Source organism: Rhodococcus globerulus NBRC 14531 (assembly GCF_001894805.1).
In the GTDB taxonomy this organism is placed as follows: Bacteria; Actinomycetota; Actinomycetes; order Mycobacteriales; family Mycobacteriaceae; genus Rhodococcus_F; species Rhodococcus_F globerula.
Window position 1 is genome coordinate 1 of the sequence record NZ_BCWX01000006.1, and the last position, 57,671, is coordinate 57,671.

Consider the following 57,671-nt stretch of genomic DNA (forward strand, 5'->3'; position numbering starts at 1 on the left):
CCCCCGGGATCGAGCGAACGGTACACCCGTCGCCTCGGATCGACCGAACGTACCGTTCGCACCATCGCGGGCGGGTTAAAACTCCGCAAACAGGGTACGTAGCGACGACAAAACTCATGGGATGTCAGTAGTTCGTGGCATAGTGAACAGCTATGGTTGGCCTCCGCAACTCCAGTGGCTCGCACCTGCGACTTGTGCCGACAGGATTGGATCAGCAAGAACCCGCTGCTTCACAGCAGACTCCCGCTGCTTCACAGCAGACTCCCGCTGTGCCCGAACATCCCTCGATGAACTCGCGTGGACAGCGCCGTTCACTGCCGGCAGGTCTACGAATCTCGATTCGGCTTGAAGAGGTGTCCACGCAGATATCGCGGCGGTTGATTGTCGATTCCGATTTCACGCTCGACGATTTCCATGCCGTAGTTCAACGGGCAATGGGTTGGCACGATATGCATGGACATTCGTGGCGGAAGATCGGCACACGGTTTCCTGGTGATTTTCTGGAATACGCTCCGCGTAATCGTGTGGCTGATCGTCGTAGCCGCGGCCAGAGCGCAGTCGCCGAGAACGAGGTCCACGTTCACGAAGTTCTGATATCTCCCGGTGACATGATCCAGTACCGGTACGGACGAGCCGGTGCGTGGCGGCATTCTGTGACTCTCGAAGCGGTCGACGACGAGGCAGCGGATAAACCTGCGGTGTGCGTCGAAGGTGTTGGTGCGTGCCCGCCCGAGGAATGCGCGGGACCTGAAGAATTCGAGCAACTGTTGAGGATGTTGCTTTCCGAGGAATTGCGCTCTCGTGAGTGGACTCTGGAGTGGGCACAAACCGATTTCGAGCCGAATAAGTTTGTGTTGGAGGAGGTCAACGAGCGATTGGCTCATTGTGTCGGAACGGTGGCGCGCGAGTCCGCGATAGCGTCGTTCCCACGCACCTTCGATATCTGGAATCTGTTCGAATTGCTCGCGCCGGCCAGCGCACCTGAGTTGCATGACGTCTTTGCGATGGCGCGACTCGATGATCGGTCCGAGTCTTCGTCGCAGATACGTGTTGCTGTGGGCGCGCGGCTGCAGATGTTGTTGACGTTGATCGGTGACGATGGAATCGATGTCGAGTCATTTCTGTCGACGGTCGATGCGGCGCTGGACCAGCCGGAACTCGAGCCGGTTAATCTTCCCAAGGCTCAGCGTTTGTTTGTGCTGCTCCGAAGCTGGGGTTTGGCCAGGAAGCTGAAGGGCCGGATTGTCCTGACTCGTCGTGGGCGTTCAGCGAGTGCAGATGCAGACGCTTTGTGGAATTGCATTGTCGACGGGGTTCCCGTTGCGTCGGCGGGACCTGCGCGGGCGATTGAACTTCTTGTCCTGCTCGCTGTTGCCGCGGGGCTGGAGCCGTCGGATCGACATCACCTTGTTGCGGGAACTCTTGGCCAGATCCGATCGTCCCCGGCGTTGGTTGCAGAGCCCGCGATTCCGGGCAAGTCTGCTGGCACCACGATCGAGGTTCTCGATCTGGTCGGCGCGATTGGATACGACCTGGTAGGGATGATCTCGACGTCGGATATGCCCTGGGCGCAGTATCTTGCGCGGGCAGTCCTTCAGCGCTAAAAGTACAGCTGGAACGAACATGGGGTCCGAGCCTGATTCAGGCTCGGACCCCATGTTCGTGGCGCGATGTCAGATGTTGACGCCGTAGTCACGGGCGATGCCTGCTAGGCCTGACGCGTATCCCTGGCCGATTGCCCGGAACTTCCACTCGTTGTTGTGCCGGTACACCTCACCGAAGAGCATGGCTGTCTCTGTGGACGCATCTTCGGACAGGTCGTAGCGAGCAAGCTCTGATCCGGTGGAGAGGTCGACCACGCGAATGTAGGCATTGGTGACCTGGCCGAAGGATTGGAGGCGCGCGTCGGCGTCGTGGATCGATACCGGGAAGAAGATGTTGGTGACGTTGGGCGGTACCGCCGGGAGGTCGATGTTGATTACCTCGTCGTCTCCGTCGCCTTCGCCGGTGAGGTTGTCGCCGGTGTGCTCGATGGCACCGTCAGGGGACCGTAGGTTGTTGTAGAACACGAAGTGAAGATCGGAAAGTACCTTGCGTTCCGGGCCGGTGACCAACGCACTGGCATCAAGGTCGAAGTCAGCGCCACTGGTACTTCGTGCGTCCCATCCAAGTCCGACAGCGATTTTGGTCAGATTGGGTGCTGCTTTCGACAGAGATACGTTGCCGCCCTTGGCAAGTGTGACGCCCATTCAGGTTCCTCTCGTTCGAATGTGGTGATATCCGCATTCGTGAGTTCTGTGTTGTCCGTTCACAAATAACCATACCGTTCCCCGAGATCACGGGGTGGGACAAGCCTGGCGTTTACTCGAATAGCGAACGGATGTCTTCGGCGCCCAGAGTGGAACTGAGGAGCTCGTCGGAGTCCATCACGCTGGCGAACAGCGCGGATTTCTTGGCTTTGAGAGCCATCACCTTGTCTTCGATCGTGTCCTTGGCGATGAGGCGGTACACCATCACGTTCTTGGTTTGGCCGATGCGATGTGCTCGGTCCACGGCTTGAGCTTCGGTGGCGGGGTTCCACCACGGATCGAGAATGAAACAGTAGTCGGCCTCGGTGAGGTTGAGCCCGAAGCCACCTGCTTTGAGACTGATCAAAAACACTGGCGCAGCACCGGTTTTGAACTTTTCCAACACGTCGCCGCGGTCGCGCGTGCTGCCGTCGAGATAGCAGTGCTCAATGTTATCGGCGTCGAGGCGGCGGCGAACGGCGTTGAGGAAACCGGTGAACTGACTGAAGATCAAGGCGCGGTGTCCGCCGGCGATGACGTCGTCCAATTGTTCGAGAAGTGCGTCGACTTTGGCTGACGGGATCGTGGCGTGCTTGTCGTCGATCAGCGAGGCGTCGAGGCTGAGTTGGCGAAGTAGTGTCAGTGACGCGAGGATGGTGAAACGGTTCTTGTCGACGTCGGACAGCAAGCCGAGGATCTTCTGGCGTTCGCGTTGGAGATGCGTGTCGTAGAGCGCGCGATGCTTGGGGTAGAGGTCGATCTCGAGTACTTGTTCTTGCTTTGCCGGTAGGTCGCGAACCACCTGCTCCTTGGTGCGTCTGATCATCAACGGTTTGACACGTCGGCGCAGTTGTTCCAATCGCTCTGTGTCCCCGCCATTTTCGATCGGCCGACGGTACAGCTCGGTGAAGTGGGCGGAATTTGGAAAGAGTCCGGGAGCCGTGATCGCAAGCAGTGACCACAGTTCGGAAAGGTTGTTCTCCATAGGTGTGCCGGTGATGGCGAGTTTGAACGGCGTCTCGAGTCTTCGGGCGCACTGGTGGACTTTGGATTTGTGGTTCTTTGCGAACTGGGCTTCATCGAGGATGAGGCCGGACCAGCTGTTGGCAGAATAGGCGTCGGAGTCGAGGCGGAGCAACGCGTACGACGTGATGACGATGTCGGCGCCGATAACGATGTCGGTGAGATCGAGGTTCTGTCGTTTGAGTGTCCCGGTGACGATGACCGTACTGAGTTCTGGTGTGAATCTGGCTATTTCGGATTTCCAGTTGGAGACGACGCTGGTCGGGGCAACGATCAGAAAAGGTGGTGCCACCGGATCGGATTGGCGTGCACGGGCAATCATCGCCAGTGTTTGAAGCGTCTTGCCGAGCCCCATGTCGTCGGCCAGTATTCCGCCGAGTCCGTGTTCCAGAAGGAAATTGAGCCACCGGAATCCGTCGACCTGATAGGGACGCAGCGTGGCCAGCAATGTCGACGGGACATCCACGTGGTCGATGGAGGCATGGGTGAGCAACCCGTCGACCTGCTTTTTCCACTGCGCTGCTTGATGTTCGACGATTCCGAGCGACGCGAGATCGTCCCAGAGGCCGGCTTGGAACTTGCTGATTCGCAGCGGACCGTTGGGGCGGTCGAGGAGTGAGCGTGCTTCCGCGATGAGGCGTTGCAGTTCACGGAGTTCGGGTTTGTCGAGGCTGAAGTATGCGCCGTCGGGCAACAGCAGTTCGGTGGCGCCGATGCTGAGGGCGGCAAAGATGTCGGCAAAGGGCACTTCTTGGCCGTCTGCGTTGACGGTGACCCCGAGGTCGAACCAGTCCGATCCGGCGCTGTCCGGCGAAGCGCTGGTGGAGAGCCCGATGACAAGCGAATCATCGGTGGCGCGATAGTTGGCGGGTGTCCCGTCGATGGTGACGTCAGCATCTGGATGGTCACGGAGCAACGGAAGGACATCGAGTGTGAATCGCATCGTGTCCAGGCCCGCCAATGAACCGTGGACCAGTTCTCGCGTGTGTGGCCGAGTGGTGTCGGAGGGACCGAACAGGGAGCTCACGGTGTCGAGGATGGATTGTTCCTTGGCGGGAGAGCGGCCGTCGAGTGACCCGGGATGTTCACCCACGCCGACGGCCAATCGATCGTTCCCGATGGTGTACTGCCACTCCCACGTCAGGTCAACACCATGATCATCGCCGTACTTCGCTCTCAGGTGAAGGACCGGACCGCTGATCTCGGGTGACGCGTACGAATTGTCGCTGGAGACGATGTCGGCAATTGAGCTGAGTCTGACCGCGAAGCGGGAAGTGAAGGTTTCGCGGTGTTCTGCCGGCACGTCGATGGCGTCGCCTGCGTTGATGAAGTCCTTGAGGGCAGGGGAGACGGAGGTGTTCAGCGGTGCCAACCGGATTCTGCCGTCGTGGTCGACTGCGTAGATGCCGTGGGCAGTGCTACCGATTGTTCCCCAGATCGGTGGGGTTGGCTCTGATGTTCTCTCGCCGTCGTTCGTGAAAAATGGGCGCGGTGTGACCTGAAGTCCGTTGTCCGGACCATGCGTCACGTCGATGCACACGTCCACTCCGTCATCGATCATGACTGGTCCGAGGCTCGGCTTGGCGTGGAGGAGTGGGATACCGGCATTGCGCGCCTCGGCGAGCAACGCCCACAGGCCAGGACTGGGGAAGTCCGCCAGATCAAAATCGGTGGCGTTGTAGTGGCGGTACGCCGTCCTGGCACTGATCAGTAGGTGGATGTCATTGAGTATCCGGATGTGTTGCGCCGGGTGTTGGTGGAAGCTGCCCAGCTTGTTCCACGCGAGGCCCCCGGAAATCCATCCCCGCGCGCCTGGTTGCACGGGTTTGACCAGTAGTTGGTTTCGTGGGCCGTTGGTGCGCAGAGTGAATTGAATGCCAAGATCACTGGCGCCTCGTTCGACAGGATTCGGCCGAAGTAACGCCCGGATCGAGTCTTCCCAGTTCTTGGGCGCCGGTGGTTGTGAGGACCTCGCCGCGGCAGCTATGACCAGGGCAGCGACGTGCTTACAGTTCATGCGCACCGGGCACGTGCAAATGCCACGGAGGATCGTGGCGACGTTGGTGGTGTTGTTATGGGTGCGCCGGCTGAGGAAGACCGTAGATACGTACTCCTCGTTGCCGATTACCTCGCCTTCGAGAGTCTGGGTCGCCTCGTCCCACTCGAATTCGCGAACGGCTCCTTGGCGGAAATAGTCGAGTCCGCGTTGAAATGTGGTTGTGCCGACTACAGCGCGGATTTGGTCCAGGTCGAGGACTAGGACTGATTCCGGCTGCATCTTTCCACCCTAATCCGCGAGTCCGACACCGCTGTGAAACAGCGGTAATGACCGCCGATTTTAAACTGGACGGTATGTTCACTTTGTCGGATTAGAAATTGGGAGTCTGGATGAATGTCCATGTGAACACGCGTGCCCGGATTGGGAAGCTCGGGGCCGCGCTGATCGCGGCATGTGTCGCGACCGCGCCGCTGGTCGGTGCCGGTACGGCCAACGCGCAGCAGAGCACCGGGAGTATAGGAAGTTTCGATTTCGGATCGAGCGTTCCCGAGATATTTCGGGATGATCCCGGACCGCTTCCAGTTCTGCGCGACGACATAGTGGCACCGGCAATTGTGGGTGAAGTGCACACCGGAGCGCAGGCGTCGCGCCTGACTGTTGCGTCGCCGGCCTTGAAGCGTGAGGTTGGTGTCGAGGTGTTACTTCCGGCCGACAACTCGGTTCCGCGCCCGACGCTTTACATGCTGCAGGGCGTCGACGGTGGTGAGGGCTCGAACGGCTGGGTGACCATGGGCGGCGCCCCCGCGTTTTTTGCTGACAAGAATGCCCATGTCGTCATGATCAACGGGGGATCAGCGAGCTTGTTCTCGGATTGGGAGAACGAGGATCCGGCGCTCGGATTGCACAAGTGGGAAACCTTCATCGCGAAGGAGTTGCCACCGTTGATCGACGCTCACTTCGGGACCAACGGCGTCAATGCAATCGCCGGGACGTCGATGGGTGCGCAGGGCGCGATGATGCTCGCTCATCGGTATCCGGATCTGTATCGCGGCGTCGCGGTGTTCAGCGGTTGCTATTCGACGATGGATACCTGGGGCCGAACCAGCGTGCAGGCGACGATTACCTCGCGCGGCGGTGATCCGGCCAATATGTGGGGAGCACTCGGTGGGGCCGAGTGGGAAGCACATGATTCCGTGTTGAACGCAGAAAGCCTGCGCGGCAAGGAGATCTACATCTCCACTGCTAACGGCGCCCCCGGAGCGGATGAAACGCTGCAGACGCCGGAACTGCTGGAGCGACTGGTTGTCGGCGGCGGGATCGAGGCTGCCGCAAAGGTGTGCACCAAGTTGTTCGATCAGCGATTGCGTTCACTTGATATCGATGCCACCGTGGACTACGAGCCCAACGGCACCCATGCGTGGGCGTACTGGCGTGAGCGCTTGCCGAAGGCGTGGCCGACGCTGTCGAAGGCTCTGGGTGTCTGACGGTACGTGCGCAGCTGTCGTTTCGCCGCTGATCAGGCGTGGTGGGATGGGCCAGCGGGTGAGTGTGTCCGAATTACACGGTATCTTTCAAATGACTGTATTTAATTGTTTGGGAGCCTGATGTCGAAGTGCCTGACCCCGCTCACCCCCGTGAGGCGGGCGGGAATCGTTGTAACCACTGCGTGTGTGTTCGGACTGCAGGTGCTCAGTATCACTTCAGTAGGCGCGACGCCGATCTCCGACAGTCTCGAGACGTTGGAATACGGTTCGACTGTGCCCGGGTCCATGCAGGGCGACCCAGGGGCACCAGCACAACTGTTGGACGGCATTACGGCCCCCGCAATTGTCGGAGAGAACGTGACTGGACCGCAGTCCGTTCGGCTGACGGTGGCATCTCCCGCCTTGCGACGTGACGTCGGCATCGAAGTTATCCTTCCCGCGGACAACTCTGCGCCGAGACCTACCCTGTATCTCCTGGATGGTGCCGACGCTCAGGAGAAGTCCAGTGGGTGGGTGCGGTACGGCGTCGCGCCGGATTTCTTTGCCGACAAGAACGTCAACGTCGTGATGATCAACGGCGGCAAGGCCGGCATGTACACGGATTGGGAGAACGAGGATCCGGCACTTGGACTGCACAAGTGGGAAACGTTCATTGCGAAAGAGTTGCCCTCGCTCCTGAACGCGAGATTGAACACCAACGGCGTCAATGCAATTGCGGGCATTTCGATGGGCGCGCAGGGTGCGATGATGCTCGCCCACCGAAATCCGGGCCTGTACAAAGGTGTGGCGGGTTTCAGTGGGTGCTACTCGACCACGGACACCTGGGGGCGCGCCAGCATCCAATCGACGGTCACGTCGCGCGGCGGAAACACCGACAACATGTGGGGGATTCCAGGCGGGCCGGAATGGGAAGCGCACGATTCGCTCCTCAATGCCGAGCAACTCCGCGGAACGGAAATCTACTTGTCCGTCGCGACGGGCGTGGCGGGCGAGAACGAAAATTTGCAGACGCCTGATTTGGCCGATCGTCTGGTCGTCGGTGGCAGTATCGAGGCGGTTGCACACATGTGTACCAAGGCTTTCGACCAGCGTCTCACCGCACTCGGTATCGATGCCACGATCGACTACGAACCGACCGGCACGCACTCGTGGCCGTACTGGCGTGAGCGTTTCCCCAAAGTGTGGCCAACTTTGGCCAAGGCGCTCGGTATCTGACCAGAAAAAATGTCCCCACACCGATCGCGGTGCGGGGACATCTTTTGGTGTGGCCGAATTATGCGTCGACGAGTTCTTCGGCAAACGGATTACCGTTGCGAGGCGCGTTGAAGCGGGCCGTGTCGAGGATGCCTTCGCGCTTGGCCACGATCACCGGGACGAGTGCCTGCCCGGTGACGTTGACGGCCGTACGGCCCATGTCGACGATCGGTTCGACGGCAAGCAGCAGACCGACGCCGGCAAGTGGCAGTCCGAGTGTCGAGAGCGTCAGGGTGAGCATGACTGTTGCACCGGTAGTTCCAGCGGTAGCGGCCGAACCGATAACCGACACGACAACGATCAAGAGGTAGTCGGTGAAGTTGAGCGGAACGTCGTAGAAGCCGGCAACAAAGATGGCGGCGATTGCGGGATAGATTGCGGCGCAACCGTCCATTTTCGTGGTGGCACCCAGCGGCACGGCAAACGACGCGTATTCGCGCGGCACGCCGAGATTGCGCTCGGTGACGCGTTCGGTCAGTGGGAGTGTGCCGATCGACGAGCGGGAAACGAAGCCGAGTTGAGTGGCAGGCCAGACGCCGGAGAAGAAGTTCCGAACCGAGAGGCCGTGTGCAGCAATGAGAGCCGGGTAGACGACAAAGAACACGATCGCCAGACCGATGTAGACCGCGGCGGTGAATACGCCGAGCGATCCGATGGCGTCCCAGCCGTAGGTTGCGACGGCGGTGGCGATCAGGCCGGCGGTGCCGATCGGCGCGAGGCGAATGATCCACCACAGCACCTTCTGGATGATTGCCAGGAGGGAAGCGTTGAACTCGAGGAACTTCTCTGCCTTGGCGCCGACCTTGAGCGCCGCGATTCCGATTGCCGCTGCGATGACAAGCAGCTGCAGAACATTGAAGCTCAGTGAGGTTGTCGCGACGCCTTCGGTGACTGACGTCTTGGCACCCAGACCGAGGAAGTTGTTCGGCACCAGGCCGGTGATGAACGCCCACCACGATCCGGAGCTCTTCGGTTCCTTGGCAGATTCGACGGCAACGTCGGTACGTGAACCTGGATCGGTGATCAGGCCGACGACGATGCCGATGATGACCGCGATGAATGCCGTGATCGCGAACCACAACAGAGTCTGCACAGCCAATCGAGCGGCATTGGCAACCTGACGCAGGTTTGCGATGGAACTGACGATGGCTGTGAACACCAGCGGAATGACCGCGACCGTCAGCAGTTTGACGTAGCTGCTGCCGATGGTCTGTACAGTTCCGACGAGCCAGTTCACATTGCCGTCTGCGGCGTCAGGCATCGCGCGGGCAACGAGACCGAGAATGACACCGATAACCAGACCGGCAACAATCTGAGGTCCGAATGACGTTGCCCACGAGGGGAACCGGGTTTTTGATTCCGGCACGCCGGTAGAGGTGGAGCTGGGCATGACAATGCCTTTCAAAAAATTGAAGAGAGCGAAACGCGGCACGCCGTGAAGAAGTTCAGGCGGGGTTTCGTGAAAATGTTTCCTGGTACGCGTCTATCAGGCCGAGCGCGGACACATTGCGCTCGCCTGCAGGCGAAGGTCGACGTAGCGTCGAGAGGTCAGGAACAACACTGCGAAGACTCTACTCGTAGCTTCAACTACCGATGATTCCGGGCGGTCCATGGGTGTGCGTGAACGAGGGCCGGAGACTCGATGACTACTGTCGAGGTTCGGTAGGTGCACCGGTACCTGCGCGTCGGCTAGCGGAAGCGAGAGACCGATGAGCGTTCGACATGCCGAATATCCACGTCCGAAGCACTTCCTGGTGCATATAAGCGACACGCACCTCGTCGAGGGCGGGGACCTGTACGGCGCCGTCGACGCGACAGCTCGACTGCGGCAGATTCTTGCCGGCGTCGAGGCGTCAGGGGCGCGTCCGCGGGCGTTGGTGTTCACCGGCGATCTCACCGACAAAGGGGAGTCGGACGCGTACGAGACGCTGAAATCGATCGTGGAACCGGTGGCCGGCAGACTTGGTGCCGAGGTCATCTGGGTGATGGGTAACCACGACGATCGGGAACACTTCCGGACGCGGTTGTTGAACGAGTCACCGTCGACCCGGTCGGTCGATCGGGTCTACGACATCGACGGCCTCCGCATCATCACGCTCGACTCCACTGTTCCCGGCCACCACTACGGATCGATCAGCGACGCCCAGTTGGATTGGCTGCGAACACAATTAGCGACTTCAGCGCCCGACGGAACGATTCTCGCCCTTCACCACCCGCCGATTCCCTGTATCCAGGATCTGGCTGTGCTGGTCGAACTACGAGATCAGCCGCGGTTGGCCGAAGTGCTCCGGGGAAGTGACGTGCGGGCAATTCTCGCGGGCCACCTGCATTACTCGACGACGGCGACGTTCGCGGGAATTCCCGTGTCTGTCGCATCGTCGGCCTGCTACACCCAGGACCTCAACGTAGCGGTCGGCGGACAGCGTGGCCGAGACAGCGCACAAGGCTGCAATCTCGTCCACGTGTACGCCGACACGATTGTTCATTCGGTAGTGCCGCTCGAGCGCGACGACGTTGTCCGCGACGATACGGTGGGTGAGGCCGTCAGCGCCCGCGACGCTGCGGCGCGTCTGGCGGACGCAGGCATTCGCATCGGTGAGCACAACGATATTGCCGTCGCGCAGTAGTATGCGTCAGGCCTCCCACGGCGCTTTGACGGGATAGTAGTTCTCGAGGAATTCGGTGACCTTACGGGTACGTAGTTCGAGATCGATTTCCGGTTCACTACCGTCGTTGAGGCAGAAGAAATCCATCGACCGGTCTTTGAGTAGTGAATTCATCTGTCGCAAACCGGCTTTGACAGTGGTGTCGACGTATTTGACGGTAGCCGACTTCTGTACGACGGAGCGGCCGCTCATCAGCGCGTAGTAGTGGTACAGCGAATTGGTGACCGAAATGTTGGTGCTTGCGCGGAAGGTACTCGCAGCGGTGGCCGCAAAATCGTCCGCGAATTCGCGTTCCATTTCCGCCATGACACTTTTGCGTAGCGGGGTGGCGGCATGCTCGAGGTGCCGAGTTGTCATCAATCCGAATCGCTCTTGTAGTAGACGTCGATTGACCCGGGCCGCATTCTCGAATCCGCTGCGATCGTCGTCGTTGTGTCCCAAACCTATTCGCGTATCCGCCTCGATGAACATGCTGATTCCACCGGGCGAGAAGAACATGTCGGGGCCGACGGATCTGCCGAAGAACATGTCGTCGTTCGAATAGAGGAAATGTTCGGAGAGTCCGGGGATGTGATGCAGTTGGCATTCGACCGCTTGAGAATTGTGAGTGGGCAGTACAGACGGGTCGGCAAAGAACTTTTCGCTGGGCATGAAAGTGACCCGAGGATCGTCGGCCAGCCAGGCCGGACGATCGGAATCGGTGGCGACAAAGATTCTTCGGATCCACGGCGCATACATGTGCACGGACCGTAGTGCGTACTTCAATTCGTCGATTTGACGGAATCGTGCTGCGGATTCGTCACCTTCACCGACAATGTAGTTCTGCATCCGAAGTGCGCGTTGCGCCTGAAATTCCTCGGACGAACCGTCCACCCAGGAAAAGACGAGGTCGATGTCGAAATTGATGTCGGAGGCATGGGCGGCAAACATGTTCTCGATCGTCGGCCACACCCGGCCGAAACGCTCCACCGTTCCACGAACTGCTTCTTCCGGACGCACCGTCCGCCGGGTCAGTGAATTTTCGATGGGCAGAACGATCTCTGAGTCGGACATCGACCACAGTTCGATCTGAAGACCGATATTCGCGCCGTAGTTCAGGCCACTCGCCAGATGAACACGCGGCCGAAAAAGACGAAAGATGCGGGCTTTTGGTGTGGAGGACAGTGCGCCGTCGGCTATCAAGAGCGCTGGACTCTTCTTCGCGTCGAGAGTCTTCGAATAGAAGGGTGTGTTCTGGCATCCGTCGATCAGCGCGCGGCGCAATTTCTTACGGTTGGCCCAATTGACCGCGATGACTGCTCGTTCGTCGTTGCCGCGTACGAGGAGGTATTCGACACCGGCCGCGTCGAGAATATCGCGGATGAACAGCAGGTCCTCGATCATCGCTTCGAGCGGGGTTGTGGTGACGATAGGGAGGGCAAACCGATTCTTGAACCGCACAGTTTCCGGGCGGTCCTCCAATCGAGCGCGCACGGAGGACGAGACGGGTTTCACTGTGTCAGTGGTGTCCTGCTCCGGGGGTACGAAGTAGATGTCGTGCGGAGCGGGAGATTGTGTGATGACGTGCCTTTCGATGACAGGGCGCGCAGAGGCGGCGTGGTTCCAGTCTAGTCGGGGCGTCGCGTCGTTTTGCAGATCAGTACTCGAGGCAACGGGGGAGGTGCTTTAGCGGGTCTTGAATGATGGGTCAGTGTGTGCTATCGGTGGCGAAATAGGCTAACTCCGTTATGTCGACTTGGCCCATTTTGAGGGCCAACGACGAAATTGTCCGACTCATGTGGTGATATGTGTTCGTGCAAGTCGGGGCGGGGAAGATCCATCAGTCCTAATTGCATATGTAGCAAAGACCCATGATCGACCGAAATACACAATTAAGTGCACTCCGAGTTCTGGTTACCGTTTTACATCCCATTGCAAGGAGCGTTCCTTGGTACGACCACCCGACCCATTCGACTTCAGTGACTATTCGCGCCCGCAGCCCGGACATGGCGGTCCACCTGATCCGGGAGTCGGGGATTTCACCCGGTCTTCAGGCGGATTCAATACGCCGCCGGCACCGAATCAGCATCCGGGAATGCCGACCGGTGATTCGTTCAGCGGGGCAGGCGCCAGCACTGTCGTTCAGGTACGCACTGCACCGACCGCATGGCTCGCCGCCGCAGGCGCGGTCGCGACGATCGGATTGATCGTGGCCGTTGTTGCCTTTGTAGTACTCGATTCGGGTCCGGTCGCAGTAGTCGCCTGGATTCTCGGTGGCCCAGTGGCAATTGGTTTGCTTGCGCTCTTTACGTATCGCGACACACAGGCGCGTGCCAGTGCGTTCTATACGGAGCCGCTGTGGGTGTCGTCGGTGACCCGTGTCGTACTCGCTATTTCATGCATTGCAGTGCTGATCAGTGCATGGAACATTGCTGATTGGATTGGACGACTGTGAGCAGAATGCGCATCGGTGCGCTCTTCGTTTTCGGAATTCTGATGCTCAATGCGGTCGGCGGATTAAGCGTGGCCACCGCACAGACGGCCGCGAATGCGGGTTCTGCCGTTAGTGACTTCGGTTCGTGCCTGGCGTCGCAGCAGACGGGAGATCTTCTTCTCCTCATTGACGAGTCCTCGAGTTTGCAGACCTCCGACCCGGACGCGGCGCGAGTGTCCGCGGCGAATTTCCTGCTGGATCGCCTTGCTGCTTTTGGTGAATCGGCAGCAGTCGACCTCAATGTCGCGATCGCGGGATTCTCGAGCGACTACACCGTCCATACCGAGTGGATTGCTCTGGATTCTGGGAGCGTGCCCACCCTCAAGAGCTCGATCGAACAGTTCCGTGGTCGGACAACTGGCGTCGACACCGACTACTGGGGTGCGATGAACGGTGCCCAGAACGATTTGAGAGACCGCCCGCAGAACGCCGACGGATCCAGTCGGTGCCAGGCAATTGCATGGTTCTCCGACGGGAAATTGGACTTCACCGAACGCGACGCCAGCAAGCCATACGCGCCGGGGATCGACTTGGGCTCGCCGGAAGGTGTCAAGCAGGTCGTCGCAGCTGCCACCGAGTCGATTTGCAGACCGGCTGGCATTGCAGATCAGGTCAGAAGTGCAGGAATCAAGATGTTCGGCATCGGTCTTGCGTCCGGAACCGCCGCTGCCGCCGACTTCGATCTGATGCATGCGATTACCTCCGGTGCATCTGGTGATGGCGCGTCGTGTGGCGCAGTACAGGCGCCATCCCCTGGGGAGTTCTTTCTCGCTCAGAACATCGACGATTTGTTGTTCGCGTTCGATTCCTTCAGTACCCCGGGGCAAGCGCCGCTCGAACGCGAGAGTGGTGTCTGCGTCCAACAGGTGTGTGAAGAAGGTAAGCATCGGTTTGTGCTGGACCGTTCGATCAGTGCCGTAAACGTGCTCGCGTTTGCCGACGCCGAAGGTCTGGTACCGACTGTGGTCGCCCCGAACGGTGCGCAATTGGCGTTGCCCTTGACCGCTCTGCGAACGGATTCTCGCGGACAGCTCGCCGGTATCGAGATCAACTACCGCTGGGAGTCACCGAATTCGGTGTCGTTCTCGATGTCGGATGCCGGCTCGGATCAGTGGCAGGGTGTGTGGGCGCTGGCATTCGTCGATCCGACAGGAGCCGCAGCACAAGCGCGATCGAAGTCGAACATCCACATCTCAGGCAATTTGTTCCCCGCATGGCTCGGCCAGAAAACAACCGCGGTTCACACGGGGGAGAAGACCAGTGCCATCGAACTCGGAATTGTGGGTGCAGATCGTGCGCCCATCGATCCAGCGTCGTTGCTGGGTACGGCCGTGCTCTCCGTCTCAGTCGTGGACTCGTCGGGGACAGTTCACGACGTGGCAGCTCCGTTGCCCAAGGATCGAATCGGCGAGTCGGTTGAACTCGATCTCACTGACGTGCCGCCGGGAGATGCGACGCTGCGCCTGACCCTGGATGTCACTACCGCGGACGCGACGCGTGTCGACGGTGGTGTCGAGCCGGGAACCGCGCTGACAGCTCAGTCGGTCGACATCGCGCTGCCGATTGCGCCGCCGATCGGTTACCCCTCGCTTCCCGCTCGCGTCGATTTCGGGACTCTCGAAGGCGCCGGTATTTTCGAGCGCGATCTAGATGTCACCGGGGCAGGATGTGTTCGATTGGACTCGGGTCAGTCGGTGTCATTCACCGGTTCGCCGGACGGAATCGGATCGGTGGCCCTGACTGGTCCGGCTGAAGAGGCTCAGTGTCTCGAATCGGGTGGGACTCTCCCGGTGTCGATCGACATCGAAAATGCCGTCAACGGAACGGTCAGCGGAACGATGTCGCTGCTCGTGTCGCCGGTTGGTGAGAGTGATCGCGAGATTTCGGTTCCGGTGCAGTTCACCGCGGACGTCCAGAAGCCTGTCGACACCGGCACGTTCTGGTTGACGCTGATCGTGGCGCTGTTGCTCGGTCCGGGCATCCCGCTCTTGCTTCTGTATGTCGGTAAGTGGTTGACCGCCAAGATTCCGCCGGGTGGGCTCAAGGCTCAGCAATTTCCCATCGAGATCCGAAATGGTGAGATTCTCCGCGACGGGCGCCCCTTCGGATTGCGCGACCGCGATCTTGTCGATTCGGTGCGGGGAATGCATGAAGCTACCCGGATCCTCGACGCAGCCGGCGTCGAATTACGAACTCATGTAGGACTTTCGCCCGTTGGAGCCGGATACGTGAGCGCGCGTCTGCCGGGGATGCTGGGGGCGTCGGGTTCGAATCCGGCGACGGACAAGGCCGGTGACGCACAGCTTCCGTTGGCGGTGCACAACTCGTGGGCCGTGTTCCATGATCCGAACGGTTCGCCGGAGGTCGCGACCTTATTGCTGCTGATCAGTACGGATGCGGACAAAAATCGGGTGGAGCGGGTGCTCGACGATGCCCGGCGCAACGTGGCTAACGCGGTGTCCCAGCTGCGCGGGCGAGCCGTCGACACGTCGGGTGCAAGTGGGCCAAGTGATTCTGGCACGCCTCCTGGTTCACCGATAGTCGACCCCTTCGGTAACTCACAGGTAGGTGCTCAGTCAGGTGGTTACCCGGCAGAAGGATCGGCCTGGGCGCCGCCGGGGACTTCCGCAGGCACCGCGGATCCGTTTGCGCCTCCGAGCGGATTCGATCCGTTCGGGCCACCGGACAGCCGAGGCAGGCAATGACTTTCAGCGTAGGCATCGTTATTTGGAGAGGACCGGCATGAGGCGTTTTCTGGTAGTTGGTTGCGGCGGCTCGGGCGCTGTCACGTTGTCCTACATGATGGACCAGCTGCGATCGGACCTCGCGGCAGCCGGCGTCGAGAAGATCCCGTCCGGCTGGCAATTTGTGAGTCTCGATGTTCCGACCGCGCCCGAGACCGGGCCGGACGGACTGAACAACGTTCGTGATCAGGGTGGTACGTACTTCGGCAGTGGGCCGCAGGGTGATTCGTACGCAGTACTCGACAACGCGCTCTCCAATCAACTCGCAGCTCGACAGCAGTTGAGCTCGATCGCCACCTGGGCGCCGCGAGATCCGCGGAACGTACCTGTGCCGATTGGTTCGGGGGCCGGTCAGTTCCGTGCACTCGGACGGATGATCACACTGAGTAAGACGGCCGGTATCAGTGAAGTGCTGCAACGGGCTTGGGACGAATTGTTCACCGTCGCGACCGAGACCGAGATGCGGTCACTCGACATTCCCGGCGGTGGTTCCTTCGATCCGGGGGAAGCGCCGATAGTTCTGGTGGTGTCTTCGATGGCCGGGGGCGCCGGTGCGTCGATGGCGTTGGACATCTGCCGATTACTCACTCTCATACCGCGTTTGGATCCGAAGATGATGGGCGTGTTCATGGTTGCGCCCGATATTTTCGATGGATTGGGTAAGAGCGCTACCACTGGTGTCAGCGCCAACGCACTGGCGATGCTGGGTGAGATCGTCGCAAGTCAGATGGGTTCGGCGCGTGAACACGACGTCACCATCCTGAAGGCGCTGGGACAGCAGAATGGCGAAGGGGCAGAAGTGCCGTTCGCACGCGTATTCCCGGTTGGACGCCGTGTGGGTACCGAGGGTGCGCCGTTCGGTGACGGGTCGCAGAACGCGATCTATCGCGGGCTGGGGCGTGGGCTGTCGGGCTTGATGATGAGTGGCGCTGCAACTCGCCAATTCGTTCAGTACGACCTCACCAACGGTGGCGGTCTGGCGGGTCTACGCGAACACATCGGTTGGGGCGCAGGCGCCTGGGACAGCCTGCCCTGGGGCACTTTCGGATTCTCGAGCCTGAGTATGGGTCGTGACCGCTATGCGGAGTACGCTGCCCAGCGATTGGCTCGTAGTAGCGTCGACCGTCTGCTTGGCGGTCACCTGCAGCGCGGAAATCCGGCTTCGGATGAAGAACAGGTCAATGCCATTCTCGACAGCCAGTGGCCGTCGATTCTGGCGCGGGTCGGCCTGGCTGATCGCAATGCCGCGGGTGGAGCTTTACCGGCTAATGTCGGCGGGTGGATCACCGGAACGGTTCTGCCATGGGACGAGATCGGGCGTATGTCGCGTCAGATCGTCGAGACACAGCTCCGTCCGTATATCCCGTCCGGCGACGGAATGAACGCGAAACAGTGGGTTCCTGATGTCCAACAAGCGATCCGCGGTCGTGGCCCCGCCCTGCGTGGCGCGTCGGACAGCGCAGCTCTCCTGCACGCTTTCGGTTGGCAGGATCGCATCGTATACAACATCGAGTCGATGGTGGCCGAAGCTGTAGCCAGCCTCGGGTTGCCTTATGCCACAGCAATTGTCAATCGCTTATCGGCATATCTGCGGGATGTCATCCGTCCGGCGGCAGAGGACCTGGCGAAGTTGGCGCCTGCAGATATTACGGCGCCGACACCTGGCGTCACCGGAACGTTGGCCAGCCTCAACGGAACGATTCCGATGAGCGGTGCCGTCATCGACTCGGTTGTGGCCGAGTACCAGAACAACATCAATCGGCAGATCTACTCGACCCTTTCGGGCAAGGTGCGCGACATCGTCGCTGCCTTGGTGCCGGAAATCTTGACGCCGTTGTTGGCTGCGCTCAACGAATCTCAGACCGTTCTTCGGATTGCCAGCAAGACGCCCGCAATCGACGTCGGTTTGGCGCGGTTGGAGACAGACCAGTATGCAGCCTGGCCGTCGGATGGGGCAGAACGCGTTCCGCAGCGTTTCGCGGAGGCCAACAACGAGGTGATGCTGACACCGTCAGCGGAGTTCCTCGCGCAGTATCGCAGTGATCTGCCGATGGCAGTAGCGGAGGATTCGTCCGTGCCTCCGCCATTCGATTCGGCCGTGCAGATCGCATCACAACGAGTTGTCACAGGTCTCTGGCCCACAACCGACGGATCACGCGCGCCGGGACAGGTCGTGCCACTGATCGAACGAACGGCGACGTGGCGGTCGAAGGCATTTCCGGTCAACCCCTCGACCAACGAGGCACTGATCCCGTCGGCTGCTCGTTACGACGTTCATCTGCGCGCGGGTGAATTGCTTGACCGTGCCAGGGCGTACGTCTCACGAACCGGTGAGTCTTTCGACCGGTTCTGCAAGGTGACGTTGAGGGATTACATCGTGGCGTCGGGAGCTCCAGAATACGAACTGCAACAGCGTACTTCGCTGCTGCTCTCGAAGTTCGGCGAGGCGTTGTCGCTAGCTCGCCCACTCGCGAGTGTCAATCAGCAGGCGATGGAGGCATTGCATCCGGGTCAGCAGATCGCATACCGATACAAGTTCTCGGCGGTGCCTTTCCTGAATCTTCCGGTATCGGAACTTCTGGCACAGTCGATCAGCCACAATCCCAAGATCGATCGTGAGACCGGTGACGGTTTCGGGCGACTGCTCACCGACGAGGGCGGACTCAAACGCCTGGACATCTTCGGTTCGTATCCGAACTATTCGCCGCTCGCCTACGATTCCGTGCTCAAACCCGCTGCGAAGCAATGGGCGGATTCCACTCCGTCACAGCAGGAGGCATTCTGGTCGATGCGACGGTCGCGCCCACTCGCTGCGTCGCTACCTATGCACGAGAACGAGCGTCGCGCCATGACGGCCGGGTGGTTCCTCGGACTGGTACTCGGACGGATTCGGATTCCAGCCCCGCCGTTCCTGGAACCGGTGCGAGTCTGGTCGGCGGCAGAGAGCGCGTGGCTTGATTTCCCGAATCCGTTGCTTACTCCGCCTGGTCGCTTCGGTGCCAACAACGACTGGTTGCCTGCAGTGCTCGAATCGGTTCTGCTGGCGATGGCTCAGTCTCATCAACAGCCGGTCATGTCCTCGATGCATCCGTACCGAGCGCTCCGCTCGATTTACGATGCGACACTGGAAGATCCGGCACGTGGAATCAATGAGATCTCGGCGAAGTCGGCGTTGACCGAGTGGTTGCGCACCGGTGACACGCAAACCGGATGGCCGTCAGCCATTCCGGATTCGGACGGTGTGTCCACCATCGAGGAGCGCAGCGCCAAGACCGTAGAGTGGCTGGAACGTTTGAATACGTTTGTGGGCCATCACTACCTGGCTCCAGGTCAGGATGGAGCGTCAGGTGGCGGAACCTTCTCGCAGATTACCTCGCGAGGGCAGGCATCCAAGACGCCGATATTCCGTGACCTTGCACCTGACGTGTTCTGGGCCACTGCCGAGCTGTCGGTGATGGTCAAGGAATGCGAGGAAACCGCTCTGCGCCCCGTGCAAAGTAGCTTCCCCACAATGCCTTCAGCTGGATTCGGAGACAACGACATCGTGATTCCCGACCTAGGACAGTTCTGACATGAGTGTGTTGACGGTTTTCCTCGCGGCTCCCGGACCGGCAGACGGTGTGCGGGACGTCCTGACCGACCTTTCCTCGGCTGGGCTACTCGACCCATTCCTGTGGATCGACGAGCGTGACGTGGCCTCGGGCCTGTCGGCTGTGAGCGCTACCGCCGTCGATGGCGGCGAAGTATCCACTGTCGCACTGCAGAACGTGTTGGCTTCGACCCGGGTCACTCGCGTGCGGCTCTGTGTTCTGGTCCCGTTTATCGAGGGGGCTCAGTCAGTTCGCGTCGAATCCGAACGAGCGATCGCGGATATGCTCGTCGCAAATTCGGGTAGCGCACAGCTCGTCCGGCTCCGGACGATCCTGACTCGGGGTGGGTCTACGGCACCGGCGTCGGCAGTTCCGGCATTGGCGGGCTGGCACAATCTCTTGATTGCACCGGAAGATTCCAACGGTCCGGGTATGGGCCATGTTTCGCTCGCTGCCACCACCGATGCTGTCGTGATCGGGCGAAACGCGGCGCCGGTCGTGGCCGGTGTTGTCGGACTGTGGTCGCATGCTGCGCACACACCTTTTGACGATCTGCACGTAGTTCCCGGTGACGCGATTCGACTAGTGCGTTCCTTCTATCGTCGGCTCGAAACATCCGGGGCGGAGCATGATCTGCGTGAGCAGGTTCTCGATATCGGTGGACCGCTTCCCTTGCCGCTCGATGCCGGCGGAAGTGTGGTCTACGTCGAAGACGTTCCACTTGCTACCGGAACCATGGCCCAGAACCTGTGGGGCAAGCACCGTGGAATGCTGATCGGGTCGCGAGTGCCGATGCCGGCGGTTGGGGGTTCGCAAGCGATTGGCCTATGGCGGGCGCTGGTGATGTTCTTCAGCTTCATCGGTTCCGCTCTCCGCAATGCCCCGATGGCGTTCTACAACCGGGTATCGAGGGGTGTCTCGGGCGCTGTGGCGTCGACTCTCAACGCCGCGGTTTTCGGCACTGATTCTTCGGCGTACACAATCGTCGTCAACGGAGTCGGACCGGACGGGCGTTCGGTGAAGTGGTCAGAATTCACGGCCGCGTCGCATCAGATGATGACGGCATTGGATTCGGGAACCGAGAGCCGCCATCACGCCGCGTCCACCGATCTGTCCCGACTGTGGAGCGATTACTCAGCCGGCGCACTCACTTTGGCAGATGCAGGGGAGCGTTCACAGGGTCTACCTCCGGTTCAGGTCGGTGCAAATCGAGCGGTGATTCGGATCGCCGGTGACATCGTTCCAGGCAAGGCTCAGCGGTTCACGGACGTCCCGGGAATCATTGCCGCCAGTACGGGCGTGTCCGGGCTCGATGCACATGATGTTCTTGCGATTTCCGATTTTCGGGCTCAGTTGCGTGAACTCGAACAAGACCAGGTCCTAGGACTGGAAGCGCGTCGCACTGTGGGCGCGGTGGACGCCTGGGGGCAGACCATTCGTCGTTCCTACGGATTTGCGTTCGGCCAGCTTCTCGCCGAAGGAATGCATTCGACACGCTCCGAAGTGAGTGCGCTGCTTGGGAAGTTACGTGCTCATTCGGGGTTCGAAGATCAGTCGGAGGGTATTCGGAACCGTCAGCGGGGGCTGGCGCGGTGGGCTCAGATCATCACTCTCCTGGCAGTGCTGATCATCGGAGCTGCTGGCTACCTGACATACCGCGACATTATGGTGTGGTGGCATTGCGCCGTGATCGTCGTTGTGGCGATCGCGGTGTGGTTCGTGAGTTTGTTCATCCTGTTCACCCGAAGTCAGCAAGAGTTGTTCCAGCTGATCAACCGGCAGCGAAGAGCCGCCGGTGAATTGGAAGCCGATCAGGCGAATCTGAGGACGGCACTGCGCGATCTGGATAGGTTGTCTGCGGCGTACCGTCAGCATGTCTCGTGGAGTGCGGCGTTGGGGACGTTCTTGGCGGAGCCGCTCGGAAAGGCACCTCAGCGCTCGGGTTCCACTCGCCAGGTCGAATGGGGGCTTCCGCGTTCGGCTGCCATCGGATCGGCACGTCCGGAGCCGGGCCGGATTCTCGAGGTTGCGGAACGGCTGCGCAGCGAATTGTTCACGGTGGGCTGGATGTCGTCACCTTGGGACGAATTGACGCGTGCCGCAGGCGATCATCTAGGGGCTTTGGGACTGGACGTGCGGCAGAGTCCAGAGTTGCTCTACACCAAGCAAGGGTGGGGATCTGGCTCGGCGCTCGACGTGTGGTCGGACAAGCTGGCTGACGGAGAAATCGCTCTCGACGGCGCCGACGTTGTCTGGGAGAGGGCTCTCGCGGAGCTAGGAGGATCCAAGGTTTCGTTGCTCACGGAATTGGTGTCTTCGGTCGAGGTTCGGGATCTGGGACAGTCGCGTGTGCTGACTCTCGACGGATTCATGGCAGGCGTCGGTGCTGCGGGTGAGATTGCGCAGAGCGGGCACTTCGACAGGACTCTGTTGACCGATCTCGCAGTGACCAGTGGACGTGCGGCTGTGTGTGGAGGCCGAGCGGATCAGGTCCGCCTCGGACTGGGGTTGCTGTCGGTGACCACCCAGTTCAGCGAAGGCCTTGCCCGCGAGGAACTTCAGTTCGGCGGTGAAACGTCGGCGATCGTGGACGAGCATTCGTTCGAAATTCCGGTATCGCCGGACGCCGGCGCCCTCGGTGGTTTCGGAAAACAGTCCTCGGTGGCACCCGTTTCCGATCCATTCCGTGCGCCGTCCATCGACGGCATGAACTTCTGAAAGAGACGTTGAGCGATGAGCGCACAGGTACTCGAGGCACTTCAGCAATGGCGATCGGGCGCGATTGCCGCCGACCAACTGCAGATCGGCGTGATCAAGGATGCGCATCTCACGCAGATTGCGCGATCAAATCGTAGAACGAGCGCAGAAATCGAATCGATGCTGCCGCGCACAGCCAGGCCGATGGCCGGGCACATTGCGAATGTCATTGCCGGACTGGGTGAGAAGGCTTCGGATCCGGCCGCGCCGAGAACAACTCCGGCCGACGCGGCGATTGTCGAGGACGTTGCGGTCTCACAGTCACCGGTTGCGGCAAATTTGGTAGATCTGAGCACCGACGATTTCTGCGAGTTCGACTATTCGACGGACGGAAACAGCGACACCAAGCTGACGGCGAAGAAGTCGCAGGGTGGACACCGCATCGAGTGGGAAGCACACGCTGCCGGCTCCGGCGCTGTTGTCCTCTATCGCGTCGTCTCAAGCGAGGAACATCCGGCATACAAGCCGGAGGTGGGTGAGCTACTCGGCGTCACGACGGATACGTCGTTGACTGATCTCCGTGGGCCGAGTTCGGCGGTGCGATTCGTTCAGGTGTGGTGCCACGTCGGGCGAACAATCGACGATGCGGCTTCTGAACAGCCAATTCTCCTCGGTACCGCTCAGATCATTAGTCCTGTAGTCGATTTGGCTATCTCGGAGGACGAGGGCACCGTCATCGGCCGTTGGGACACCTGGCCAGGAGTCAAGGTCGTCCGCGTGATGCGGTTGGCGATTGCGGGTGGTCCAGGTGCCGGTGGTCAGGTTCGAATCCATCCCGACGATGACAATCTCGGCGGTTTCGTGGATTCGAGCGCGGAGCGTGGTCAGCGCTATCTCTATCGCGCGATCTGCGAGGTGCCAGTAGGCAATGGAACCGAACTCTCGCCACCCGTCGAAGAAGTAGTGCAAGTCTCAGTCGTATTGTCTCCTGTGCACGATCTGTCGGTTGATACCTACGGTGACGCCGATGAGCCACGATTCGACCTGCGGTGGACTAGTCCACCGGTCGGTAAGGTTGTCATCTACCGGACAGAAAGCGGACCGAAACCCGGTATCGAGGAGTCGGTTCTGGCAGAAGGCGCGTTGGAAGCGTCCGGCGGACTGCCGAATGATGCCCGCCTGATTCATCCGATCAAGGGCGCTCAGACCGGGAACTGCCTGATGGCCGGGGTGTCGTGGCCACGAGGGTGGACACGCGCCTACTTCACGCCGGTGACGACGCTCGACAATACGGTTCAGGTCGGGAAGACGGTATCGGCTACCCGTCCGTTGGGTGCGGTTCGGCATCTGCGTGTTGTAGAGCGATGCGCAGAACAACTTCTCACGTTCGCCTGGCCCGACGGCGCAGCTGCCATCGAGGTATATGTCAGCACCCGCGACATGGATTCGGCGAGTGCATTGGCTCAGCCTGCGGGGCACGAGATTTCGAGGAGCAAGTACGAGCGGGACGGTGGGCTGCATTTCCCGGCGCAGTTGCCGGCTATCGGTTGCTCGGTGCATGTGGTCCCCGTGTCGTACACCGCAGGAGCCAAGGTGCTCGGTGCTCCGAGTGTCGTGGATTATCCGGGATTGTTGCGCGTTCAGTACGACGTGGCGCTGCGTGATGCTGGTTCCACCGTCGACATAACTCTTGCGCCGGAACGTGATACGAACGGTTCCCCGCCGTTTGTGTTGGTGTACAACGCACATCGTCTGCCTCTGAGCTCGACGGACGGAATTGCGGTGGATGTATGGTCGGCTGGATCCGAAGCCAACGGGCGTTCGAAGCAGTTTCAGCCTCACCAACTCAGTCGAGCAGATCGAGCAGCGACGTGGAGTGCTGATGTACGGGGGCTCTGTGGATACATCCGCCTGTTCGCCGACCTCCGTCCGAGCCATCGAAGCACCTTCGCCCTGATCGATCCGTCTGTCGAGAAGCTCTGGGTCGACAACAGAGATCCGTCCGCCGGGCAGGCGGGATGAGTAGTGACTTCTTCTCCGGGAGCGATTTTCCGACGGTAGTCATCGCACGCGCGGACATTGCCGCACCTCGGTATGGCCAGTTGACGTACACGTCGTTCGACCGGCCAAGCGTCGGCCGCGGGCAGGTGCTCGGCGGCTGGCAGGTGAAAGATCTCGCAGGCGATCTGGACGAAAACGAGCAGGAGGCCGTGCGCGCGGGCGTCAACACTCGACTCGAGCCAGTTGTTGCGCCCCCACAGTTTCCAACGCAAGAACAGATCGATTCACGGCCGCGCCGGTTGCACTACGGACCTTTGCCGGCAGGTGCCGTTGCGTATTGGCATTCCGCACCGGCCGGTTCCGATGCTTCGGGTCGCCCCGGCAATGTGTTCGTCCACGCACTCGTAGATCGAACGCCGGATCTTCCGCCACTGCGTCGACCGATTTCCCTGTGGCACTCGACCGGGTGGCTGACGCCGTACGGGGCCGATGTGGTTGCCGGTTCGACATTGGGCGCTACTGCGGATTTCCCCGAGGGCAAATCGGTGGCGCTGTCGCAGATCGTGAACTTCGTCCTCGATCCCGAGGTCTGGAGGATCGGTGTGTTGTGTGTTCTGCTCGATGCGGTCAATCACGCAATGCACCACGGCGGCACGGTGATTCTCGGGGTTGAAGGTCCTGACCGCGGCGCACAGTGGATCGGCGCGGTGAGTGCGCTGATGTCATCGTCGGCGGCATCCCACTTCTACTTCTCTACCTACGAACGCAGACCCAGCGCGGAGGATATCGACGCCCTGAATGCGCATGTGGTGTGTGTGCCGATCGAGGATCTGGCCGACTTGGAACTGCCGGAGAACACGGTTGTACTCAGCGAAGTCGAAACTCCGTCCCTCGGCGAACTGGGCGCCGCCGACGGATCGAATCACGAATCGCATCGAACCGAGCGCAACGCCGAGGTTCAGGTATCGGAATGGTCGGTTCTGGCTCAGACGGTTCTCCTCGATGCTGAGACCGCACTCGGTGCGTTGGGGCAGCTCGACGAGATTGCGAAAACCGATCCCGTTCGCGGCGCCGAAATCGCTTGGCCTCTTGCTGCGCTCGTGTCCGAGAACAACAGTTTCAGTGATGCACACGTCGAAGCGCGAAGAGTGCTCGACGGTGCCCCCAAGCCGCTGCGACGGATTCAGCTGCCGGAACCGGCGGCGGCGCTAGCAGTATCCGTTGCTCGCGCACCCGGGCATGTACCTGGAGCGACGGAGTCGGGAGAACCGAATCTGCACAATATTCTTGCGATGCCGATCTCCACTCCTGCCGAGATCGACGCGCGGTGGACTGCGTTCCTGCACTTCGTCCGTAACAATCCGGGCTGGTCGATGGGATCCGGCACCCAACTCAAGTTGTTCGGCAACTTCGAATCGCACCCCTCACGGCGGCTTTTGGCGAATGTTCAGAAGACAGCGGAAGATTTCTTCGACCGCCTCGAGGGCAAGGATTCACCGGCCGATTCGGATACACCATTCCTCGTCGAGGTCGAAATACTTCGGTTTGCAGATCTGATCATGCACTCCGGCCGCGTGGATGACGCGATCGTCAACGTCGTCCAGAAACTTGTCGACCTGGCGGTAGTGCCGCTTCTCTTGGACGATTCCGTGGCACCGCGGTTCGTGCGCGATGTTTTGTCGGTCGAGGCTCCGCTGAGGGCGCTGCTCCGGAGCTGCCTTACCGATGGCACGGGTGCGGCGTACTTAGTCAGTCGCCCGCTGGGTAGTCGTGTGCCCAAGGCGGTCATTGAATGGATGCTGCCAGTCGACGACCTTCCCACCGACGGGAGTATCCGGGAGAACGCAGAGGTAGTGGCAGAGTCCAGTGTGGCACTGGCTTCTGATCTGGTGATTCGGATGCTCGACAATTCTGATGAGCATGAGCTGAACGGGTGGGGACAGTTTGTGCCGCAGGCGTTGTGGCGGGTTCTGTGGGAGGCGCACAACGGCGGATTTGTGGTCGGTGATGCCAGCAAGCTTCTCACCTCGACGCACATACCGGAAGAAGATCTCGAAGAATTGGCTTGGCGCTTTCCCGGCATCATCCCGCCGAGATTTCTTCAACGAATAGTTCTGTCACACACTGGTGATCAAGGTTCGGTCGATCTTGCTCGGTCTGCGGCTCATTTGCTGACGACCCAAGCCGATACGCGCCGCGACGGCAGCGTGATTGTGACGCCTCCCAATCAGCGCAAGGATGACTGTGCCGTGGCGTGGGCACGGTTGCGCTCTAGCGGCCGGTGGGCAGAGTTCGGTGCAGAGTTGCAGTTCGAGGTAACTCGGATGCGACCCGCTCTCGTCGACTTTTGCCGAATGAGCGCTGCGGAGATCGCTGCGCTGACCGGCGACATGGTCGATCGAATGATGTTGTTGCTCTTCGCTTCCCGATGGGCTCGGGACAGATACGCTGCGCCATTTGTTCCGTTTGTAGGTGCCGCTCAGGCGGATGCTTTGAGACGGTCGGTCCTCGGATCGAGCGACTATGTCGGTGTCAATATCACTGAACTGATCACCTCGCGGATCATCGATCGTGAATGGCTCCTGGCGACAGTCATGCTCATGACGAGCGGCGCGCCGCGAAGTAAGCGGCTCAAAGCTGATGTGCTGACCCGCGTAGGTCTCGGTGCCGACAACGGGAACGGTCTTCTCGAATCACTGGCACGGGAATCGCTGTCGGATCTCCGGGGCTTCGACCGAGAGGGTCCGTCTCCGATCGCCGACATGTTCCGCGACGAAGTGCGGCGTCGGCGCATCGTGGATTCACAGGCCGTGATCGATCAGTATCGGCCGCACGCCTGGAGTTGGTTCGATCATCTCGCGGTGGCAACACGTGCATCGAAGGAATATCAAAAGTTGTTCAATTTGGGAAAGAGGAAGCGCTGATGCCCGCTTATGTGCTCGATGGAGCTGGGAGAGTAGATCTTCCGCGCCGACCGTTGGCCGTCAGCGCCGACGCCGGTGGAGTGGGCGTCGAGCTGTCCGCGACTGCGCAGCACGGTGAGTCGACGGGCGCTGTGCATCCACGTCCGGGTCTGATGATTCTTCCTCGGATCGCGGACGTGACCACTGTGTCGGCAAGGCCTGCCAATGGGCAGATCGCGTTTCCTCAGGGAACGGTCCTGCGAGTCACGATCGGGGTCGACAGTCAGAACGATCTCGACCCGGATCGAGCGGAGCTTCGCCCGATGGACGTGTCGGGACTGCACCGTGCCGATTTGGCGACGATCACCCCTGGTGCCCAGTCGCTCGAGATCGCTGCGCGCAGAACAGAAGTTGACGTCGCGCTCGGCGAGCTGGCATCAGTTGCTCGGTCGAGTGCCCGCGGAATTCTGCGCACCGATCGGCTTCGCGACGCAGATTGCTACTCGGTCGGCATCGATATCGACAGTTCCATGTCGATGGTGCATCGATTCGATGACTCGAGCGTTGCAACAGTCGTGGATCTGTTGGCGGGGGTGTCCACGGTGCTCGGCGACGCTGCACCGACTGTGTCGGTGCTCGGCGCCCGATCGACTCCGGTACCTGAGTGCGCGCTGCGGGATCTGAAGCCTGTGGTTCAGGGCGTTCTGGACTCAGCCTCGATGGGTGTGGGCTTTCAGTCTGTGCCGTCCATGCCCGCGGCCGCCACGTCGAGGCACATCAATTACACGATCACTGACGCGGTACCGGCTGATTTTGTTGCGGGGGTATCGAATTCGTCGACTATTCGCCAGTTGGTAGTGCTGTCGGATGTGGCACCGGCATCAATTCCGGCGGGTACGTACTGCGCTGTCATCTCTCCGCGCTCGGTGGCGAATCTCGAGGCCGACTCGAGTGAACTGTCTCGGATCGTTTCGCAGTTACTGTCTCCTGTTGTGTCCGACTCGACCACCGGTGGTTTCTCGTGAGTAAGTGCCCGCGCTGTTTCGTCAGCCTGACCTCTGATCATTTTGCCTGGACACAAGCGTCGGGTACGACAACCGAGGCCGATCCTGTTGCAAGCGCGTATCACGGTGGTCAGGTGCTCTCGCGCAAGATCATCGAGTTGCGCCGACCGGTGGATGCACACGCTGGCTGGGCACCGCCGCCGCAACACGCAGAACTCGAGCTGGGTGGACCTGTTCGCGAAGTGTGCCCGACCTGCCATTACGTCCTTGTGGACGGTTGGCGCAACGCACAGGTCACCTGCATCGCTATGGCGGGAGCGCGGGCCACGGGTAAGACCGTGTACATCGCGGTGTTGATCAAGCAGTTGCAATTGCTGGGTGAGAGTTGGGGTGCCGTTGTCGAACCCTTCGACAGCACCACTGAGGCGACATACCGCGACCATTACGAGACCCCGCTGTACGAGGCCCGAGGAATTCTCGAGGCGACGCCCGCTGCGCACACCGGTAATCCCTATCAACGCGAACCCCTGATCTTCAGCCTTGGTCATTGGAACAACGTCTCGCAGATTCTCGTGATCCGTGACGTCGCGGGTGAGGACTTGGAGAACCCGGAAAACGCGCGGGCTCCCTGGTTGCAGTTCTTTGCGCACGCGGACGGCGTGCTCTTCATGTTCGATCCGTTGAAAGTCGAATCGGTCACCAACCAACTACACGATTTGGTGCCGACGCAGGAACGGGTCGGCGGAGATCCCCGAACAGTGCTGCGCACGGTCCTCGGCATCATCGGGTTGGGAACACCCAACCTCGCCATAATCTTGTCCAAATTTGATGCACTGCAGTCACTTCAGAGCGTCGAAGGAAGCGATTGGAGTCGGATCATGTCGAACCCCGGCGCCGCGTTCTCCCGGGATTTCAGCTTGCGATCGGCGCCCTATCACGACGGTGATGGTCAGCTTCTCAACCAAGAAGTCCGTAGTCTCCTCAAGAAGCTGGACGCAACTCCGATGGTGATGTCGGTGGACCAGCCGCATACCGGACGCCCACTGCCCAACCGATACTTCGCGGTATCGGCGTTGGGTGAATCCCCGGTAGGGGATCGCCTGCACGCCAGTGGGATCACGCCCTTCAGATGTCTCGATCCGGTTCGTTGGGTGCTCGCAACCCGTAGCGTGTGGCACTGGCAGTGACGTCATGACTCACTCGGTTCCGGGGGCGGGTATGGAAGCGCGGGCGGAGATCCTCGATTTCCTGCTCGAATCAGGCACCTGGCGAACAGGATTGCTCAGTCTGCTCCTCGATGGGGTAGGTGCGGCGATCGATGGCGGTCCTGTTGTTGTCCTCGGAGTAGCTGACGAGCGCGTGGGGCGGCTATGGTTCGGCGCAGTGTCGATGCTGTGCGCACCCAGCGGCTCGGAAGTAATCCGGTACCAGCACGCGGAAGGCCGCGAACAGGTTCGCGAGGGCGCACACCTGATCACGGTGTCCATGGCAAATCTGTACTTGTGGGCTGGATCCGGTGGTGTGGTGATCGGAGAGGACGACAACTGCAGTCTGGGGGAGATGTCGGTCGACCCGCATCAGAGCGAGCGAGGGACGTCGGTCGCTGTCACGCACTGGTCGCTCCTGGCTGAGGCGGTACTCGTTGACTCTGCGACAGCGCTCGCGGCATTCGAACTGCAGGAGTCGATAGACAAGAAATTTGCGACCGGAACGCTGCATCGGTTGTGGCCCTTGGCGATGACAGTGGCGTCTAGGCCGGACATGCACGAATCGATGAGCACGGCCGCAGAGGTTATCCGAGAGCACTCACCCTGGGAGCTGGTCGAGCAGGGCGAACTGTTCAACCTTGCCGTCGGTACTGTCGCGGGCGGTTGCGGCCGCGACGCGGCTGTAGAGTGGCGTGATCGCTTGACTGCGGGTCCTGCCCCTGAGCCTGCCCTACACGTCCCAGATCCGTTGATCCGATTGCCGGAACCAGCGCAGGCCCCCACCCCGAATCCTGTTGTGGCTCAGCCGGAAATTCGAACCTTGCTGATGGGTGAAGCGGCAGATCTTTCCCCCGACACTGTGCGATTGGGATGCTCTGTGTCGTGGACGCAGCCGATGTCGAATCAGTTGGAGGTTGATCTTGTGGCCTTCCTGCTCGATGAGAACCGCACAGTCAGCACCGACGAGGATTTTGTCTTCTACAACTCCGCGGTGGGAGGCGCAGGCGCGGTTGCGCTGTCCGTGCTGACACCTGAGGCGCAGCGCGTCGACATCGATTTCGGTGGGTTGGCCGCGCGGTATCACCGCGTTGCCTTGGGGGTCGTCATCACGGGGCCCGGGTCGTTCAGTCAGCTGAATCCTCTGCGAATGGTCCTGACCGACAATGAAGTTCCGATCGCCGATTCGATCTGTACGCACGGCACCACTGAACAGGCGATGATCGTGGGCGAGTTCTACATGCGGGCAGGTCGTTGGCGAGCGCGATCAGTTTGGCAAGGATACGACGGCGGCCTCGCGGAGTTGGCGACGTCGTACGGCGTTGTCGTGGACGGCCCAGGGTGATCGATCTTGCTAGCCGCCGCATCGTCGATGTACGAGGTCACCTGACCGATCCTTACGCTGCGTCGTTGTTGGTGGTGACGATGATGCCGGTCCTTTCGGCGATAGCGTTCGGGTCGATCCTGTGGCGTCCGCTCGGGTACGTCGTCGCGGTTGCCTCACTCTTCTACGTGCAGAGATTGCACCGCTGGATCGGATCTGGATTGCGAGGCATCAGTTCGGGGGTGCCGAATAGTCGGATATACCGCGCTACAACCTATCTCGTGATCGTTCTTTTCTCCGCGATGCTGTCTATCCCCGTCGTACAAGTCTTCTTTCGAGGTGATCTCGCGGCGATGGCCGCTCCGACGGTGGTGGCGGAAATGACGGACGGTTGGCAAGGGGCGACGGCGCCGGAAGCGATCTTCGGATCCACACCCTCGTGGCCGTCGTACGCGCCATGCCAGTTCGTTCAAGGATGGACCGGACCCACCGTAGCGAACTCGTGTTACTCGGCAGTGGGGTACCTGCGGATGTGGCAGATGCCCACCGCGTTACCGATGTTGTGTTCTCTCACCATGATTTACATCCTCTTTCCCCTCACCCTGGCCAGATTCGGTCGGTTGAACAAATAGCCTTCGACTTCCCTCGAAGGCATTGAAATGGATCGGTATGACGAAGAAGTATTATCTTGCGCGCCTGGCGGGCTCACGCGTCGATGTTCTGGAGAGACTTCCAGGCTCGGTCGCCAAGCAGACGGCAATGGGTTCGGTTCTGCTGACGACGGCTGGTTTTGCTACAATCTCGGCCGCCTACGCATTGTCGATCACAGGGATTGCAACAGGCTGGGCCGCCATCGCCGGTGGTCTGGTGTGGGGTCTCGCGATTCTCAACCTCGACAGGTTGTTGGTGATCGGACTCTCCGGCGAAAAGAGTATTCGACGCAGTGTAATGATGGCGTTGCCGCGAGTGTTCTTGGCGATTGTCATCGGATTCGTCATATCGACGCCGTTGATGCTCAAGGTTTTCGAGAGTGAAATCGAGACACAGCTCAACCGCAATATCCTTGCATCGCAAGAGCAGTTGAGGACCGACCTCAAGGACTCGACGTTGAGTTCCGACCTCACCGAGGCGGAAACCGAGTTGGCTCAGATGCGTGCGTTGATCAACGCCGGCCCCACAGCAGACCCGGCAGCCAACCCGGAAGTTGGACTGGTCCAGACCGAGATCGAAAAGCTCGAGGCGACGGCAGCGAAACAAAAAGCTGATTACGACGCCGCAATGACCAGGGCGCTCGAGGAAGAGGAAGGCACGGCCGGTACCGGCGTGCCGGGCTGTGCTGCGCTGTGTGTCGAGAAGAAGCGGCTTGCAGGCGAGGCAGAGAAACTATGGCAGGGAACGCTCGAGCAGATCAGGGCGAAGGAAGCCGAAAAGGCGACTGTCGTAGCCACACTCAAGGACGTTCTGCTGCAGGAGAGTGAGAAAGCCGTCGCCGACGCGGAACGTGATTTGCCTGCCGTCGAGCAGAATGTCGAGACATTGCGCGCCCAAGTTGACGGCGCCCAGAACGGGTCGTACGCGCTAGAGCAGGCCAACAAGGGAATCATCGCGCGACTCAAGGCGCTCAACGACCTCACGGAGGGCGACGGGACAGCGGGCATGGCCCACCTGGCGGTTTCCGTTCTGTTCATGCTGATGGAACTCCTTCCGGTCCTCTTCAAGGTGATGGCCAACGCGGGCACCCGCACGCCGTACGACGAGCTGGTCGAAGCCTTCGAGGAGGAAGAGAAGCGAGATGCGACGGAGGAAATCGATACCCGCAAACGGGTGTCGGAGTTCCGCCGAGATGCCGAGTTCGACGCCGAGCAGGACCGCATCAGCAAGCAGCAGGAAACAGTACTCAAGGTCAATGAGACTGTGGTTGCGCACCAATCCGAGGTAGTCGACGAAGCACTCGAGCAATGGAGTCGGCATGCAAAACGTGTGTCGACCGAACGTCTACGTGAATGGGAACGTGGTCTGATCGCTGAGGCCCGCGTAAGTCCCGACAGCGGGGCGAGGGACGTGGAGACCCGTCGACCGGAGCCGGTACCGACGTCAAGGTCGTCAGCGCCTGGTGTGGTATTGGACAAGCCGCGAAACCCGGTGACGGCTCCGTATATCGGCGGAGGGTATCCGCAGAGTCCGGCCACAGGCAGCGCGCCCGCCGGCCCGTTGCCGCATTGGATGTCCGAGACGACCTGGGCCGACGGGCCGGCTTCACACCTGCAGCCACCGGAGTCGATGCAGCAATGAGCACCGAGCTCGAGATCGAGCGGATTGTTCGCTCGCACATCGACGTTCGTGTTGTGGTCGACGACGACGCGAAGGAGCTGGCTCGGGATCTTCTCGAACAGCTGACGCAGTGGATAGCCGACGAATGTGCACGGCGCCCGATCCTCTCGGACATGTTTGCTGCCAGCGTCACTCACGTCGGTGGACATGTGTCCTTCAACAGCCTGGTCGACTGTGCCCACGGCAAAGTGGGTCGGCCGTTCCTGGAGCGACCTTCTCGAACCGTGGTGTCGGTGGTTGTCGGTTCGGCTGCGGCCATCCTCGCTCAACCAGGCAGCACTGAAATCTCCACGGCACCTGCGATGTTGGTGTGGCTGATCGGGGATGATGCGACGTCAGCGTTGCTGAAGGTGCACGATCGGATGGGGCCGAGAGGTCGTAGGACGGTCGCTGACAGCTCGCTGACGCCGGAGCTCTTTCTCACTACCTGTCAGACGGTCGTGCGAGGAGTACTCGAACGCCCGGGGGAATGGTGCGGCGAATTAGTCGGAAGTGTAGGCGTGAGCGCAGCGATGCGAGGTGTGGGATATGCGGTGTCGTAACGGTGTGCAATTCCTGGTGGGGCGGACATGAGCGTTGATGTCACTGCCCTGAGCATTCTCCGCGATGTTGAATCACCAGAAGGTCTTCCGGCCTTCGAGGTGAAGTCTCCGAAGGGCGTCGGACGTGGCTTCCGCTCTCTCTTCCGCACGTTCGAGGACGCGAGCGACGTTGTTGCCGCAAATGTGCGCTGGCTGATCGATTTTCGTGCGCATCTGACTCCTGAGGATCGCTCGACGCTCGACGCGTCATTTCTGTGGCCGCTCGAACTTGTCGAGTCGGACGGCGTCGCCGTGGGATATTTGACCGGTGTGGTTCCGGCGCGATTCGAGGAGCGAGTGCAGACACCCCATTCGGGGGTCGTGACGGTAGCTCGAACTTTGGACTGGCTGAACAATCCCGCGCACGCAAGGGATGTGGGTGCATCGGTGATTGTCGAACCGGATGACATTATCGTGCGCTCGGCTTACTGTGCTCAGATCGCGCGCGCGACGGCGTTCCTCCATTCTCGAGGCGTCGTGTTCGGCGATATCGGGCCCTTGCGCGTGGTCACGAGCGATTCACCCATCGACGTTGTGATGATCGGTTCCGAGTTCATGCACGCCGCCGAGTCTCCGTGGCGTGGACCCGGAGTGCATTCGCACGGGATGACACCACCGGAATGTGTTGACGAGGCGAGAGTTCAAGACGTCGGCACTGATCTCTTCAAACTGGCGTTGATATTTCGCGACGTACTCGGTGCGGCGCCGGCGAAGGCGTCGGAGATTTCGTCGTTGGCGGGTTTGGTCGGACGCGTTGACCACCGTGGAATCGAGATGTTCGAGCGGGGGCTGGGGTCGGATCCGGGAGCGCGCCCGTCGGCCGTCGAGTGGTACGCGTATCTGTACTCGGAGACCATCGCGCATTCGGCTCCGCCGGTGATCGAGATGTTCGGTGCGGTTCCTGAACACGGGATTCGAAATCAATCCATCGAATTCACCTGGAACGTCCAGGGACACCGCAGGCTGAACCTCGAAACGCCGTGGGGCGAGGTTCAAGAACTCGACATCAGTGCGTCGAGGTACAGAGTGACGTTGAAACAGTCCGGGCAGTTCCGTTTGATCGCGTCTAATCCGAGTGGAACTACCGAGCGGCCCAGCGACATCGTGTATGCCTTCGATCCTCCCGCTGTGCGTTTCGTCGAGGTTCCCGAGTTGGGCGGGGTTGCGCAGGCTATGACCGGTCTTGATTCGACGGTGCTGTCCGACCGAGTGGTGCAAGGACCCGAGTTCAATTGGCTGTATGGCAGTTTCGACGCAATTGCATCGCCGGAGTTGCCACCGCTACTGGAGCTTCCGCAGTTCGATTCCCCGGGTGTGCCACTGCACCAAATTGATTGGACGGCGCTGACATCGATTATCAACGATACGATGCGGGCGGCCGATGCCGAGGTACGTCAGGGAGCGCTCGGCCGCGGGAACATCGTGGACAGGGCCGGATTGCTAGTTTCCCGCGTGCGATTGCGCACCGATAGGGTTACCAGCGGCCTTCGTCGATCGCGAACTCGTCGGAGTAGCTCGAAGCGCCGCTCCGACGAGTCGTAGCTGTGTCGAGGTAGATGTCCCTTGTATGTCCCGATCTAGGTTTTTGAATCTTTGAGAATGAAAAGATTCGGCGGGGTGTTGTGGCAGGTGGTTCATGGTTTCTGCCCTCTGGTGGCAATTCGGGTCGATCGTGGGCGGGCTGCGGAACCGATACCGTCACGGTAGGTGCAGAGTTCCAGCGACAAGGACCGGCTAGCTGGACGGCAACCCTTCATGCCGATGGGGTGCCCCGGGATCACACCTGGCGACACGCGTGGTGTGTGTCGCAAGCGGCAGTTGCGGCACTACCCGTCAGTGAAAGAGGGCTGACGGTTCTGCGGCCGGCACTGTGCGCTCCCGAGTAGTCCTCGAACAGGAGTAGAAGCCGATGACCTCCACCCTTCCCATCCACCTCGCCGTAGCGCTTGACGGCGCCGGCTGGCACCCGGCGGCCTGGCGAGAACCCCATTCGCGTCCGAGTGAGCTGTTCACCGCGTCGTACTGGACAGATCTCGTGACTACAGCCGAACGCGGTCTGCTCGACTTCGTGAGTATCGAGGACAGCCTCTCCGTGCCGGGCAACCCATTCGAGCCCGTCGGTGACGCGGTCGATCGTGTGCGCGCTCGACTGGACGCGCATCTCGTGGCGGCCAGGCTGGCACCGGTGACGCGCAATATCGGATTGATTCCGACGATCACCACGACGCATACCGAGCCGTTCCATGTCTCCAAAGCTGTTGCAACGCTCGACTACACGTCGCGAGGCCGCGCTGGGTGGCAGGTGAAAGTCTCAGCGTCCGAAGCGGAGGCCACGCATTTCGGCCGGCGCGATATCCCCGCGTTGACCGAAGATGATCGGGCGTTGCTGGTATCAGGCAACCTTCCCGATTTCGTGCGTGATCTGTTCGACGAGTCAGCAGAGGCCGTCGACGTGGTTCGGCGTCTCTGGGACAGCTGGGAGGATGACGCCGAAATTCGTGACGTGGAGCGACGACGATTCATCGATCGAGACAAGTTGCACTACATCGACTTCGAGGGCAAGTACCTATCCGTCCGTGGACCGTCGGTCACTCCGCGGCCGCCGCAGGGGCAGCCCATCATCGCAGCGTTGGCGCACCAGCGCGTTCCGTACGAGCTGGCTGCTCGAACAGCCGATCTGGTGTTTGTGACTCCTCTCGACGATGGTCAGGTGCCCTTGATTCTCGCCGAAGTGCGTGCGGCGCAGGAACGGGTGGAGCGCTCGGGTGAACCGCTCCGGGTTTACGGCGACATTGTTGTGTTCTTCGATGCAGCAGGGGAATCGGGTCGAGAACGACTCGAACGCCTCGACAATGCGTCGGGTACCCAGTACCGCTCTGATGCACTGATCTTCACCGGCACGCCGGCTGAATTGGCCGATCACCTTCTCCGCTGGCAGCAGTTGGGGATCGACGGCTTCCGTTTGCGACCCGGTGTTGCCGTGGACGATCTGGACACGCTTGTGAATGGGCTGGTACCAGAACTGCAGAAGCGCAACGTATTCCGTACCGCGTATCCAGATACGAATCTTCGCGGACTTCTCGGATTGCCGATCGACGTCCCCAACCGCTACGCCGCCGGCACTCCGGCTGCCTGAACAGACGAGGAATACTTTCATGAGTTCTCAGCAGCGTAAGCAGGTCATCTTGGGTGCCTACCTGGGCGGCGTCAACCATCACACGGCGTGGTGGGATCCGCAGGCGGGCAGCCAGATCGAATTCGACTCCTTCGAACACACCGCTAGAACCGCCGAGCGCGGAAAATTCGACTTCTTCTTCCTGGCAGAAGGACTGGCACTTCGCGAACGCGCGGGACAGATCTTCGATCAGGACATCATCGGCAGGCCGGATACCTTCACGGTGCTCGCCTCATTGGCGGCAGTAACCGAACACCTCGGATTGGCCGGCACCATCAACTCGACGTTCAACGAACCGTACGAATTGGCCAGACAGTTCGCGACACTCGATCAACTGTCCGGTGGCCGTGCGGCCTGGAACGTCGTGACGTCGTTCGATGCCTTCACCGGGCAGAACTTCCGTCGCGGCGGTTACCTCGATCGCGCGCAGCGGTACGAGCGCGCCGAGGAAACCGTCGCACTCGTCCGTGAAATCTGGGATTCGTGGCGCAGCGACGACATCGTCGCAGACAAGGATTCCGGTCGTTTCCTCGCGCGAGTAGAGGCTGGTGAATTCGCTTTCCACGGATCACAATTCGATGTGAACGGTCGGTTCACTGTTCCGCGCAGTCCGCAGGGTCGCCCGGTCATTCTTCAAGCTGGTGTCTCGCCGCAGGGGCGGGATTTTGCGGCCGGCAATGCCGACGCGATATTCTCGCCGTACGGGCAACTGCCTGAGGCGTCGGACTTCTATCGGGACATCAAGACCCGTGCTGTTGCAGCCGGGCGTGATCCGGGTGACATCAAGATTCTGCCGTCGGCGAGCTTTGTGCTCGGCACGTCCGAGGCTGATGCTATCGAGAAGTACCGTGACATTCGCGATCAGCAAGTAACAGGCCAGACTGCGTTGATCCTGCTCGAGCAGATCTGGAATCTCGATCTTTCGGGTTACGACCCGGAAGGACCGCTACCTGATATCGCACCGGATCCCGAAGCATCCCCGATCATTCAAGGACGGGCATTCATCCATCAGGACCGATTCGAGACCGTCGCGAAGTTGCGCGCTGTGGCCGAGAACAAGAAGCTGAATCTGCGTGAGGTCGTGATCGATCAGTTCGAGCGCGGGCCGATAGTCGGTACTGCGCAACAGATTGCCGAAAAGATCGATTCGTTTGTGCAGAACGACGGTTCGGATGGATTCATCCTCGGTTCGCACCTTGTACCAACAGGATTGGACGAGTTTGTCGACGACGTAGTACCGCTGCTGCAGGATCGTGGCGTTCTGCGCGCCGACTACGAAGGAACGACGCTACGAGACAACCTTGGTCTGGCAATTCCGGCTGATCGTGCTCTTGTGGCGCCGCGATGACATGGGCGAATAGCGCGTGGGGATCGGGGTACTCCGAAAACGTCGGCACCTAACGTCGACAGTCCTGGAGGAGGAAGACCATGCGTGTGAAAAGCCTGGTCGGAGCCGGTGCAGTGGCAGTTGCACTGGTTGCCGGTCCCCTTGCCCAAGCGTCTGCCCAAGCGTCCGCGGAGGGCTCGGTTGCTCCGGGCTCGGATAGCCTGCCGAACACGCTGACCTGCGAGAGTGTCTTCGATGCCTTGGAGGATCAGAGCCCGGAGTGGACGGAGGAGGGGATCGACCAGGTCGAAGACTGGTGTGAGTCGATCACCGGTGAAGAGGATTGACCGTCAGCCGCGAGCGATGACGCGCCGTGACAATCGCCAGCGACCGTCTTCGAGTTCGAACTCGTCTGCGTAACTTCCGACGCCACTGAGACGAGGCGTCGTGGCAGTGTCGACGTAAAACGTCCACACCGCTTCGGCGCGGGCCGAAGTGTCCGACGTGATCTCGACGGCGATTGCGGTGGTGACGTGGCGCGTGAAGGTGCCCGGTCCTTGGATTCCCGCAGCGCGGCGTTCGCGAACACCGGCAGCGATTTCCTCGCGGCCGCGTCGTACCTGGAGCGGCAACCCACGGTCGGGGTTGGCCGGCATTGTCCATTCGGCCTGGCGAGTGAATTGTTCGACGTAATCGTCGACTGTTCCCGTATCGGCGAGGTGAGCGATCCGCGCGAGTGCGGTTCGGATCTGCTCGGCTGGGCTTTCGGGCTGCATCTGTCTCCTTGGTATTAGGGCGGACTTTCCGGATGCTACCGCGGTGAGCTGGGAATAGTAGGTCCGGTCTCGTTGAGCGGGCCTATTATTCGTGAGTTCGAATCACCGTGAGTCCAACTATTTCCCCAACATAAGGGGAAATGATTAAGTGTGTTCACGAAGGCAAGCGCCTTGAATCTGACCGGAAGGTTTACCGTGTCCGTCCCTCTGCGATGTCTGCGCTGACTTCTTCAGCGCCACACCGGCTGGTGTAGCCCTCATTGCCCACTGAACTTCACGGTTCGGGTTCTTCGAGGCCACCAGGACGACCACTTTCCCTTTTGCGTGCCGCGCTCAGCGCGCGTCGCTGCGCACCCTCATACGAAGGACCACACCTCCGTGAACTCGTCATTTCCGACGGCTGGGCTTGATCGCCGTGCCTTTTTCCGTGGCAGCGCTATTGCCGCATTCGCAATTCTTGGTACCGGATCGCTCGCTGCGTGCTCCTCTGCCGTTGGTGAACAGCGTTCCGATGCAGGGGAATCGGTGGAACCAGTGCCCGGCGGCACGCTCACCCTGGCAATTCCGGACGATGTCAGCCCATCTGCTCTTTTGACCAGCACAACAATTGCCGGCACTACCATCTCCGGGCTTGTCTTCGAGACATTGACCCGCTACCCGATCGATTCCGTAGTGCCGCAACCTCTTCTCGCCAAGGACTGGAAGCTCTCGGACGACGGTCTGACGTTGACGCTGAATCTGCGCGACGACGTCACCTTCCACACCGGCCGCCCGTTCACCTCTGCGGATGCGGAGTTTTCGCTGCGTACGTACGCCGATCCCAAGTTCTCCGCACAGCTGCGCAGCACAGCGGCCACCATCACGGGCTTCGACTCCTCGGATCCGAAAAAGCTGGTGCTGACGCTCGCACACCGAACCGGTAACATCTTCGACTTGCTGGACCTGGCGCCGATCTTCGACTCGGAGACCTTCGACAAGGCGGTCAGCGGTGAATCCTTCATCGGGACAGGACCGTTCGTCTTCGCCTCGCGCACCCCGAACAGCTCGATCTCCTTCGATCGCAATCCGAACTACTGGGTTGCGGAGCGTCCCTTCCTCGACCGCGTCGAGGCTCGTATCGTCCCCGATTCACAAGCCCGTCTGACGTCTCTCAAATCAGGTCAGGTTGCGCTCGTCGCCCCGGGATCGTTGACCTTCCGTGATTCTCAGACAGTTGGCAAGACAAGCGGTTTCGCAACTTCAGCTCTCGACGGGGCGGAACTGCAGACGTATCTGGGCGCCAACGTCACGGCTGAGGGATTGACCGATGTACGAACCCGGAAAGCCGTGGCGTATGCCATCGATCGGGATCGCATCATGAGTGAGGTGTACCGCGACGCAGGCTACGCCGTGAACCTGCCGTGGCCGAAGTCGTCGCCCGCATACGACGCGGCCAAGAACTCCACGTATACGCGTGACGTTGCCAAGGCTCGGTCACTGGTGAGTGAGGTGGGAACACTGCCGACCATTCCGTTGACGTACACGGGTGCCAGCCCGGACTTCGAAGCGGCAGCCCAGATCGTGCAGGCCAATCTTGCTGAAGCGGGAATTCGCGTCGAGTTGGACCCAGTCGAAGCGACTATCTTCTTCAAGCAGTTGATCGGCGCAGAGTTCAAGGGGCTGTGGCTGACCAGTCACACCTTTGCGCAGTATGTTCCGTCGACGCTGACCGTCAGCGCCTACCCTTTCAATGCCGCGCACAATGCGTCGAAGTTCAGTTCGCCGGCATACTCCGCGGCCGCCGACTCAGCGTGGCAGGTGCCCGACGGCTCGAGCGACGTTGCAAAGAAGCTGTACGCGGACCTCGGCACCCAACTGTTGGAAGAGTTGTTCCTGATCGAGATCGGTGTGGTGGTTCCGCAGGTATCGGCTGCTTCCACCGTGCATGATCTTGCGTGGACCAAGGGCCGTCAGCCGCAGTTCGCCAACACCTTCCTGGCTTAGGGGAGAACATGTTTCGCTATGTTGTCGGCCGACTACCGTCGGCGGTAGTGGTTCTCTTTCTTGCGTCGTTGTTGATTTTCTCGGTAATGCGACTGGTTCCCGGTGATCCGGCCTTGGCGCTGGCCGGTCCCGATGCCACGCCGGAAGCGATTGAGGCGATTCGTCATTCGCTTGGTCTCGACAAGTCGGTCCCCGCTCAGTACCTGTCGTGGATCGGCGACGTTTTGACATTGGATCTGGGTCGGTCGTTTGTCCTCGGTGGCCAGATCTCGGATCTAGTGCTGGCCGGGTTGGGCAATACTGCGGTGCTTGCCGGCAGCGCATTGCTGTTAGCGGTAACGTTGAGCCTGATTCTCAGTGTGGCCGTGGTGGTCTGGCCGAAGAAGTGGCTGACCAGTGTGGTGAACGTGCTCAACACGCTCTCTGTCGCGCTGCCCAATTTTGTGACGGGTGTTCTACTGGTCCTGGTGTTTGCGGTGCTGATCCCGGTGCTGCCTTCCGGTGGTGTTCCTCCGGGCGGGTACCTGGCTCGCCCCGACATCACGCTGCAGTATTTGGTGCTTCCGGCACTGTGCTTGGCCTTGCCGGTCACAGCCGCTCTGACCAGATTTCTCTCGGAGGCCCTGCGCACCGAGATGGCGCAGCAGTATGTGATCACCGCTCAGGCTGCGGGAGTCACGCGCTGGAACCTGGTGACCCGCAGCGCTTTACGCAACGCGCTGCCGACCATGTTGACTGTCCTCGGAATTCAGACCGGGCATCTCCTTGGTGGAGCCGTGCTGGTCGAGGCCATCTTTGCCTGGCCGGGAATCGGTCAACTGATTCAGCAGGGAATCGGTCGGCGCGACTACCCGGTGGTGCAGGTGCTTCTGCTGCTCTCGGTCACGATCTTCGTGCTGATTCAGTTGCTGACAGACATCGTGCACGCCTACCTCGATCCGCGTATCCGCATTGGAGGACAGTAATGACTGTCGTTGATCAACGCCAGGACACGCAGACTCGACGTTCGCACCCGGTTCGTGACGCGCTGACTCACGGCCAGGGACTTGCGGGTGTCCTGATCGTGCTGGTCATCGCAGCGGCGGGCATCGCGGCACCGCTGTTGACGAACTACGGACCCAACGAACAGATCGAGGGCGCAAACCTGTTGGGCGCCAGCGCACAACACTGGTTCGGCACTGATCAGGTGAACCGCGACGTCTTCACTCGCTCGCTGTACGGCATCCGCATCAACCTGGTCATCGTCCTTGTTGCGGTGCCGTTGGGTGCGATCATCGGCTCGCTTGCCGGCTTGATCTCGAGCATCAACCCGGTTGCCGATGTCATCGCTCAACGTATTTTCGATGTGATCCTTGCTTTTCCGCTGCTCATTCTCGCGATCACGCTGGTGGCGATTACCGGTCCCGGTATCTTTCCGGTGGTCGCGGTGATCGTGGCCGCCGAGATCCCTATGTTCGGGCGGCTCGTACGTACCAGCGTGCTGAAAGTTCGTGAGCTACCGTTCGTGGAATCGGCTGAAGTGATCGGGGCCGGCCGTTGGTGGGTACTGCGTAAACATGTGCTGCCCAACGTGGTCGAACCGTTGAGCGTGCAGATCGCCCTGTCGATGTCGGTGGCCGTATTTGCCGAAAGTGCGATGAGCTTCCTGGGTATCGGCGTGCGACCGCCGGATCCGTCACTGGGGTCCATCATCTCCGATGCCATCCCCAATCTCGACGTCAATCCCGCTTACGCCGTCGGGCCGCTGATCATCGTCTCCGCCTTGGTCTTGAGTTTCCTCCTGATCGCCCAGGCGCTCGGCAAAGCTCGTCGGATCTGACGCCGCCTAAACGACCACTTCAAGGACACAAGCATGAACGCAGTAAAGCAGCAGGCGGTCCTCGCCATCGAGGATCTGGTGATCCGGTTCGGTACCGCGGATAGCCGACATGAATCAACCACCGTTGTCGATCAGGTGAATCTCGAAGTGGCACAGGGTGAAATTCTGGCACTGGTCGGAGAATCCGGATCGGGTAAGTCGCTCACAGCGCGTGCAGTCCTCGGCTTGCTGCCGGAAGGGGCTCAGGCAAGCGGCTCGATCGAACTCGGTGGTCAGCAGGTTCTCGGAGCTGACGAGGCAACCTTGAACAAGGTGCGCGGCACCCGCGCCGCAATGGTGTTTCAGGAACCCCAGACCGCACTCAACCCCGTCCAGAAGGTGGGGTGGCAGATTGCTCAGGTTCTGCGGGCGCACGGCAAGATATCCCGTGCCGACGCTCGGGCCCGCGCCGTCGAACTGCTGCGGATGGTGGAGATTCCGGAACCGGAGCGTCGGGTCGATTGGTATCCGCATCAGCTGTCGGGCGGCCAGAAGCAGCGCGTAGTTATTGCGCTGGCTCTGTCGGGTTCGCCGGATCTGCTGATCGCAGATGAGCCGACGACTGCGCTCGATGTGACGGTGCAGGCCGAAATCCTGCAGTTGTTGCGGGATCTGCGCGATCGGTCGGAGACGGCGATTCTGTTGATCACACACAACATGGGAGTCGTTGCGGATATCGCCGATCGCGTGCTGGTGATGAAATCCGGTCAGGTGGTGGAACAGCAGTCGGTTTTCGATCTGTTTGCGTCACCGCGGGCGAGCTACACGCAGGCTCTACTGGCAGCGGTGCCTCGGCTGCCGGAAGCCGAGCACGCCAAACCAGCAGTTGCGCTGGTCGATGATGTCGAGCGCGCGCTCACCGAGCCCATTCTCCGGTTCGACGACGTCTCGATCGTGTACCCGGCCCGTCTGGGTAACAAGGCGTTTCGGGCTGTTGATCAGGTGAGCCTGAGTGTGCGGCCTGGTGAAGTAGTGGGTCTGGTCGGTGAGTCGGGCTCGGGGAAAACAACTCTCGGGCGCAGCGCGCTGGGTGTCATTCGGGCCAGCAGTGGCACCGTGAGCTTCGACGGAACCGACCTGGGCACGATATCCGCAGCGAATCTTCGAGGTCTGCGTAAGGGTATGGCACTTGTCCATCAGGATCCGGCGGCGTCACTCGATCCCCGGCGGACCGTCGGGCAGAGCATCGGTGAACCCCTCGAAGTCCACCGCTTTGCTACCGGGGCCCTGCTTCGGAACAAGGTCGAGGAGTTGCTCGAATCCGTTCGTCTCCCCAAGTCATTTGCTCACCGGGCACCGGGAGAGCTGTCCGGTGGTCAGCGCCAGCGGGTGGCGCTGGCGCGAGCACTCGCACTCGGACCACGACTGTTGGTTGCCGACGAGCCGACCAGTGCGCTCGACGTTTCAGTCCAAGCCGACGTTCTTTCACTATTTGCCGACCTACGAGAGGAATACAAGTTCGCATGCCTGTTCATCAGCCACGACTTGGCCGTCGTCCATCAGGTGGCCGACCGGGTAGCGGTGCTGCGCAGCGGGGAATTGGTCGAAGATGGCCCCGCTGCGGAGGTATTCAGCTCACCGCGCCAGGACTACACCAGGAGATTGGTTGCAGCGGTGCCGCTTCCGGACCCGCTGCGCCAGCGCGAAGGACGGGGAACTACTCGAGTGGAGCCAAGCCTGACTGTTGCTGTCTGACCGATACGCTCGCACGACACACAACCCTTCACTCTCACTTCACAGGAGAATTTCATGTCTATCACCGAACTCGAACGCGTCGCACTCACCCCTGAAGAGATCTACGCCGCAGGCGGAATCACCGTCCACAAGGTGGGTGAGCTGATTGGCGCACGCATCGACGGCGTTCACCTTTCGGGTGACCTGTCCGCGGAGACCGCGTACGCAATCAACTACGCACTCGCCGCCCACAAGGTTGTATTCTTCCGCGGTCAGCAGCATCTCGATGACGTGTCGCAGTACGAATTTGCCGGCACACTTGGCACGCAGACCACCACCCACCCGACGCTGAAGTCTGCCGACAACAAGCTGTTGGTTCTCGACGGGGCGGCCAGCAGCTGGCACACCGACGTCACATTCATCGACCGTATCCCGAAGGCATCGATCCTGCGCCCCACGACGATTCCCGAGTACGGCGGAGCAACAACGTGGGCGTCCACGACCGCCGCCTACAACCAGCTCCCGCATTCGCTCAAGGTTCTGGTCGAGAACCTACGGGCCGTGCACACCAATGCGTACGACTACTCCGAAATTGTCGACAAGGTGAAGCAGGGCGAGGGCGAGCGTCTGACCAACTACGGAGAGTTCACTCGCGAGATCTACGAAACGGAGCACCCGGTGGTTCGCATCCACCCGGCAACCGGGGAGAAGACCCTGCTGCTGGGTCACTTCGTGAAGGAGTTCGTCGGACTCAAGCCGTCGGAGTCGGTTGCGCTGTTCCAGCTACTGCAGGCACGAGTTATCAAGTTGGAAAACACAGTTCGTTGGGCCTGGGAGGCCGGGGATCTGGCGATCTGGGACAACCAGGCCACCCAGCACTACGGCGTCTCCGATTACGGAACCCAGGCGCGCAGCGTGCACCGAGTGACGTTGGCCGGGGACGTCCCGGTGGACGTCCACGGTGAATCCAGCCGCATCATCAAGGGCGACGCGTCCGAGTTCTCGATCGTCGCGGACATCGAGCGGCTCCCCGGGTTTGCCGCGAACTGATCTGATGTAGAGCGTCTGACAACGAAGCGCGTTTGGTGGCCGATTGTGCGGTCACCAAACGCGCTCGTCGAGTTCAGGGGGCAGCTCGAACATCTTTCCCCACGAGTGGTGGCACTTAAGGCAACTCCATTGGGGAGTGTTCGGGCCTACGACGCAACCGGTGACCGAGATCCAGGGTCTTTCGTTGTGGAGGTAGGCCGGCATTCCCGGGGAACAGCGCGAGGTCCAGCGAGCCCGGCACTGCGGGCATGGCGGGTGTGTCGAGACCATGTATTCGACAAGGTTCGTGTAAGCGGATGACGCAATTCTGCCCGCGCATTTTCGGCACAGAACGGCCGGACAGTCGTCTCCGGGCTCGAATTGTCTGAAGCTGCGCGGCGCCGAGTGAAAATGCATCGAATCCCCGGCTGTGAACTTATTCAAACGTAGCGGCGCATCACAAGCGGTGCATGAGCCGTAGCTGCCGAGTAGGGTGCGGGCGTGCGCAGCGGTTGACGTTGGGTCCGTGGTGTCGATTTCGAAGGAATCGAGACCGACGGCGGAGTGGAGCGCCCACAGGATGCGGTCACCGAGTGCGTCGTCGATTTGACCTGTCTCGCTGGGGAATTGGATTGATATTGCCTTTTCGATGTCCGGAACCAGCGGAAGTCGAGAGAAAGTGTCGTAGTTTTCGCTCACTTCCAGGCGAGCCATGCCGTCGGCGAACGGCGCTGTCAGGGTTTCCGCGCAAAGGACAGTTCGGGGATCGGCGTCCAAGACGGTGATCAGGACGTCGCCGGCCGCCATATCGCCGTGAAAGCTCCACGGATCGACTTTGGCCTTGGGTTCGAGAAATGCCACCACGGCGTCGAGCCAGGGTGTACCGAGAGCGATAAATACGTGCTGACCTGCGCTGCGCGTAATCATCTGCGAAGTATTGCAGGGGGTGCCGACAGGGCTCGGCTATCGAGACACTGGTCAGGGCCGGCTGTGCTGTCGGCCCTGACCGGTCATTTCAGTACGTACGGGCGAACAACGCCGGTTCCGTATCGGAAACCTGCGTAACCTGCTCGCGCGCAACCAGATGACGTAAATGTGCGGCACCCTCGGACAGTGCCATGGTCTTGCCCAGCGGAGAGATATCCGACCACGGCTTGTACCACTTCATATGTGCCGCAACATCCCACACCGTCAGCTTCTGATCGCCGAATGCCTCGAGTAGGTGATCCAGGCGCTCCTCGTGGTGCTCGATCAGCTCACCCGCGCGGCCACCCACGCTGTCGATGGGGATGCCGTGTGCGCCGAGTCCACGCGTGATGTCCATGGTCTGGACGCGTCGTAGAGACGCGAAGAAATCGGCCAGGGCGTCGCGTTCCTCGAGGGGGTACGTGAAGTTGCCGACGTGCGGCGTTGTCTTCTGCAGGACGTGGTCGCCGGTGAACATGACGTTTGCGTCGTCGAGATAGAAGCAGACATGCCCGGGGGTATGGCCTGGTGTGTAGACAACGCGGAGTCCGCGGCCGGTGAGGCTGATGATCTCGTTGTCCGAGAGGATCCTGTCGGGAGCGGAGTCCGCGCTCGTCGGTGGGTTTCCGTCGGCTGCCTGCCGGAATGCTTCGCGATCGGCCTCAGGGGCTCCGGCCTTGGCCATATTGGACAGCTGGTAGGCCATCCACTCTTCGCCCTTGCTGCTGGCCATCTTGTTGAACAGGTCGTGATCGTCCTCATGCATCGCGATCCAGGCACCCGACGCCTCACGCACGCGACCACACAACCCGGTGTGATCCGGATGGAAATGGGTCACAACAACGCCTTCGATATCGGTGACCGAATGACCGATCTCCGCCAACCCGGCATTGAGGCCCTGCCAGCCGTTGTCGTCGTCCCAACCCGCATCAACCAGGATCAGGCCGTTCGGGGACTCCATCGCGTACACCAGCGTTGCACCGAGTGGGTTGTCGGTGATGGGCACCGGAATCTGGAATATGCCATCGCCGATGGCAGCTGCACCGTTCATCTGTAGTACCTCGTTTACCGATTAAGGAATCTGTTTCTATGTCCTTCATGTTTACCGTGCGCTCGATTAGCCCGTGACGCAGGTCCTACCTGGCGGGAATGTGTGACCGTCGGAGTGCATTTCGGATCGGCGAGAGTTTAACCTTCCTACTTGTCGGTATTTGTGGAGAACTGTTGAAGCAGTGCATGTTTCGTTGTTCTTCCGGCTTGAGGGTTGCGCTGCCACGGCGGTTCGCTGGAGGCAAGCGAACTAGCGTGTCGAGGGACAGGCGCCGTGCGGCGGTCTCGAGAAAGACGGGTCATGCGTTTTCAGGTTCTGGACATCATCTTCAACCCACCCCATCCAGTGACCGGAGAGGAAGTAGCACCCTCTGACCGACTCAATCGCGTGGTCGAACTCGCCGTTCTCGCCGAAGAGCTGGGCATCGACTCCTTCTCGGTGGGGGAGCGTCACGCCGGCCCGGTGCTGTCCTCTGCGCCGACGGTTATCTTGGGTGCAATTGCGCAGGCCACAGATCGAATTCTGCTCTCGACAGGCGTCACCGTCCTGTCTTTGCTGGACCCGATTCGGGTGGCCGAGGACTTCGGAACCATCGACCAGCTCAGCCGCGGGCGCCTCGAAATCGTGATCGGCAAGGGAAACGAGGTGCTGCAGTACCCGCTGCTCGGACTCGATATCTCCAAGCAGTACGAATACCTGACCGAGAACTACGAACTCCTCAAACTGCTGATCAGCGAGGAAAACGTCAAGTGGGTGGGTACCCACCGGCCCTCCCTCGAGGACGCAACGACGCTACCGCGTCCGTACGACGGGCCTTTCCGCATCTGGCACGGGTCCGCGACCTCCTTCGAGGCAGTGGAACTTGCAGCGAAGTGGGGAGATCCCATCGTTACGGCCAATGCGCTCCAGCCCCGCGAGAACTACAAGGTGCTCATCGACCACTATCGAGAGCAGTATCTCGCTCACGGCCACGATCCCTCCCGTGCGTACGTCGGCTCCGGCTCGGGTGGGCTGTTCCTCGCTGACACGACCGAACAAGCCGTCGAGGAATTCCGTCCCATCTACGAGGGTGCTGTCGCGCAGGCTGACAAGCGTAAGCACGACCCCAAAGCGGTCGGTAAGTCCACGAGCTTCCGGACCATCGAGGAAGCCGTCGACCGTGGCCCCGCTTTGGTGGGCTCCTCGGAGCGCGTCGCCGAGAAGATCCTGGACTACTACGAGAGTTACGGTCACGACTTCCAATCCGTATCCGTCAATCACGTCCTCGACTTCGAGCAGCAGAAGGATACGTTGCGCCGTTTTGCCGAAGAAGTGATTCCCCTCGTGAAAGCGGAAGTGTCGACCAACCTGTGGAGCGTCGGCGACGAGGATCGGGCGAAGGGTTTCACCGCAGTCGACTGAGCAGGTGAGCGTAGTCAGGTCCGACGCTGCGACGAGTCACAGCCTGCAGTAGCTTATTACCGACATCGTGGTCGGTTTTACACTGCAATGAAAGTTCTGTGAGTGGGAGTAGTGCGTTGACGTTGGGTGTGAACTCGCTACCCGCGACAGAACTGTCGGACACGCCATTGGTGTTCCGGCTGATGGATCAACTCCTGTAGTAGCTGCATTGCACCGACACAGCATCGTTGGGTAGCGGCGCCGGAGGTTAGGCGCAGACCGAGGGTGTTCGACCCGCACGACCTTTTCAAGGTTGGTGCGGTAGGAGTCTGGACTGAGAAATCAGCGGAACGTGCTCACCTCGAAATTGAGTGCATTCCGCTGATTTCGCTTTACGCTTGGGCGTCTTGATTCTTCCCCGGCATTGGAGACAAACAGTGATCGACTTCCAGCTGAATACCGACGAATACACGCTTTATCAAGCATTGCCTGAGGACGGATCTGCCCAGGGGAACATCACTACCCGAAAAGCGCTGCGTTGGAGGAAGGCAAAATACTGGGAAACCCGTGAAGGGTTGATCCGAAAACAGGCCGCGATTGCGGGGCTTGGGGGTGGGGGAACCCTGCGCCGCGCGCCAGACCAGGTAGACGGAACTGAACTTGTAGGCCAGGTCGTTGAATCGGTTGGTGGGGTCCGGATTCCCCCACGGGTCAGAGAGCGTCACTTGTATGGCCCGCTCGTCGATACGCTGCGTGAATCATGGAGTAGAGAGACTCGATCGAATTCGATAGTTGTCGAAGACACCTCGGACCAAGGGAGGCGCATCACGGGTGGTCGATGGACTCGCCCTGACATTGTTGCTATCAATCTGAAGGAGTACGACTATCTTCCAGGAAAGTATATCGAAGTAGTTTCATTTGAGGTCAAGCCTGCTGATCAGATTAATGTGACGGCCGTTTACGAGGCGCTGGCTCACAGGAGAAGCGCTACCCATGCCTACGTATTGCTGCATATTCCACAGGTGCGCAGGGATTCCTTGGCAGATGACTTGTTGTCAGTGCGAAGTGTTGCAGCGGAGCACGGAGTCGGTGTCATAACTTTCGGAGAACAAGATAACTACGACACATGGTCGATCCTGGAAGTTGCGCTCCGTGTCGAAACCACGCCGGAACGATTGAACGACTTCATCGAGACTCAGCTGTCGTCTGACTCCAAACGCAAGATTGCGATGAGTGTTCGTTAGTTCAGTTTGAGGGGACTGATTCGAACGTTTCGAGAGGTTTTCGATCGGTCCAACAGACTGTCAGTGCTTCGTAATACGATTTGTCAGACAGTTCGGGAATGATGTCGATGACAATCGACCGCCGAGCCGATCGTTTTCATGGTTTCTGATGGAGGAATTTCGATGACTAGTGCGTTGAGCCACGCCGAGACGCTTCGACTGCCTGCGGACCACCGCTGGGTCGTTCTCGACGTCGAGACGTCAGGGATGCGGTCGGCATCGCACCGTGTACTCAGTATCGCCGCATTAGTACTGCGTGAGGACGGTTCCGTAGAGCGTCAGTTCTCGACTCTGCTCAATCCGGGATGCGATCCGGGGCCCGTCCACGTTCACAACCTGACTCCCGATCGCTTGGCTGGTGCGCCGCGTTTCGAAGACATTGCTGAGGAATTCGCCGACTTGCTCTCGGGCCGGACCATGGTGGCGCACAACGCGTCGTTCGACTACGGCTTTCTCGACGCAGAGTTTCAACGTGCCGGTTTCGGTACCCCGATCGAGAAGCGACTGTGCACGTTGGCGCTCTCGCGGCGCTTGGAGCTCGATGTGCCCAATCATCGGCTCGCAACGTTGGCTGAGTACTGGAAGATCGAGCAGCTCAACGCGCATGACGCGTACGACGATGCTCGCGTACTCGTCGAGGTTTTCGGGCGGAGCGCATCACTTGCTGACACTCTGCAACTTCCACTTCCGGTAGTCGGCTGTAAGGACCGCCGGGTCACGGCTCACCCACAACAGATCAAGCGCGTACCGTCGTCATTCGCGAATCCTGGACGTCTCGATCTGACGCGTGGGCTGGTTCAGGGCATGAAGGTAGTAATCAGCGGTCCGACCCGTACACCTCGGATTTCGCTGGCAGCCCGCCTCACAGACGCGGGTTTCGACGTAATGAACACCGTGAGCCGACAGACGAGTGTTGTGGTGTGCGACAACGCCGCATCACAGAGCGGGAAAGTGCGAAAGGCCGCATCCGACGGGATTCCCATCATCTCGGAGCAGCAGCTCGAAGACTTGTTGGTCCGTTCGGTGCCCGGTGAGATCAAGAACGAGGGTGCCCCGGCGGTGGTGTCCACGGTCGTTCCAGAGCCCGAAACGCCGACGGTGCCTGTGGTTATCGAGGTCGAGCGTGGGGCGGTCCTAGTGCCGGAGATTGTCGTACCTGCGCAACCTCGTCCCGTCATCCGTCCATCGACCATCGCGACGGCATCGCCACTTGCGAATCGAAAGGCAAAAGCGTGGCAGGGACGCCGTGTTCTGATTCTCGGCGGCAGTCATCTCGACGGCGTGATTATGCGGTCGCGCATCCTGCAGCTCGGTGCTCGTCCGTCACTCAACTTCACAACCGCGGTCACCGAAGTTTTGGTGTTGGAGGGCGGTGAATCCGACAAGCGAATGGCACGGGTGATCGAACGAGGGCTTCCACAGATCAAGGAATCCGATGTTAACGAGTCCCTGGTTTCAGGCGCTGTTCCGGCGCACATGAAGCTCGAATCGCGCTTGTCTGCACCGATTTTGATGCGCGGTGAGGTCGTCGATCTTCCTGCAACTCAGTCGTCGTGGTCGATCAACGTTGCGTGGCGGGCAGAGAACGTTGGAGACGAATTCGACGTCGATGTGGTTGCGTTTCTCCTGGACGGAACCAACAAGGTCGATTCGGATCAGGATTTCGTTTTCTACAACAACACCGTGGATGAGGATGGGGCGGTCGAGCTTTCCGTCGACGGTGACAGTGAGCAGAGTGTCCGCGCAGATCTCGATGCTCTGCCTGCGGAATGTCAACGTGTTGTCATCGCAGCAGCAGTCGACGGCGACAAGACCTTCGGCGACATAGGAGCAGTCTCAGTCAGCATTGATGGTCCCGACGGAACATTTGCCACATTTGTACTCGATCTCGGAACGGTCGAACGAACCATGGTTCTCGCCGAGATCTACCGCCGCGGAGATGTTTGGCGCCTTCGGGCGGTAGGTCAGGGGCATAACCACGGACTTGGCGCTATGGCTGTCGGCTACGGTGTCGAGGTGGACGACTGACCTCGATTTCTCTCTCTAAAAGGTGGAGTGAGGTCCAGCCGCATGGCGGCCGCTGCTTCTGCGTCGACATCCCGATGCTGGAGTAGTTCGATTAGGTCTTCTTGTCGGGGTTGCCCAAAAGCCAGGCGGTAGAGGGCAACTCCGGCTTTGGATTTCTCCAGTCGAGGGCCGTCGATGCTCAACTCATAGGGCATCAGTTCGCGAATCACCTTGTGAGATCCAGAGTAGATCCAATCCGGTACGAGTCCGCCGAGATCTTCATCTGGGATGACGTACGCGGCCGTCCAGGGGTGGACGTCGTGAGCGCCCAAAATGCTGATCCGGTGGCGCTCGACTAGGTTGCGCCGCACAGCATGGCCACGGAACCGGTTGACGCGACCGTCGCGTTGTTCGAAGTCAACGGGGTTCGACGGTGTATTCCAATGCACCACATGGTGACACCAAGGGTGGAAGTCGATTCCCTCCTGGCCGGCGCTGGTCGAGATCACGATGAACGGCCAGAACGGACTGTTGAATGCATGGCGAATGTGGGCCGGCCGCAACGACTCGTCGCTCTCCGATTTCCCGCCGTACTGAACGGCAAGGTGGGTCCGGAAGCGGATGTCGTCGGCTTCGTCGACTGGGTCATGCGAAAGACTCTGGCCGACTCGAAGTGACATTGCCTCGGCTGCAGAATTGGCGATCACGTAGAGCTGATCGACGTCGAGAGGCTCGCTCTCGTGGGTCGGCGTCAGTTGCCCGAGATACTCGTCGAGGACTGCCTGGAGATTGCCGTCGGCGCAGTACTGCAGAACTTGTCGCCAATACGGTAAGTCAGGGTAGAGCTGTCGCAGTAGCAGTGCAGATTGCCAACGATTGAACGTTGATCGAAGTCCCGACGCGATAGTGGCAGCGGCTCCCCAGATGTCGCCATCAGCAACATCCGGGGCAATGCGCAATCGTTTCAGCGACCGCCACGCGCAGTTCGCCGGAGAGTGTGCCGCCAGTTTGGCGGTCACCTCCACGAGGTCGGGCGGGATCCGACCGTCGGTCAGCGTTGTAGTGGTCTCGGCGAGGGTCAGGAATGGATCGAGATTAGTTGCCTCGTCAGTCGCCTCGGCATCTGAGTCATGATGCGACTGTAGGACATTGCGTAGCCATCCTTGATCGTGCGAGCTGAAATCGAACACGTCGAAATGCTCACGATCGATGTGGATTGGCCATGACCAGTAGAAGTGTTGTGCCCCAGTCGCAGTGGAAGTCTCGCGATCATGAGGAATAGTCGACTTAAGGCGCTCTGCCACTGTGGTTTCGAAAGACGCGGTATTAACCGGGTCGACGTGGTCTCGAGCAAGTGCCAGTGGATCCGACATCGCTGCGAGGTGTGGCATTGGCCAGAACAAGGCAAGCGTGGTCATCTGTGGATTGGAACCGCTGTATTCGAGCGGTGAACCGATGGCCCGGAGGCTACCCGAATCATTGGGGACGATTGAAGAATGTCCTTGCATCAAACGATGTTCCGCGTGATAGCTCAGAACCGAAGCGACGGCCGGAGGCGTTGACGACCAGCTGGAGAACACGAGACGCTTGGTGATTTGCGCCAGATGTGGATCGGCAAATGGACCGTTGGGCGTCAGGTACGGAAGGCTGGGCGGGATCCACAGCAGTTTCTCCCAGCCTTTATCGACGGTTCCGTCGCGGAAACTTCGAGTTCGAGCGTTGCCCGCTTCGATCGCACCAAACTTTCTGACAGCAGCGGTGTCGATGCGGCTGATGTCCAGTAGTCGCGACTCGTCATTACTAGCGGTTGCAGCGTACTTCCGGCCGAATTGGTAGTTACTCATGAAGTTGATGAAGTAGGGAACGGACTTCCAGTAGTCCACACTGAACTGGGCCTCGAGTTCCCTGGCGAGGCGACGCAGGGCCGCGTAGCCGAGTAGTTCTCGAAGTTCGATTCCGGTGATCGTGGACAGTTGTTCTCGAACCATCGTGCTATCTGAATCTGCCGGGCGTTCCACTCGACACATCAAGGACAAGAGAAGGTTTCGTAGATCTGTTATAGTCTGCGTGGCTTCTCGATCCTCGACTACGGCAGATCGGAACTGTTCGAGCAGTGTCATGATGTCACTGGATTTGACCAGCGTCGATCCTTCGGCGAGGAAGTTGATCGTCTTGGTGAAATCGGAGTAGTGATCGGTATTCGACTCGTCGGCCTCGGTAAACGGCTTGTATGGCGTTGCGGAGAGAAGCAGAACCCGTGTCCCGTGATGGCCGAACAGGTGGCGTGCCAGGTCGCCGGCGGCTGTTGTCTCGTCCATCAGTTCTGTGAACCGCTGGAACTCATCCATGATCACGAGATCCGGTGCGAGCGAATTCACGCTGGCATGAGCAAGTTCGTACCGCATATCTGCGATGAGATTCGTGACGGCTGGATCTCGATCGGGATCGTCGATCGGTCTTTTCATCAGGTCGAATAGTCTGTCGGCGATGGACGGTTCGCCAGCGTTGATCGTGGCAGCAAACGCCTCCAAGATCGACGCGTCAATTGAGTCGCCGAACTTCTTCTCGAAAACTGCGACGTCCCTTTCGAAGGTATCCAATGAGGCGACGGAACCCTGCAGAATCGTCAGCGCGGCCACGCATTGAGTCGGGGAGAACTGGAACTCGCGATCGAGCAGCAAAAACAGCAGTTGCCGCTCATCGGAACGGCCGGTCCGTTGCCCGGTCTTGAACGATGTATCCGGTGTTAGTGAAACAAGATTGACAGGTACGCGCAGGTTGTCCCGCTCCGAGTCCAGTCTGCGGTTATGGGTAGCAAGTAGCGTCAACCGGCTGGTATGGGTGATGTCTTTGTTGCCGGTGACATTGAGACGTTCGAGATTCTGTCGTGCTAGGTCGATGTTGGAGCAGATGTAGACGATGTTGATCTCGGTGCCTGGTAGACCCTGTTGGAGGTGTTCGATTGTGCGGGCGATGATTCCGCGGGCCACCATCGATTTGCCGAGACCGGTTTCGTCTGCGACGAGGAAGTGGCGACTGGGATCAGGTTTGTAGAACTGCTCGAATACATGGTCAACGGTGTCTCGTTGAAAGTCGCGTAGTCCCGCAAGAACTGTCTCGGCACGAAATTCCTGGTTCATGAGTTTCTCCCGTTTAGAACGGTTGCGGCAGAGTGAATATCTGTCCAGAGTGCGGAGAATCCTGGAGGCAACAGGTCGCGACGTGCGTCGTCACGATGGAGGCGGCGAATGAAGCCGTCCATATCTGTCAGGACAGCCGGGGCTGTAGCTAGTGCCAGTAATAGTGCTTCGAGAATCCCCGGGAGCGGTCCGGATTGGGATCCTTGGCCGCGGACTATCTGGTCGAAGGTTTCGCCTGCGCTGTCCCCGCCATTGGAGATGGTGAGCATCAGGGCAATGAAGCGCAGGACATCCTCGGGTTTCTTGAGCTGTGATGCGAGGATTTCGTCGAGGCGCTCGTCGGGTTCGTCGATCAGATTGGCAACAACTACTGTTGAGCCGGTCAATCCGCCAGGTTCTGTGACACGAACTGCAAGGAACGGCATGACGTCGACCAGCGTCAGCCCCGGGCTGACGAAGTCGACTGGTTGGTCGGCCGTCATGGCTACTGCAGACCCGGGGCGAGTAGTGAGTTCAATCGTGGCTGTGAAACCACCGGGAAGTGGCATGGGCAAGGCAGTTTCAATCAGTAAGTCGAAGTATTCTCCAGCGGGTTGGACGGTCGCAGCAAACGGAGTCGACGCAATAGCTTGCAAGACCTTGTCGAGTTCGCGTCGAACGGCGTCGGCTTCATCGGGTTCCGCGCCGCCTGAGGCTTCGTACGGGCTGATGATGGATCCGAGCCCACTGCTCCCGAGCATGGCGTCGATTCCGAATTTCTTCTTAGCACCGGTCATTTCAACCAGAATCTCGACATTCTTGTTGAACGCCGCAGCGGTGGCATTGGCTGAACCTATGAAAAGTCTTGCCCAGTGGTTGTATTCAACGATGTACGCCTTGGCGTGCAATCCGCCTAGTACATTCGCCGAGTCTGATTCAGGATTAGGAATTCCAGCATCAGAGTTGAGTACGTACGACGCGTTGAACCACTTCAGAGTTTGCGGGCGGAGCTGTTCGAGGGCTTCCGCGCGGCTAATGACATCTGCGATTACACGTTCGCCCGGAATCGCAGTGTCGAAGCCGTCGTCGCCCAGGAATGGTGAAATCGCGAGGTGCCGGGTGCCTTCGAAATTGGGCGATGGCTTGTGACCTGGTACACCGAACACGTGAAATTCGATATCCGAGAGTCCCTCGGGTGCGGTCCATTCGGCATACCTGACGTCGTCGGCCAGCGTGTGCATGCGTCCGCGCCGAGTCGGCTCCAACGGCGAGATAGTGGCATCGTCGGCTAGGTATTGAAGCAATGCCCTCAGCGGCTTGTTGGTCTTATTTCGTGCGCTACCCATAGTGCCGTCGAGTGCAACAACCATGTCCCAGGAATTGTCCCGCGTCAGGTTTCGGCTCTGAACGAGGAGCCGGAAACTGACAACTTCCTCGTCGTCGACGTACTTTGCCAACCAAATTTTCGGGTGAAAGAGAGTGCCTGGGCGACTGCGGACGGCATGCACTGCGGGCTCGAGGAAGGCCATCAGTGCATTGGTTCGCTCAGGAACTCGGATGTGTCCGGCCTGATGAAATATGTCGATAGTGTTGGCGCAGATACGAATAGACGCAAGCATGGCAAGCGGATCGGTCGCATGGGACTGCGGAGCAAAAGCGAGTGCAGGTAACAGCGCGGACTGTAGATCAAGGGTGAACGTGGTCCCCATCAGATGGACGAGCTTTGAGCCGGCCGGTGGCCGAAGTTGATCCACCAGTGTGGCTCGTTCGTCAGGCGCCAGCATGGTTCAGTCCTTCGGAGATGTCGCTCAGTATTTGTGATGCTTGTGGCCAACGGAATTGGAGTCGACCGGCGCCGGACGCGCCTTGCCAGAGTCGTAGTTGCTTCTCGTTTGTCAGACGTGACTGCGCGCCCTTGTTCTGAAACTCACGATCGCCGATGAGTCTTCGCAGCTCGACGGAATCCGTCGGCGCTCCCGCCCCGAGGGCATTGACGCCGTCGATCCAGGTTTCGACGAACTGTTGAGTTCGCGATGGTATCGCCGGGAACCTGCGCCACAGGCGCGACCGATCCCAGGTTGGTACGAGAGGATGATTCCAGTACCGCGCGCTCCACTGCTCGAGTTCTTCTCGGTAATGCTGGGCGGGCGCCTCTACACTCGTCAGCTCATGGCGCTCGTACGCTTCGCCAACCATAAAGTTGTAGAGCAGTGCCGCGCCGTGCAGCGCAAGGGAGAACAGCTCGGTGTCTTCGACCAGGTCACGAAGTTTCTGCGGTGCTGCATCCAGATCGAGATCCCAGAGGTTATGGACGTCGAGGTCGGCCATCGTCGGTTGGCTCAGCAGGTGCGCGAGCAATGAACCTTCGCAGGTCACGACCATTCGCTCGCGAAGCCAGTTCGCCTCCGCCGCAGAAAGATCGAATCCTTGCTCTGTCACGTCCGTCGGGAACGATTCGGGTGGGGGGAGTGTCGAC

38 protein-coding genes and 1 riboswitch (1 of these 39 running past the window's edge) are annotated in these 57,671 nt (G+C 60.2%); of the genes, 28 read left to right on the forward strand and 10 right to left on the reverse strand.

The features are described 5' to 3' along the window. Positions 1–152: 152 nt before the first annotated feature. On the forward strand, positions 153–1,604 hold the full coding sequence (locus tag RG2_RS25835; RefSeq protein ID WP_230590316.1) for a plasmid pRiA4b ORF-3 family protein: 1,452 nt from the start codon (positions 153–155) through the stop codon (positions 1,602–1,604). 69 nt (positions 1,605–1,673) lie between these two features. Here the strand turns inward: RG2_RS25835 and RG2_RS25840 are convergent, their stop codons facing one another. Continuing rightward, a complete protein-coding gene (locus tag RG2_RS25840; protein ID WP_033235982.1) occupies positions 1,674–2,249 on the reverse strand; it encodes a TerD family protein in 576 nt (191 codons plus the stop codon). A gap of 112 nt (positions 2,250–2,361) precedes the next feature. Further along, positions 2,362–5,589 carry a DEAD/DEAH box helicase gene (locus RG2_RS25845; protein ID WP_033235983.1) on the reverse strand — a complete coding sequence of 1,076 codons (3,228 nt, stop codon included), beginning with the start codon at positions 5,587–5,589 and terminating at the stop codon, positions 2,362–2,364. Positions 5,590–5,699: 110 nt separating this feature from the next. Here RG2_RS25845 and RG2_RS25850 point away from each other — a divergent pair, with 110 nt between their 5' ends. Together RG2_RS25850 and RG2_RS25855 are read left to right on the forward strand one after the other, a co-directional pair. Further along, the gene (locus tag RG2_RS25850; protein WP_051730661.1) at positions 5,700–6,794 is read left to right on the forward strand and encodes an alpha/beta hydrolase; all 1,095 of its coding nucleotides are present in this window, start codon (positions 5,700–5,702) and stop codon (positions 6,792–6,794) included. 120 nt (positions 6,795–6,914) lie between these two features. Further along, the gene (locus RG2_RS25855; protein WP_033235985.1) at positions 6,915–8,009 is read left to right on the forward strand and encodes an alpha/beta hydrolase; all 1,095 of its coding nucleotides are present in this window, start codon (positions 6,915–6,917) and stop codon (positions 8,007–8,009) included. A gap of 58 nt (positions 8,010–8,067) precedes the next feature. On the opposite strand, the gene RG2_RS25860 is transcribed toward RG2_RS25855, so the two are convergent. After that, positions 8,068–9,438: a dicarboxylate/amino acid:cation symporter gene (locus tag RG2_RS25860; RefSeq protein ID WP_033236112.1), complete on the reverse strand. Its 1,371-nt coding sequence runs from the start codon at positions 9,436–9,438 to the stop codon at positions 8,068–8,070. Between the two features lie 319 nt (positions 9,439–9,757). Between RG2_RS25860 and RG2_RS25865 the strand changes: the two genes are divergently transcribed. Further along, complete coding sequence (locus RG2_RS25865; protein WP_033235986.1) at positions 9,758–10,675, forward strand: phosphodiesterase; 918 nt, start codon at positions 9,758–9,760, stop codon at positions 10,673–10,675. Between the two features lie 6 nt (positions 10,676–10,681). Here RG2_RS25865 and RG2_RS25870 read toward each other — a convergent pair whose 3' ends face one another. Next, a complete protein-coding gene (locus RG2_RS25870) occupies positions 10,682–12,097 on the reverse strand; it encodes a stealth family protein (RefSeq protein ID WP_033236113.1) in 1,416 nt (471 codons plus the stop codon). Positions 12,098–12,641: 544 nt separating this feature from the next. Between RG2_RS25870 and RG2_RS25875 the strand changes: the two genes are divergently transcribed. From RG2_RS25875 to RG2_RS25950, 16 genes are all read left to right on the forward strand, one after another. Beyond that, entirely contained in the window at positions 12,642–13,148 is a 507-nt protein-coding gene (locus tag RG2_RS25875; protein ID WP_133637968.1) for a hypothetical protein, read from the forward strand. 5 nt (positions 13,149–13,153) lie between these two features. Beyond that, positions 13,154–15,892, forward strand: a complete 2,739-nt coding sequence (locus RG2_RS25880) for a vWA domain-containing protein (protein ID WP_230590318.1) — start codon at positions 13,154–13,156, stop codon at positions 15,890–15,892. A 37-nt stretch (positions 15,893–15,929) separates the two neighbouring features. Continuing rightward, positions 15,930–19,502: a tubulin-like doman-containing protein gene (locus RG2_RS25885; protein ID WP_033235987.1), complete on the forward strand. Its 3,573-nt coding sequence runs from the start codon at positions 15,930–15,932 to the stop codon at positions 19,500–19,502. Position 19,503: 1 nt separating this feature from the next. After that, on the forward strand, positions 19,504–22,239 hold the full coding sequence (locus tag RG2_RS25890; RefSeq protein WP_033235988.1) for a hypothetical protein: 2,736 nt from the start codon (positions 19,504–19,506) through the stop codon (positions 22,237–22,239). 15 nt (positions 22,240–22,254) lie between these two features. Continuing rightward, positions 22,255–24,240 carry a SaeA-related protein gene (locus tag RG2_RS25895; protein ID WP_033235989.1) on the forward strand — a complete coding sequence of 662 codons (1,986 nt, stop codon included), beginning with the start codon at positions 22,255–22,257 and terminating at the stop codon, positions 24,238–24,240. After that, positions 24,237–27,143, forward strand: coding sequence for a GAP1-N2 domain-containing protein (locus RG2_RS25900; RefSeq protein ID WP_051730664.1), 2,907 nt, complete (start codon positions 24,237–24,239; stop codon positions 27,141–27,143). The genes RG2_RS25895 and RG2_RS25900 overlap by 4 nt, the downstream gene beginning before the upstream one ends. Next, positions 27,143–28,147 carry a hypothetical protein gene (locus RG2_RS25905; protein WP_033235990.1) on the forward strand — a complete coding sequence of 335 codons (1,005 nt, stop codon included), beginning with the start codon at positions 27,143–27,145 and terminating at the stop codon, positions 28,145–28,147. Before RG2_RS25900 ends, RG2_RS25905 begins: the two co-directional genes overlap by 1 nt. Continuing rightward, on the forward strand, positions 28,144–29,313 hold the full coding sequence (locus tag RG2_RS25910) for a TRAFAC clade GTPase domain-containing protein (protein ID WP_033235991.1): 1,170 nt from the start codon (positions 28,144–28,146) through the stop codon (positions 29,311–29,313). The genes RG2_RS25905 and RG2_RS25910 overlap by 4 nt, the downstream gene beginning before the upstream one ends. 4 nt (positions 29,314–29,317) lie before the next feature. Continuing rightward, positions 29,318–30,676, forward strand: a complete 1,359-nt coding sequence (locus tag RG2_RS25915) for a TerD family protein (RefSeq protein WP_080711817.1) — start codon at positions 29,318–29,320, stop codon at positions 30,674–30,676. After that, entirely contained in the window at positions 30,673–31,287 is a 615-nt protein-coding gene (locus RG2_RS25920; protein ID WP_033235993.1) for a hypothetical protein, read from the forward strand. The genes RG2_RS25915 and RG2_RS25920 overlap by 4 nt, the downstream gene beginning before the upstream one ends. Positions 31,288–31,324: 37 nt before the next feature. Next, entirely contained in the window at positions 31,325–32,947 is a 1,623-nt protein-coding gene (locus tag RG2_RS25925) for a DUF4407 domain-containing protein (protein ID WP_033235994.1), read from the forward strand. Further along, positions 32,944–33,528 carry a hypothetical protein gene (locus tag RG2_RS25930; RefSeq protein WP_033235995.1) on the forward strand — a complete coding sequence of 195 codons (585 nt, stop codon included), beginning with the start codon at positions 32,944–32,946 and terminating at the stop codon, positions 33,526–33,528. The genes RG2_RS25925 and RG2_RS25930 overlap by 4 nt, the downstream gene beginning before the upstream one ends. A 27-nt stretch (positions 33,529–33,555) precedes the next feature. Further along, positions 33,556–35,109, forward strand: coding sequence for a protein kinase family protein (locus RG2_RS25935; protein ID WP_033235996.1), 1,554 nt, complete (start codon positions 33,556–33,558; stop codon positions 35,107–35,109). 164 nt (positions 35,110–35,273) lie between these two features. Then, positions 35,274–35,387, forward strand: a riboswitch (SAM riboswitch). 89 nt (positions 35,388–35,476) lie between these two features. After that, on the forward strand, positions 35,477–36,703 hold the full coding sequence (locus RG2_RS25940; protein WP_033235997.1) for an LLM class flavin-dependent oxidoreductase: 1,227 nt from the start codon (positions 35,477–35,479) through the stop codon (positions 36,701–36,703). Between the two features lie 19 nt (positions 36,704–36,722). Beyond that, a complete protein-coding gene (locus RG2_RS25945; protein WP_033235998.1) occupies positions 36,723–38,090 on the forward strand; it encodes an NtaA/DmoA family FMN-dependent monooxygenase in 1,368 nt (455 codons plus the stop codon). An 80-nt stretch (positions 38,091–38,170) separates the two neighbouring features. Then, complete coding sequence (locus tag RG2_RS25950; protein WP_033235999.1) at positions 38,171–38,416, forward strand: hypothetical protein; 246 nt, start codon at positions 38,171–38,173, stop codon at positions 38,414–38,416. A 3-nt stretch (positions 38,417–38,419) separates the two neighbouring features. Here the strand turns inward: RG2_RS25950 and RG2_RS25955 are convergent, their stop codons facing one another. After that, positions 38,420–38,845, reverse strand: a complete 426-nt coding sequence (locus RG2_RS25955) for a nuclear transport factor 2 family protein (RefSeq protein WP_033236000.1) — start codon at positions 38,843–38,845, stop codon at positions 38,420–38,422. A gap of 378 nt (positions 38,846–39,223) precedes the next feature. Here RG2_RS25955 and RG2_RS25960 point away from each other — a divergent pair, with 378 nt between their 5' ends. From RG2_RS25960 to RG2_RS25980, 5 genes are read left to right on the forward strand one after another with little or no spacing between them, the layout of a single operon-like run. Further along, complete coding sequence (locus RG2_RS25960) at positions 39,224–40,828, forward strand: ABC transporter substrate-binding protein (RefSeq protein ID WP_033236001.1); 1,605 nt, start codon at positions 39,224–39,226, stop codon at positions 40,826–40,828. 8 nt (positions 40,829–40,836) lie between these two features. Beyond that, positions 40,837–41,793, forward strand: coding sequence for an ABC transporter permease (locus RG2_RS25965; RefSeq protein WP_033236002.1), 957 nt, complete (start codon positions 40,837–40,839; stop codon positions 41,791–41,793). After that, a complete protein-coding gene (locus tag RG2_RS25970) occupies positions 41,793–42,647 on the forward strand; it encodes an ABC transporter permease (RefSeq protein WP_033236003.1) in 855 nt (284 codons plus the stop codon). The genes RG2_RS25965 and RG2_RS25970 overlap by 1 nt, the downstream gene beginning before the upstream one ends. A gap of 33 nt (positions 42,648–42,680) precedes the next feature. After that, positions 42,681–44,381, forward strand: coding sequence for a dipeptide ABC transporter ATP-binding protein (locus tag RG2_RS25975; protein ID WP_033236004.1), 1,701 nt, complete (start codon positions 42,681–42,683; stop codon positions 44,379–44,381). A gap of 54 nt (positions 44,382–44,435) precedes the next feature. Continuing rightward, positions 44,436–45,410: a TauD/TfdA dioxygenase family protein gene (locus tag RG2_RS25980; protein WP_033236005.1), complete on the forward strand. Its 975-nt coding sequence runs from the start codon at positions 44,436–44,438 to the stop codon at positions 45,408–45,410. Positions 45,411–45,461: 51 nt separating this feature from the next. On the opposite strand, the gene RG2_RS25985 is transcribed toward RG2_RS25980, so the two are convergent. Together RG2_RS25985 and RG2_RS25990 are read right to left on the reverse strand one after the other, a co-directional pair. Further along, positions 45,462–46,316 (reverse strand): hypothetical protein, encoded by an 855-nt coding sequence (locus RG2_RS25985; RefSeq protein WP_033236006.1) that lies wholly within the window; start codon positions 46,314–46,316, stop codon positions 45,462–45,464. An 88-nt stretch (positions 46,317–46,404) separates the two neighbouring features. Then, a complete protein-coding gene (locus RG2_RS25990; RefSeq protein WP_033236007.1) occupies positions 46,405–47,406 on the reverse strand; it encodes an MBL fold metallo-hydrolase in 1,002 nt (333 codons plus the stop codon). Between the two features lie 300 nt (positions 47,407–47,706). Here RG2_RS25990 and RG2_RS25995 point away from each other — a divergent pair, with 300 nt between their 5' ends. From RG2_RS25995 to RG2_RS26005, 3 genes are all read left to right on the forward strand, one after another. Then, positions 47,707–48,807 carry an LLM class flavin-dependent oxidoreductase gene (locus tag RG2_RS25995; protein ID WP_033236008.1) on the forward strand — a complete coding sequence of 367 codons (1,101 nt, stop codon included), beginning with the start codon at positions 47,707–47,709 and terminating at the stop codon, positions 48,805–48,807. Positions 48,808–49,223: 416 nt separating this feature from the next. Further along, positions 49,224–50,030 (forward strand): hypothetical protein, encoded by an 807-nt coding sequence (locus tag RG2_RS26000; protein WP_033236009.1) that lies wholly within the window; start codon positions 49,224–49,226, stop codon positions 50,028–50,030. A 162-nt stretch (positions 50,031–50,192) separates the two neighbouring features. After that, on the forward strand, positions 50,193–52,097 hold the full coding sequence (locus tag RG2_RS26005; RefSeq protein WP_033236010.1) for a TerD family protein: 1,905 nt from the start codon (positions 50,193–50,195) through the stop codon (positions 52,095–52,097). Here RG2_RS26005 and RG2_RS26010 read toward each other — a convergent pair. The 3 genes in view from RG2_RS26010 to RG2_RS26020 are tightly spaced (each overlapping or abutting the next) and all read right to left on the reverse strand, a layout consistent with a single transcriptional unit that may run on beyond the window. Then, on the reverse strand, positions 52,073–55,216 hold the full coding sequence (locus RG2_RS26010; RefSeq protein WP_051730665.1) for a helicase-related protein: 3,144 nt from the start codon (positions 55,214–55,216) through the stop codon (positions 52,073–52,075). The two genes, RG2_RS26005 and RG2_RS26010, sit on opposite strands and share 25 nt — an antisense overlap. Next, a complete protein-coding gene (locus RG2_RS26015) occupies positions 55,213–56,979 on the reverse strand; it encodes a phospholipase D family protein (protein ID WP_051730666.1) in 1,767 nt (588 codons plus the stop codon). Before RG2_RS26015 ends, RG2_RS26010 begins: the two co-directional genes overlap by 4 nt. After that, positions 56,966–57,671: the 3' portion of a DUF6361 family protein gene (locus RG2_RS26020; RefSeq protein WP_051730667.1), read on the reverse strand. Its footprint extends 425 nt past the window's final position; the window shows 706 of its 1,131 coding nt (coding positions 426–1,131); its start codon lies beyond the right edge, outside the window — the gene reads right to left on this strand; its stop codon occupies positions 56,966–56,968. The genes RG2_RS26015 and RG2_RS26020 overlap by 14 nt, the downstream gene beginning before the upstream one ends.

What these genes read in the sequence shown, in the direction of transcription:
- RG2_RS25835 (WP_230590316.1), top strand. Translation starts at nt 153, where the DNA reads ATGGTTGGCCTCCGCAACTCCAGTGGCTCGCACCTGCGACTTGTGCCG.
- RG2_RS25840 (WP_033235982.1), bottom strand. Translation starts at nt 2,249, where the DNA reads ATGGGCGTCACACTTGCCAAGGGCGGCAACGTATCTCTGTCGAAAGCA.
- RG2_RS25845 (WP_033235983.1), bottom strand. Translation starts at nt 5,589, where the DNA reads ATGCAGCCGGAATCAGTCCTAGTCCTCGACCTGGACCAAATCCGCGCT.
- RG2_RS25850 (WP_051730661.1), top strand. Translation starts at nt 5,700, where the DNA reads ATGAATGTCCATGTGAACACGCGTGCCCGGATTGGGAAGCTCGGGGCC.
- RG2_RS25855 (WP_033235985.1), top strand. Translation starts at nt 6,915, where the DNA reads ATGTCGAAGTGCCTGACCCCGCTCACCCCCGTGAGGCGGGCGGGAATC.
- RG2_RS25860 (WP_033236112.1), bottom strand. Translation starts at nt 9,438, where the DNA reads ATGCCCAGCTCCACCTCTACCGGCGTGCCGGAATCAAAAACCCGGTTC.
- RG2_RS25865 (WP_033235986.1), top strand. Translation starts at nt 9,758, where the DNA reads ATGAGCGTTCGACATGCCGAATATCCACGTCCGAAGCACTTCCTGGTG.
- RG2_RS25870 (WP_033236113.1), bottom strand. Translation starts at nt 12,097, where the DNA reads ATGATCGAGGACCTGCTGTTCATCCGCGATATTCTCGACGCGGCCGGT.
- RG2_RS25880 (WP_230590318.1), top strand. Translation starts at nt 13,154, where the DNA reads ATGCGCATCGGTGCGCTCTTCGTTTTCGGAATTCTGATGCTCAATGCG.
- RG2_RS25885 (WP_033235987.1), top strand. Translation starts at nt 15,930, where the DNA reads ATGAGGCGTTTTCTGGTAGTTGGTTGCGGCGGCTCGGGCGCTGTCACG.
- RG2_RS25890 (WP_033235988.1), top strand. Translation starts at nt 19,504, where the DNA reads ATGAGTGTGTTGACGGTTTTCCTCGCGGCTCCCGGACCGGCAGACGGT.
- RG2_RS25895 (WP_033235989.1), top strand. Translation starts at nt 22,255, where the DNA reads ATGAGCGCACAGGTACTCGAGGCACTTCAGCAATGGCGATCGGGCGCG.
- RG2_RS25900 (WP_051730664.1), top strand. Translation starts at nt 24,237, where the DNA reads ATGAGTAGTGACTTCTTCTCCGGGAGCGATTTTCCGACGGTAGTCATC.
- RG2_RS25905 (WP_033235990.1), top strand. Translation starts at nt 27,143, where the DNA reads ATGCCCGCTTATGTGCTCGATGGAGCTGGGAGAGTAGATCTTCCGCGC.
- RG2_RS25915 (WP_080711817.1), top strand. Translation starts at nt 29,318, where the DNA reads ATGACTCACTCGGTTCCGGGGGCGGGTATGGAAGCGCGGGCGGAGATC.
- RG2_RS25925 (WP_033235994.1), top strand. Translation starts at nt 31,325, where the DNA reads ATGACGAAGAAGTATTATCTTGCGCGCCTGGCGGGCTCACGCGTCGAT.
- RG2_RS25930 (WP_033235995.1), top strand. Translation starts at nt 32,944, where the DNA reads ATGAGCACCGAGCTCGAGATCGAGCGGATTGTTCGCTCGCACATCGAC.
- RG2_RS25935 (WP_033235996.1), top strand. Translation starts at nt 33,556, where the DNA reads ATGAGCGTTGATGTCACTGCCCTGAGCATTCTCCGCGATGTTGAATCA.
- RG2_RS25940 (WP_033235997.1), top strand. Translation starts at nt 35,477, where the DNA reads ATGACCTCCACCCTTCCCATCCACCTCGCCGTAGCGCTTGACGGCGCC.
- RG2_RS25945 (WP_033235998.1), top strand. Translation starts at nt 36,723, where the DNA reads ATGAGTTCTCAGCAGCGTAAGCAGGTCATCTTGGGTGCCTACCTGGGC.
- RG2_RS25950 (WP_033235999.1), top strand. Translation starts at nt 38,171, where the DNA reads ATGCGTGTGAAAAGCCTGGTCGGAGCCGGTGCAGTGGCAGTTGCACTG.
- RG2_RS25955 (WP_033236000.1), bottom strand. Translation starts at nt 38,845, where the DNA reads ATGCAGCCCGAAAGCCCAGCCGAGCAGATCCGAACCGCACTCGCGCGG.
- RG2_RS25965 (WP_033236002.1), top strand. Translation starts at nt 40,837, where the DNA reads ATGTTTCGCTATGTTGTCGGCCGACTACCGTCGGCGGTAGTGGTTCTC.
- RG2_RS25970 (WP_033236003.1), top strand. Translation starts at nt 41,793, where the DNA reads ATGACTGTCGTTGATCAACGCCAGGACACGCAGACTCGACGTTCGCAC.
- RG2_RS25975 (WP_033236004.1), top strand. Translation starts at nt 42,681, where the DNA reads ATGAACGCAGTAAAGCAGCAGGCGGTCCTCGCCATCGAGGATCTGGTG.
- RG2_RS25980 (WP_033236005.1), top strand. Translation starts at nt 44,436, where the DNA reads ATGTCTATCACCGAACTCGAACGCGTCGCACTCACCCCTGAAGAGATC.
- RG2_RS25985 (WP_033236006.1), bottom strand. Translation starts at nt 46,316, where the DNA reads ATGATTACGCGCAGCGCAGGTCAGCACGTATTTATCGCTCTCGGTACA.
- RG2_RS25990 (WP_033236007.1), bottom strand. Translation starts at nt 47,406, where the DNA reads ATGAACGGTGCAGCTGCCATCGGCGATGGCATATTCCAGATTCCGGTG.
- RG2_RS25995 (WP_033236008.1), top strand. Translation starts at nt 47,707, where the DNA reads ATGCGTTTTCAGGTTCTGGACATCATCTTCAACCCACCCCATCCAGTG.
- RG2_RS26005 (WP_033236010.1), top strand. Translation starts at nt 50,193, where the DNA reads ATGACTAGTGCGTTGAGCCACGCCGAGACGCTTCGACTGCCTGCGGAC.
- RG2_RS26010 (WP_051730665.1), bottom strand. Translation starts at nt 55,216, where the DNA reads ATGAACCAGGAATTTCGTGCCGAGACAGTTCTTGCGGGACTACGCGAC.
- RG2_RS26015 (WP_051730666.1), bottom strand. Translation starts at nt 56,979, where the DNA reads ATGCTGGCGCCTGACGAACGAGCCACACTGGTGGATCAACTTCGGCCA.